Origin of the sequence: Methylobacterium longum, assembly GCF_022179385.1 — a bacterium.
Taxonomy (GTDB): Bacteria; Pseudomonadota; Alphaproteobacteria; order Rhizobiales; family Beijerinckiaceae; genus Methylobacterium; species Methylobacterium longum.
In genome coordinates, this window is record NZ_BPQS01000024.1 from 1 (window position 1) to 55,418 (window position 55,418).

The window sequence follows — 55,418 nt, forward strand, 5'->3', positions numbered from 1 at the left end:
CGGGACCAGCCGCACAAACTTGGCGCGGGGTGGAGCAGCCCGGTAGCTCGTCAGGCTCATAACCTGAAGGTCACAGGTTCAAATCCTGTCCCCGCAACCAACGATCTTCGAACCCGCCGCGCTTCCCAGCGCGGCGGGTTTTTCGTTTGGTCCGTCCGGTCCGCCGGCACCCGGAGCGCGGCTCCGGGCCCGTGGGAGACGCGTGAACCGCCCCTGAGGGCCGTCCCGCGTCCTGCGATCCCGCCCGGGTCCCGCCGGGGGCGTTTCGTCCGATCGGGCACGCTGGAGTTGTGTTCCCGCGATGGCGGCAGCCGAAGGAAGCCGCCGGACGACGCCCTCGAACGCCGCCGCTGCGCGCGCCGTTGGCCCGGCGGCCGCCTCCCCGAGGACGATTCCAAGATCCCGCGCGCACACCGCGCCGTCGTACGCGGTCCGAACAGGACAGGGATCTTCCGGGGAAGGTGAGGCGCGCGAATCGGTTGCGCACAAGCCATGCTGCGGCAAGAAATGTTCTTTGAGGTTGGCTGATCAAAGCCGATCTTCTTGACCGCTGGACGATTGTATACGCCGGATTCCGATTGAGACTTGACCCCTCCTGAAAATACGATTGTATCAGTCGCCTGAACCGCGACGCAGTGCTTGCGTTCTGGCGAGTTTCGTCATCACGGGAAGGCAACGCACAAGCTATGGGTCAGTCGAACGGCGGCGGCAGCCGCTCCGTCATGCTCGCCTCCGAGATCGTCTCGGCCTATGTGAGCCACAACCACGTGCAGAGCGCGGATCTGCCGGAACTCCTCAACGCGGTGCATGCTGCGCTCAGCGGGATCGGCACCGGCGGCCCCGCGTCGCCGCAGGCCGTGACGAAGGCCACGCCGCAGGAGATCCGGCGCTCGGTCACCCCGGATTTCCTGATCTCGTTCGAGGACGGCAAGCCCTACAAGACCCTGCGCCGCCATCTCACCCTCCGCGGCCTGTCCCCGGAGGCCTATCGGGCCAAGTGGGGCCTCGCCGCCGATTATCCGATGACGGCCCGGAGCTACTCCGAGCAGCGCTCGCAGCTCGCCCGATCCCTGGGCCTCGGGCAGTCGCGCGGGAAGGCGGCCGCACCGGAGCCCGTCGAGCCTGAACCCGCGCCGCCGCCCGCGGGAAAGCGCGGGGCGCGCCGCAAAGAGGTCGCCTGACCGCGCGGCCGGGGCGCCCGCGGCGCAGGTTCACCAGCGACGCCTGCGGCGTCGATGTCGTGGACCTGCCGCAATCGGCCTCGATAGCGTAGGGCCGCACGGCGCGCCTGCCTTCTCGGCCTGGACGGCGCGCCCGTCCTGATGCCGGAGCCCCGCATGCTGACCCGCCTCACCCTGCCTGCCCTCGTCGCGGCCCTGCTGGCCACCGGCCCGGCCTGGGCGCAGATGGCGCGCACGGAGGCCAAGGAGACGACGAAAGAGACGTCCCGGGAGATGTCCAGGGACGGGACGGCCAAGGCCGTGCCCCTGAGCAAGGCCGACGTGCAGCTCTCCTTCGCCCCCGTGGTGAAGCGCGCCTCCCCCTCGGTGGTGAACGTCTACGCCTCCCACGTGGACAAGCGCTCCAACGCCCGCACCAGCGCCATGGAGGAGTTCATGCGCCGCTTCTTCGGCGAGCCGGAGGGCGGGCGCGGTCCCCGGGGCGACCGGGCGCAGCGCTCCCTGGGCTCGGGGGTGCTGGTCGATGCCGACGGGCTCGTCATCACCAACAACCACGTCATCGACAACATGAACGAGGTGCGGATCGCGCTGGCGGACCGGCGCGAGTTCGAGGCGACCATCGTGATGCGCGACACCCGCACCGACCTCGCCGTGCTCAAGCTCAAGGAGCCGCCGAAGAGCCTCGTGCCGATGCCGTTCGGCGACGCCGACGCCCTGGAGGTCGGCGATTTCGTGATGGCGATCGGCAACCCGTTCGGTGTCGGCCAGACGGTGACGCAGGGCATCGTCTCGGCGCTGGCGCGCACGCAGGTCGGCTCGGCGGATTACCAGTACTTCATCCAGACCGATGCGGCGATCAACCCGGGCAATTCCGGCGGCGCCCTGGTCGACCTGCGCGGCCAGCTCGTCGGCATCAACACAGCGATCTACTCGCAATCGGGCGGCAGCCACGGCATCGGCTTCGCGATCCCCGTGGGCATGGTCAAGGCGGTGGTCGACGCCGCCCGCGACGGGGCGAGCGTCGTGCGCCGGCCCTGGCTCGGGGCGCGCATCCAGAGCGTGACCCCCGACATCGCCGACAGCATGGGCCTCGACCATCCCACCGGCGTGCTGGTGGCGAGCCTGCAGGCCAAGAGCCCGGCCGAGGAGGCGGGCCTGAAGCGCGGCGACCTGATCCTCGCGGTGGACGGCCAGGAGGTGGCCGACCCGGAGGCCTTCGGCTACCGCTTCGCCCTCAAGGGCGTCCAGGGCCAGGCCCGGTTCGGGATCCTGCGCGGCACGAGCCGCCAGACGGTCGCGGTCAAGCTCGCGCCGGCCCCGGAGACGCGCCCGCGCGACGTGCTCAAGGTGAAGACCCGCTCGCCCTTCCTGGGCGCGACGCTGGTCAACACCTCGCCGGCGGTGGCCGAGGAGATGCAGGTCGACTTCCAGACGGACGGCGTGGCCGTGCAGGCCGTGGACGAGAACTCCGTGGCGGCCCGGGTCGGGCTGCAGAAGGGCGACGTGATCCTCGCGGTCAACGGGGTGCCGGTGCCGACCACCAAGGATCTCGACCGGGTCACCCGCAACAGCCTCAATTCCTGGGAGGTCGCGATCAACCGCAACGGCGAGATCCTGACCTCGGTGTTCGGCGGCTGAATCGCGGGTCGCTCCGGCGCGGGAGCGGGGGCAAGGCCCGCGGCCCGGCTTGCGCCCCCGCCCGCCGCCGGTGTTGATGCGCGGATGTCCGACCTGTTCGCCTCCGCGGAGCCTCCCCCCGCGCCCGACCCCGCCTCCGGCGCCGTGTCCGCCCGGCCCCTGGCGGACCGACTGCGCCCGCAGAGCCTCGCGGAGGTCGTCGGCCAGGAGCACCTGACCGGGGAGGGCGGGGCGCTCACCCGGCTGCTGCGGGGGCGCAGCCTCGGCTCGCTGATCTTCTGGGGACCGCCCGGCACCGGCAAGACCACGGTGGCGCGGCTGCTCGCCCAGGGCACCGACCTGCATTTCGAGCAGATCTCCGCGATCTTTTCCGGCGTGCCCGACCTGCGCAAGGTGTTCGAGGCGGCGCGCAGGCGCCGGGCGAGCGGGCAGGCGACCCTGCTGTTCGTGGACGAGATCCACCGGTTCAACCGGGCACAGCTCGACGCCTTCCTGCCGGTGATGGAGGACGGCACCGTCACGCTGGTGGGCGCGACGACCGAGAATCCCTCGTTCGAGCTGAACGCCGCGCTCCTGTCCCGCGCCCGGGTGCTGCTGTTCCGGGCCCTCGACCCGGGTGCCATCGCGCGGCTCCTGGTGCGGGCCGAGGCGCTGACCGGGCAGGCCCTGCCGCTCACCGAGGAGGCGCGCGGCGTGCTGGTGCGGATGGCCGACGGGGACGGGCGCGCGGCGCTGACCCTGGCCGAGGAGGTCTGGCGCTCGGCGGGACCGGCCGAGATCCTCGACGCCGAGGCGCTCCAGGCGATCGTGCAGCGCCGGGCGCCGATCTACGACAAGGCGCAGGAGGGCCACTACAACCTGATCTCGGCCCTGCACAAGACCGTGCGCGGCTCCGATCCGGACGCGGCGCTCTACTATCTCTGCCGGATGCTGGATGCCGGCGAGGACCGGCTGTTCATCGCCCGCCGGCTGGTCCGGATGGCGGTGGAGGATATCGGGCTCGCCGACCCGCAGGCGCTGGTGGTGGCCAACGCCGCCAAGGACGCGTTCGACTTCCTCGGCAGCCCGGAGGGGGAACTGGCGCTGGCCCAGGCGGCGATCTACCTCGCCTGCGCGCCGAAATCGAACGCGGTCTACGAGGCCTACAAGGCCGCGACCCGCCTCGCCAAGGAGGCCGGCTCCCTGGCGCCGCCGCGCACCATCCTCAACGCGCCGACCAAGCTGATGAAGCGGATCGGCTACGGCGAGGGCTACCGCTACGACCACGACGAGCCCGACGCCTTCTCGGGCCAGGATTACTGGCCCGACGCGCTGGGGCGCCAGCACCTCTACCGGCCCACCGGGCGCGGCTACGAGACCCGGCTCGCCGAGCGCCTCGACCGGTGGGAGGCCCTGCGGAAGGAGCGGCGCGGGGAGGGGTAGGGGGAGCCGGAACCCGTTCCAGCGGCCGGTCTGTCCGTCCCCGGCCCCGTCCCGAGGTGCCGGAGCGCGGCGGAGGCCTGGAGGGACGGCTCCAAGTCGGCTCCAAGTCGGCTCCAAGTCGGCTCCAAGTCGGCTCCAAGTCGGCTCCAAGTCGGCTCCAAGTCGGCTCCAAGTCGGCCCCAGGGATCGCGCGGCCGGCCGGAGAGGGCTCCCGTCGGGGCCGCGCACGCGGGCACCGCGGGATGGGGGTGCGGATCGGGGACCCCGTGGCGACCCGGTCACAGATCGAGGGGCGCGTTGTCGATCACCTCCTTCATCACGAAGAAGGTCCGGGTCTGGCGCACCCCCGGCAGGCCGATCAGCGTGGCGCTGTGGAGGCGGTTGAAATCGGCCATGTCGGAGACCCGGATCTTCAGCATGTAGTCGAAATCGCCGGCCACGAGGTGGCAGTCGAGGAGCACGGGGATCGCCCGCACGGCGGCCTCGAACGCGGAAAAGCTCTCGGGGGTGGAGCGGTCGAGGACGACGCCGACGAAGACCAGCGTGCCGCGTCCGACCCGCATCGGGTCGATCAGCGCCCGCACCGCCCGCACGAACCCGTCGGCGAACAGGCGCTGGATCCGGCGGTGGCAGGTGGCCGCGCTGGTGCCGACCCGCTCGGCGATCTCGGCATTGGCCATGCGCCCGTCCGCCTGGAGGAGCCGGAGGATCTTCTGGTCGATCCGGTCGAGCCCTGCGGACATGGACGATTCTTTCGGTTGGAGGGCCAGATCCGGAATGATTCCGTGCGACCTGGCTTAGCGGCAGCGGATCACGATCACCAAGCCCCGAAGATCGAGAGCACCTTTCAGGGCAATTCGGATAGGGTCCTGTCGTGCTTCGGAGTCGCGCCGGCCAGGTCCGGCCACCGCTCCGGAACCCCGCATCGACGCGTCCGGCCGGAGGGAGACCGATCCCGGCGCCGGCCGCGTCCGCAAGACCCGGAGAGACCCGATGCTGGACACCTTCGAGCGCTATCCCCTGACCTTCGGCCCGACGCCGATCGAGCCGCTCAAGCGCCTGACGGCGCATCTCGGCGGCGAGGTCGAGCTCTACGCCAAGCGCGAGGATTGCAATTCCGGCCTCGCCTACGGCGGCAACAAGCTGCGCAAGCTCGAATACATCGTACCGGACGCGATCAAGAGCGGCGCCGACACCCTGGTGTCGATCGGCGGCGTGCAGTCGAACCACACCCGCATGGTCGCGGCGGTCGCCGCCAAGATCGGCATGAAGTGCCGGCTGATCCAGGAAGCCTGGGTGCCCCACGAGGACGCGGTCTACGACCGGGTCGGCAACATCCTCCTGTCGCGGATCATGGGCGCGCAGACGCAGCTCGTGGATGACGGGTTCGACATCGGCATCCGCGATTCGTGGAAGCGGGCGCTCGCCGAGGTCGAGGCCGAGGGCGGCAAGCCCTACGCGATCCCGGCCGGCGCCTCGGTGCACAAGTATGGCGGGCTCGGCTATGTCGGCTTCGCCGAGGAGGTGCGGAAGCAGGAGGCCGAGATGGGCCTGCGCTTCGACTACGTGGTGGTCTGCACGGTCACCGGCTCGACCCATGCCGGCATGCTGGTGGGCTTCTCGGCCGACGGGCGCGCCCGCAACGTCATCGGCATCGACGCCTCCTGCACCCCGGCCCAGACCAAGGCCCAGGTCCTCGACATCGCGCAGAACACCGCCGCCCTGGTCGGCGCGGGCGACATCGTCGCCGACGACGTGGTGCTCAACGAGGATTACGCCTACCCGGTCTACGGCGTGCCCTCGCGGGAGACCGTGGAGGCGATCCGGCTCTCGGCCCGGCTCGAGGGGATGATCACCGACCCGGTCTACGAGGGGAAGTCGATGCAGGGCATGATCGACCTCGTGAAGAAGGGCTTCTTCCCGAAGGGCTCGAAGGTGCTCTACGCCCATCTCGGCGGCGCGCCGGCGCTGAACGGCTACAGCTACACGTTCCGCAACGGCTGAGGCCGCGCCGGACGGCCGGGCCTCTCCCCCATCCCCCGCGTCCTGAGGCCCCGTCGGCGGGCCTCGAAAGCGTCCTCCGGGGCCGCTGCCCAGCACCTCAGGATGAGGTGATCGGGGGGAGCCGCGACTCTGACGTGTGGTCCCCTATATGGCGGCGCGGGAACCGCACCGGAGAGGGCCAGGGATGATCGCACCGGCACGCGCGCTGCTCCTGGCCGTCCTGCTCGCCCTCGCGAGCCCGGCGGCCCGGGCCGCCTCCGGGCCGGCCGTGGAGGCCGAGAACGGGATGGTGGTCTCGTCCCAGCGCCTCGCCTCGCAGGTGGGGGCCGATATCCTGAGGGTCGGCGGCAACGCCGTCGACGCCGCGGTGGCGGTGGCCTACGCCGAGGCGGTGGTGAACCCGTGCTGCGGCAATCTCGGCGGCGGCGGCTTCCTGGTGCTCCACAGCGCCGCCGGGCAGAGCCGGTTCGTCAACTTCCGCGAGACCGCTCCGGCGGCGGCGAGCCGGGACATGTATCTCGACGCCGCCGGCACCGTCGTGAAGGGCGCGAGCCTGCGCGGCTGGAAGGCGGCCGGCGTGCCCGGCACCGTGCTCGGCCTGAACACCGCGCTGTCCGCGTACGGGACCCTGCCGCTGGCGCAGGTGATGGCGCCGGCGATCGCGCTCGCCCGCGACGGGTTCGTGCTGACCCGGGGCGACACCGACATCCTCGAATCCGGCACCCGGCTGTTTGCTGCCCAGGCCAACGTCGCCCGGATCTTCCTGCGCCCGGACGGCAGCCCCTGGCGGCCCGGGGACAGGCTGGTCCAGGCCGACCTCGCCCGCACCCTCCAGGCCATCGCCGACCGCGGCGCGGACGCGTTCTACAAGGGGGCGATCCCGGACGCCGTGGAGGCGGCCTCCCGCGCCGGCGGCGGGCTCCTGACCGCGTCCGACTTCGCCGCCTACACGGTGACGCAATCCGAGCCGCTGACCTGCCGCTACCGCGGCGCCACCATCCTGTCGGCGCCCCCGCCCTCGTCGGGCGGCACCACGCTGTGCGAGATCCTCGGCATCCTCGACGGCTACGACCTGCGGGCGGCGGGGTTCAACGCGGCCCGGAGCGTGCACCTGATGGTCGAGGCCATGCGGCGCGCCTATGCCGACCGCAACATGCTGCTGGGCGACCCGGCCTTCGTGGACAACCCCGTCGCCCGGCTCCTGTCGCCGGCCTACGCGGAGACGCTCCGGGCCTCGATCCGGCCCGACCGGGCGACCCCCTCGTCCGAGATCCGCCCGGATCCCAGCCTGAATCCCGAGCCGGAGGCGCGGGAGCGGCCCGAGACCACCCACATCTCGGTGATGGACCGGGCCGGCAACGCGGTCTCGCTGACCTACACGATCAACGGCTATTTCGGCGCCGGGGTGATCGCCGCCGACACGGGCTTCTTCCTGAACGACGAGATGGACGACTTCACGGTCAAGGCCGGGGTGCCGAACCTGTTCGGCCTCGTGCAGGGGTCGAAGAACGCGATCCAGCCGGGCAAGCGCCCGCTCTCGTCCATGGCCCCGACCCTCGTGCTGCGCGACGGCAAGGTCGCCCTGGTGGCGGGCTCGCCGGGGGGCTCGCGGATCATCACGATCAACGCGCAGACGATCATCAACCTGCTGGATTTCGGCATGGAGCCGCAAGAGGCGGTGGACGCCCCGCGCATCCACCACCAGTGGCTGCCCGACGCGATCTACGCCGAGCCCTTCGCGCTCTCGGCGGACACGAAGGACATCCTGCGGGGCATGGGCCACACGATCATCGAGCAGAAGCCCTGGGGCGCGCAGGAGCTGATCGCGGTCCGCGCCGCCGCGCCGGCCCTCCCCGAGGCGGCCTCCTCGGGCAACGACGCCTCGCGCACGGAGCGGATGCGACCGGGCCTCCTCTACGGCGCCAACGACAACCGCAGGCCGGCGGGGGCGGTGGTGGGGGAATAGGGCGGGGCTGCCGGAACGAGCCCGTCGGCCGAGGCAGCGGAGGTTGTAATCCGGAGCCGCCAGCGGCGCCCCGGCCCGACGGGGAGGGGACGAGACGCCCGCGCGGGCGCCAGCCGGCCGCCCCCCGCTCAGCCCTCGCTCAGCCCTCGCCCGCCTCCCGGGCCACCGCCCGGAATCCGATGTCGCGCCGGCAGAATCCCTCCGGCCAGTCGATCCGGGCCACAGCCGCGTAGGCGCGGGCCTGGGCGTCCGTGACGCTGTCGCCCAAGGCCGTGACCGCCAGCACCCGGCCGCCGTCGGCGAGCAGCTGCCCGTCCTCGGCGCGGGTGCCGGCCTGGAACACGAACACGCCGTCGCCCTCGGCGGCCTCGACGCCCCGGATCGCCGAGCCGCGCACCACGGCGCCCGGATAGCCCGCGGCGGCCATCACCACGGTGAGGGCCGCCCTCTGGGCGTCGAACTCGAGGCCGATCCCGGAGAGGTCGCCGTCGCAGGCCGAGAGCAGGGCCGGCACGAGGTCGGAGGCGAGGCGCGGCATCAGCACCTGCGCCTCGGGGTCGCCGAAGCGGGTGTTGTACTCGATGAGCTTGGGGCCGTCGGCGGTGAGCATCAGGCCGGCATACAGGATGCCGGTGAAGGGGCAGCCCCGCGCCCGCATGCCCGCGAGGGTCGGCGCGATGATCTCGGCCATGACCCGGGCCTCGATCTCCGGGGTGACCACCCGGGCGGGGGAATAGGCGCCCATGCCGCCGGTGTTGGGGCCGCGGTCGCCGTCGAAGACGCGCTTGTGGTCCTGGGCGGTGCCGAGGGGAATGGCCCGGGTGCCGTCGCACAGGGCGAAGAAGCTCGCCTCCTCGCCGAACAGGCATTCCTCGACCACCACCTCGGCGCCCGGATCCGCGAACAGGGCGGCCAGGGCGTCCTCGGCCTGGTCCAGGGTCTCGGCGACGGTGACGCCCTTGCCGGCGGCGAGCCCGTCGGCCTTGACAACGATCGGGGCGCCCTGCCGGCGGACATAGGCCAGGGCCGGCTCCAGGGCGGTGAAGCGCGCGAAGGCGGCGGTGGGGATGCCGCAGGCGGCGCACAGGTCCTTGGTGAAGCCCTTGGAGCCCTCCAGCCGGGCCGCGTCGCGGGTGGGCCCGAAGGTGCGGATCCCGGCGGCCTTCAGGTCGTCCACGAGCCCGGCGACCAGGGGGGCCTCGGGTCCGACCACCACGAGGCCGATCGCCTCCGCCGCGCAGAAGGCGGCCACGGCCGCGTGATCCGCCACGGCGAGGTCCGCCCGGTTGGTCCCGTGGCGGGCCGTGCCGGGATTGCCCGGCGCCGTGAACAGGCGGGTGCAGAGGGGGCTCTGGGCCAGTCGCCAGGCCAGGGCGTGCTCGCGGCCGCCGGAGCCGATCAGCAGGATGTTCATGCGCACGCCACCATGGGCATTGCTTCTGGGTGAAGCCTGTCGGCGGGGAAAGGTTTTTTTGGGGCTTTCCCCGCTCTGCGCGGAATTCGCAGCGGCCCCGGCCCCTCAGCAGCCGATGCACACGCTCGTGTTGACGCCGCCGCCGCCCCGCCGCGCGATCCCGTGGCGCCCGCCGTGGCGGCCCCCGTAGACGCCCCGGTAGGGCACGTAGGGCCCGACGGGCGCGTACTGGACGTTGCGCTGGATCGTCTGGTTCAGCGTGTTGAAATCCGTGACCCGCTGCTGGTTGAGGGTCCGGATCTGGCTCTGGAGGGCGAACGAGGCGTTGGCGGCGTTCGGGTCGTTCTGCTGCACCTGCGCCGAAGCGGCCCCCGCCGGAAGGGCGAGGGCCAGGGCGAGGAGCGCGCGGGACGCGGCGCGCATGGGATTCTCCGTGCGATCGATCGAGCTGACTGCGAGGTCGACGCGCCAGGGTCGGGCCAAGTTCCGGGGCGCGTCAACCCGGCACGACCGGGGTCTTCACGGCGGAGAGCGCCTCGACCTGCCCGGCCGCCATCCCGGTATGGGCCTGCACCAGGGAATGCGGGGTCAGGGCCAGCCACTGCGTGAGGGAGATGTCGGCGTAGCGCGGGCTCTTGAACATCTCCAGGAAGGTCAGGGTCGTGTCGCCCGTGTTCTCGATGTAGTGGCCCATGGCGAAGGGCACGTAGCCCACGTCGCCGGCCCGGTAGTCGAAGGTGCGGGCCTTCGATTCCGAGCCGAACACCGTCATCCGGCCCGTGCCGGAGAGGTAGTACTGCCACTCGTCGCTGGTGGGGTGCCAGTGCAGCTCGCGCAGGCCCCCGGGCTCGACCTCGACGAGGGCCGCCGCGATGGTGACCGAGGCCGGGAACACCGTGGAATCGGTGATGCGCACGCTGCCGCTCCGCGTGCGCAGGGGCTCCTGCGCCAGCATCCGGTGGCTGAAGGACGTCTGCACCGGCCCGGAGCCGGCCATCCTGTCGGCCGCGAGCGGGCCGGGCCTCGGGCCGGGGAAGATGTAGAGCTCCTTGTCGGGGAGATTGGCGAAGGCGCTCTCGGGCAGGCCGAAATTCTTGGCGAGCACGTCCCTGGGCGTGTGCGCCAGCCAGTCGGTCAGCAGGAAGGTGGAATCCTCCGAGAAGCCGCCGTCGTCGAACACCAGCAGGAACTCGCAGCCGTCGACGCCGTCGGCCGAGAGCCCCTGGATCGCGTGCGGGATGCCGCCCGGGAAGTACCAGAGGTCGCCTTCGCCGACGTCGTCCGCGAAGGTGCGCCCGTCCTGGTCGACCGCGGTGATCCGGGCCCGGCCCTTGATCATGTAGGCCCACTCGGATTCCTTGTGCCAGTGCATCTCGCGGACCGCGCCGGCCTTGAGGCGCATGTTGACGCCCGCCATCGCCTTCGAGACCGGCAGCTCGCGGATCGTGGCCTGGCGCGCCCAGCCGCCCGTCTCCAGCCGCATGTGGCTGTCCGCGAAGGACCATTTCAGGTTCGGCATCGTGCCGTGGTCGGTGGCGGGGGGCGCCCGGGTGAACGGCTCCTCGGCGGCCCGGGGCCGGTTCTGCGGGCCCAAGATGTCGGCGCCCTCGATGGCGCCCCCCGTGCCCGCGCGCTCGGGGGCGGCGGCGTGCGCCGCGGTCGCGGAGGCCGCCATCGCGCCCCCCGCGGCCGCGATGATGGCGCGCCTGGAGATCTCGGTCATCGCGTCTCGATCCTGATGGGCCGGAGCGCCGGAGCCGGGGGTTGCGGGCCCCGGAGCCCCGGATCCTGGTGTCTGTCCTGGTGTCTGGCAGGGTAACCGGACGGCAGAGGGGCGGATCCGCGAGCGCGCGCGATCGTGCAGTGCGGCATCTCGCCCGGAGGCCGCCCGGGCGCTATACTGGTTCGGTATCTTGAATGCAGGACGAGACGCGTGCCGGCCGGTACGGCCCAGCCGGCGACGGTTGCGCGGCGCGAGCCGAGGGCGAGAATGTCGGACCGGGACAGTTCAGCCGCAGGCGGGGCCGGCCGCCCCGCGTCCCACGGCCGCCTGTGGCTCGCCCTGCTGGCGCTGGCCGGGGCCGGGCTCCTGGGATACCGCCACTGGCCGGACCAGTCCCGGGCGGCGACCCCGCCGCCCGCTTCCGCCGCGAAGCCGCCGGGCGTCCGGGTCGCCCGGGTCTCCCGGACCGACGGCCCCCTGAGCCTGACCCAGACCGGCACCACCCAGGCCTTCGACACGGCGAGCCTCTACCCGCGGGCGACCGGCTACATCGTCGAGCGCAAGGTCGATATCGGCACGCACGTGAGGACGGGCGACCTGCTGTTCCGGATCAGCGCGCCCGACCTCGACCAGCAGCTCGTCCAGGCGCAGTCGCAGGTGCTGCAGCTCCAGGCGGCGCTGATCCAGGCGCGCGCGATGGTCGACCAGGCCGATGCCAACCGCCACCTCGCGGACGTGACCAACCGGCGGACCGCGACGCTCGCCGGCACCGGGGCCGAGACCCGGCAGAACGCCGACACGTCCCAGGCCGGGGTGCTGGCGCAGACCGCCAACGTCGACGCCGCCCGAGCCGCCGTGAAGGTCGCGGAGGCCAACATCGCCGCCCAGGAGGCGCAGGTCGCCCGCCTCAAGGTCCTGACCGGCTTCGAGGAGATCCGCGCGCCCTTCGACGGGGTGGTGACGACCCGCAACAACGACGTCGGCGACGCGGTCACGGCGGACACGAACACCGGCGCGCCGCTCCTGACCCTGGCGCGGGACGACGTGCTGCGCATGGCGGTGAACGTGCCGCTCTACGCCGCCGACGGCGTCCGCGCGGGGCTCGACGCCCGGATCACGGTGGCGCAGATCCCCGGGAAGGTCTTCCCCGGCACGGTCTCGCGCTCGTCGACGACGCTCCTCTCGGCCGCGCGCACGCTGATGACCCAGGTCGACATCCCCAACCCGGACGGCGCGCTGCGGGCGGGCCTCTACATCACCATCACCCTGGAGATCCCGCGGGTCGCCCCCGCCGTGACGGTGCCGAGCGACGCGCTGATCTTCGACCAGAACGGGACGCAGGTGGCGGTGGTCGAGACCGGGCCGGACGGCGGCGCGGTGGCGCGGATGCGCAAGGTCACGATCTTCCGCCAGACCCGCTCGGCCCTGGAGCTGCGCTCCGGCCTGTCCGGCGACGAGCGCGTCGTCGTGGGGCCGCCGGCCTCCCTGCGGGACGGCGACCGGATCGCGCCGCAGCCGGAGGGCCGGGCCGGGGCGTGACACGCGCGTTCCCCGCGCCGCCGGCCGGCGGGTGCGGCGACGCGCGATCCCGGCCCGTAGGCGCGGGGGCGCGGGAGGGCCGTCCGTCGAGCCCGCCCGGGTCCCCGCATCCCGATCCGCCGCCACGCATGTCGCGACGCCCGCTGCCACGCCGCCGCGACGGCGTTCCCCAGGGATCGCGCGGCTGGCCGGCGGCCTCCTTCGGGGCCCGGTCGGGGCGCGCTGAACGCCCTTCGGATCCCCCGCCGGTCCCTCTCCGGTCTCTCGCAGGTCTCCGATCCGGGAACATCGGAGCCCCCGCCGAAGCCCCTGCGGGAACCCCCCGAAGGGCGTCCGTACGGGCGCCTCAGCCCGCCAGCCGCGCCCGCTCGTCGGTCCGCGCGAGGCGGGCCAGCAGGTACTCGACCTCGGCCTTGGCCCGGGCGGTCAGCGCCTGCGACGGCTTGCGCTGCGCGTCGGACGCGAAGATCCCCCGGCGCATGAACACGTACTTGCGCACCGCGAGGCCCAGCGGTCCCTGCTGCTGCTCGTAGCGGAGATAGGGCAGGTGGGCGTCGAACAGGTCGTGGGCGGCGTCGCGCTCGCCCGCCCGGCCGAGGCGGACCACGTCGACCAGCATCTCCGGGAAGGCGTAGCCGGTGTTGGCCCCGTCGGCGCCGCGCTCGGTCTCGAAGTCGAGGAACAGGCCGCCGTTGCCCACGAGGATCGAGATGTGGCGCATCGAGCCGTCCGCCTCGAAGCCGCGCAGGGTGGAGATCTTCTCCAGCCCCGGCCAGTCCTCGTGTTTGAGCATCACGCAGGAGGGATTCTCGGTGACGATCCGGCGGATCACGCCCGGGGTCATCTGCACCGAGAAGGTCAGGGGATAATCCTGCAGGACGAAGGGCACGTCCGGCCCGATCGCCTCGACCGCGTTGCGGTAGTAGCCGACCACCTGGTCGTCGGTGCGCAGCGTGTTGGGCGGGGCGATCATCACGCCGGCCGCGCCCATCTCCATCACCTCGCGGGCCAGCGCCCGCATGGCCGCGAAGCCCGGCGCCGTGACGCCGACGATCACGGGCAGCCGCGTGCGCCCGAGGACCCGCTTGGCGACGGCGAGGCCCTCGCCGTGGTCGAGCTTGCCGGCCTCGCCGAGCTGGCCGAGGATGGTCAGGCCGTCGACCCCGGCGGCGCCGAAGAAGTCGGTCATCCGGTCGAGGGAGGTCTCGTCGATCCGGCCGTCCGGGTGGAACGGCGTCGGGGCGATCGGGACGACGCCGCCGATGTCGCTGGTGAGGGGCATGCCGGTCTCCGCGCTGCTGCGGCGGCCGCCGGCCGCCGGGTGGCATGCCCCATACTAAAAAATCCCGCGCGGCGCGACGCGCCCGGGCCGGGATCGGACCCGGTCCGGCGCATGCGCTCCACCCGCTCGATCGGCCCGGCAGCTCAGCCGAGCAGCTTGTCGAGGGTGATCGGCATCTCGCGCACCCGCACGCCGGTGGCGTGCCAGACCGCGTTGGCGATGGCCCCCACCGTGCCGGTGATGCCGATCTCGCCGACGCCCTTCACGCCGAGCGCGTTCACCACCGCGTCGTCCTCGTGGACGAGGATCGCCTCCAGGGCGGGCACGTCGGCGTTCACCGGCACGTGGTACTCGGCGAGGTTGTCGTTGAGGAACCGGCCGGTGCGCGGGTCCATCTCGGCCCGCTCGTGCAGGGCGAAGGACAGGCCCCAGATCATCCCGCCGTAATACTGGCTTTGGACGAGGCGCGGGTTGATCACCCGGCCGGCCGCGAAGGCGCCGGTGAGGCGGCTCACCCGGATCTGGCCGAGGTCGGGATCGACCTTCACCTCGGCGAAGACCGCCCCGTGGGCGTGCATGGCGTAGGAGGCCTGCGCGGCCGGATCGGCGCCGGCCTTGCCCCGGCCCTCGATGCTCGACCGGCCGGCCCGCCTGAGGATATCCGTGACCGACTCGCCCCGGCCCGGGTCGTCGCGCCGGGTCAGCCGGCCGTCGGCGGCGGTCACGCCGGCATTGCCGGCGCCGTAGAGCGGGGAGGCGGGATCGTTGGTGGCCAGCTCCGCGAGCTGGCGGATCACGTCGCCGGCGGCCGCGTGGATCGCGCCGCCCGCCGTGGCGGTGTGGCCGGAGCCGCCCGCGATCCCGGCATTCGGCAGGTCGGAGGAGCCCATCCGGAAGGTGAGGGCGTCCATCCCGATTCCGAGCCCGTCGGCGGCGATCTGGGCGAGCGCCGTCCAGGCGCCCTGGCCCATGTCGATCGCCCCGAGCTCCACCGTGCCGGTGCCGTCGGCGCGGATCTCGGCCCGGGCCATCCCCTCGAAGATCAGCGCCGGGAAGGTGGCGGTGCCCATGCCGGTGCCGACCAGGAACCCGTCCCGGTCCCGCGTCTGGCGGGGCTGGACCGGCCGCCCGGCCCAGCCGAAGGCCTCGGCGCCGCGGCGGTAGCACTCCCGCAGGGCCTTGGAGGAGAACGGCTTGCCGGTGAGCGGCTCGACCTCGGCGTAGTTGGCGAGCCGGAACTCCAGCGGGTCCATGCCGAGCGCGAAGGCCATCTCGTCGAGCGCGCTCTCCAGGGCGACGCTGCCGGAGGCTTCGCCCGGCGCCCGCATGAACAGCGGCGTGCCGGTGTCGAGGCGCACCGCCTCGTGCCGGATGGCGATGGCCGGGCTCGCGTAGAGGGTGCTGGTCGCCCGGCCGGCCGGCTCGAAGAAGTCGTCGAAGCTCGACGACGCGGTGCGGATGTGGTGGTCGAGGGCCGTGAGCTTGCCGGCGGCGTCGGCGCCGAGCCGGATCGTCTGCCGGGTCGGGCCGCGATGGCCCATCGGGCCGTACATCTGGGTCCGGGTCGGCACCAGCTTCACCGGCCGGCCCACGAGCTTGGCCGCCATGCAGGCGAGCACCTGCGGGCCGGCGGGCACGCCCTTCGAGCCGAAGCCGCCGCCGAGATAGGGGCTGTCGATGTGGATGTCGTCGGGGCGGATGCCGAACAGGCCGGCGAGCCGCCCCTGCGACATGGCGAGCGCCTGGGTCGGCATGAGCAGCGTCAGCCGGTCCCCCTCCCAGCTGGCCACCGCCGCGTGCGGCTCCATGGCGTTGTGGTACTGGGCCGGCGTCTCGTAGGTGGCGGCGATCGTCTCGGACGCGGCCGCGAGCCCGGCCTCGACGTCGCCCTCGGACTGCACCGGCGGGGCGCCGACGCCGACCGAATCCGGCGTGAAGGGCTCGCCGGAATCGAGGCCGATCCGCGGCGTCTCGGCCGCGTAGGTCGGGGCGAGCAGCCGGGCGCCCTCGGTCGCCGCCTCCAGGGTCTCGGCGATCACCACGGCGATCGGCTGGTTGGCGTAGCGGACGCGGTCGTTCTGGAGGAGGTCGAGGCGGAACGTGAACGGCCCGTCCTTGGCGTCCGGGTCCTTGGCGAGCGCCGGGGCGTGCCCCGGCCGCATCACCGCGACCACGCCGGGATGGGCCTCGGCGGCGGCCACGTCGAGGCCGGTGACGCGGCCCTTCGCGATCCGGGCGACGCAGAGCGCCGCGTGGAGGGTGCCGGGGGGCAGGTTGTCGGCGGTGAAGCGGGCTTGGCCCGTCACCTTGAGGGGGCCGTCGCGCCGGGTCAGCGGCTGGCCGATGCTGGAGCCGTGCCGGACCGTGCCGGCGGGATGAGGGCTGGGCGTGGAGGTCGCGGTCATGCGGGTCTCCTCAGACGATGCCGAACGGGGAGGCGGGGAGCGCCGGGATTCGGGCGGGCGTCCCGGCGGCGGCCTGGGTCAGGGCGCGGACCGCCACCCGCCGGGCGAGCTCGATCTTGAAGGCGTTGGCCGCGCCGGTGGGCTCGGCGCCGGCGAGGGCGGCGTCGGCGGCCTTCGCGTAGGCCTCGGGGGAGGGCGCCTGTCCGGCGAGCGCCGCCTCGGCCTCCGCCACCCGCCAGGGCTTGAGCGCCAGCCCGCCAAGGGCGAGCCGCGCCCGGCCGATCCGGCCTCCCTCGAGGGTCAGGGCGGCGGCCGCCGACACCACCGCGAAGGCGTAGGAGGTGCGGTCGCGGACCTTGAGGTAGCGGGCATGGGCTCGGAAGTCGGCGGCCTCCGGGGGCAGCCGCAGGGCGGTGATCAGCTCGCCGGGCCGCAGGTCGGTCTCCCGCTCCGGATGGTCGCCGGGCAGGCGGTGGAAATCCGTGAGGGGCACCGCCCGGTCGCCGTCCGGCCCGGCGATCTCCACCACCGCGTCGAACGCGGCGAGCGGCACGCAGAAATCGGACGGGTGTGTGGCGATGCAGTGCGCGCTCCAGCCCTGGACCGCGTGGATCCGGGTGGCGTGCCCCAGGGCCGCGCAGCCGGAGCCGGGGGCGCGCTTGTTGCAGGGCGAGACCGCGTCGGTGAAGTACGGGCAGCGGGTGCGCTGCATCAGGTTGCCGCCGACTGTGGCGGCGTTGCGCAGCTGCGCCGAGGCGCCCGCCAGCAGGGCCTCGGCCACCATCGGGTAGTCCTTGGCGAAGGCGGGGTCGTGGGCGAGGTCGCTGTTGCGCACCAGGGCGCCGACCCGGGTGGTGCCGTCCGGCAGCCGCTCGATGGCCGAGAGGCCGGGCAGGCGGGTGATGTCGACCACCCGCTCCGGGGTGGCGACGCCGCCCTTCATCAGGTCGACGAGGTTGGTGCCGGCCGCGAGGTAGGCGGTGCCCGGATGCTGCCCGGCCGCCACGGCCTCCGGCACGCTCGCGGGGCGGATGTAGTCGAAGCGCCTCACGCCGCGTCCTCCCGCTGCTCGGTCGCCCGGCCGGCCGCGTCCTGAACGGCCTCCAGGATGCCCGCATAGGCGCCGCAGCGGCAGAGATTGCCGCTCATCCCCTCGCGGATGCGTTCGGGATCGGTGCCGGCCTGGCCCTCGCGGATCAGGCCGACCGCGCTCATGATCTGGCCGGGGGTGCAGAAGCCGCACTGGAAGCCGTCATGGGCGATGAAGGCCGCCTGGACGGGATGGAGCCGGTCGCCCTCGGCGAGCCCCTCGATGGTCAGGATCTCGGCCCCGTCGAGGCTCGCGGCCAGCGTCAGGCAGGCATTGATCCGGCGCCCGTCCACCAGCACCGTGCAGGCGCCGCACTGGCCGCGGTCGCAGCCCTTCTTGGCGCCGGTCAGGCCGAGGCGCTCGCGCAGGAGGTCGAGGAGGGTGACGCGCGGATCGTCGAGGGCGATCTCGCGCGGCTGCCCGTTCAGGGTGAGCCTGAGGGGAATGGTCATGGCGGTCCCGGCTTGCAAAGGCTGGAACCGTTACAGATAGCCGCCGCCCGGCCCGCGGCGAGACGTCGAGCGGGCGGCGATGTGCGCAAGCTCACGATCTCGGCAGGTTGCGCGGTTATGCAGACTTGACCGTGACCTCCGAGGTCGACTTCAGCACCGTCCTGCCCGTGGCGGTCTTGATCTCCAGGGCCGGCTCCGCCTTCGAGGCCTCACGCTTCACGGTGCTGCCCTTGATGGTCTTCTCGACGTCCTGGGTGTGGACCTTGGTCACCGAGCCCTCGACGGTGCCCGTCCCCCATTTGTAGGTGACATCGTCCCCGGTCTTCACCTTCGCCTTGGCGGCCATCCGATCCTCCTGCGCTGCGTGCGGGGACAAGCGGGTCGGAACGGGGCCGTTCCCGGGTGTCCACGGCCAGGTGGCCGCAGGGCCGCCACCCGCGCCTCGACCGTCGCCGACGCGGTCTCGCCCAGGCCGATGGCGGCGCCGGGAAATCCGCGGGGGTGCGACGACGGGTGCGACCCGCCCGGCGGCCCGGCATCGCGCCGTCCCCGCCTTCCTGCTAGTCTCACCGCTCCCATGACCGACCAGACCGACTCGACCGCAGTGGAACCCAGCCCCGAGGCAGCCCGCGGGCCGGCGCCCCCCGATCTCGACTATCGCCTGCGCCAGCAGGTGATCCTGTCGGAATTCGGCGTGGAGGCCCTGCGCGGCACCGATGTCGACCACCTGCTGCAGCGGGCCGCGGAGCTGTGCGCGGAGGGCATGAACGCCGAGTTCTGCAAGGCCCTGGAGTACCGGCGGGGCGCGGACACGCTGCTGGTGCGGGCCGGCGTCGGCTGGGGCCCGGACGTGATCGGCAAGGCCCGGGTCGGGGCCGACCTCGCCTCCCCGGCGGGCTTCGCCCTCAAGACCGGCCGGCCGGTGATCTCGAACCACCTCGCCGACGAGACCCGCTTCCGCACGCCGCAGCTCATGGCCGACCACGGCATCCGCCGGGCGATCAACGTGCTGATCCAGAACCGGGACGGCGCCTTCGGGGTGCTGGAGGTGGACGACACCCGCGAGGGCGTGTTCGCGGAGGCCGACATCGCCTTCATGCAGGGCTTCGCCAACCTGCTCGGCGGTGCCATCGAGCGCCAGCGCACCGAGAGCCTGCTCCGCGCGGCGCTCGCCCGCCAGGACCTGCTGGCCCGCGAGATGAGCCACCGGGTCAAGAACAGCCTCGCCATCGTGGCGAGCCTGCTGGCCCTCCAGGCCCGCGCCGCCGAGGCCGAGCCCGCCGTGCAGGCGGCCCTGACGGACGCGCGCAGCCGCGTCGAGGCGATCGCGGGCGTCCACGACCAGCTCTGGCGGCAAGGCGACAAGGACGGCGACAAGGATGGGGGCGAGGACGGGCAGGGGGTGCCCGGCGAACTCGATCTCGCGCCCTTCCTGGAGAAGCTGGTGGCCAACCTCGCCAGCGGCGTGCCGGGCCAGCGGCTCGCCTGCACGGCCTGCCCGCAGCGGATCTCGGCCGACCGGGCCATCCCGATCGGGCTCCTGGTCAACGAGCTCGTCACCAACGCCCTCAAGTATGCCTACCCGCCCGGGACCCACCCGGAGGGCGGCGAGATCCGGGTCCGGGCCGAGCGCCAGCACGACACCCTCGTGGTCGAGGTGGCCGATGACGGGATCGGGCTGCCCGCGGGGTTCGAGATCGGGCGCGCCTCGAAGAGCCTCGGCATGCGGGTCGTCGGCAGCCTCATGCGCCAGCTCGGCGGCAGCCTGACGATCCCGGATCGGGGGAAGGGGACCTGCTTCCGGCTGGCCGTGCCGATGACCGGGTGAGCGCCCGCCGGGTGCGCCCATTCCGGGGGCGACGGGCGCCGGCGATGGCCGGCGCGGTCGCGGCTCCCGGGCGCGGCTCCCGGGCGCGAGGCCCGCACGAGCGCGCCGCCGAGGCCGGCTCGGCGCAGGCGCGCATCCCGCACAGCCCGCGCATCCGGGCCCGGGGCTGGACAAATGCCCCGCGCCGTCGCGATCTGCGTCCGACGGCCCCGGCGAGATAGAGCGGATGCAGTGAGCGGGATCAGGGATGCGGCGGCGATCCTCGCCGAGCGGCTCCACGCCTTCCGGAGCCTGGGCGACAATTGCGAGTTCGGGTTCGTGCAGCGCTACGGCGGCGTCGAGCCCTCCGGCCTGCTGCGCTTCTCCTACACGCCGCTGGAGGACCTGATCCGCGGCCTGCGCTGCGGCTTCTCGGATTTCGGCGTGCCGGGCGACCTGCGGCTCTCGGTGAGCGCGGGCGGCACCTATTACTGCCACAGCGTCGCCTACAACATCTGGGCCAATACCGGGCACTCGGCCGGCTCGATCGCCCCGGAGGCGCTGCTGGAGCGGGAATACGGCCGCCTCGCCCATCTCAAGGGCAAGTTCCTCGAGGACCTCGCCGACGGCACGAAGATCCTGGTGCGCAAGACCGGCCGCGACGACCCCGAATCCGATTTCGCGCGGCTGGCCGAGGCGGTCTGGGCGCACGGCCCCTCGACGCTGCTGCGCGTGACCGAGGCCGGGCCGGGCTGGGTTCCGGAGCCGGCCCGGCGCGTCGCCGACCGCCTGATCGCCGGGACGGTCCGCCGGTTCGCCCCGGCGGAGCAGGCCTGGGAGGTCGATCTGGAGCCCTGGATGCACCTCGTGGACGGCGCCTACGCGCTGGCGCGGGGCGCGGCGCCGGCCCGCCTGGACGCCGACGCCTTCCCGGAGGTGCTGCCGCTGCCGGGCCGCCTGCGCCGCCACGTCGGCCGGCACCGGGAACCGGCGCTCAGCGCCTACACGCGGGCGGTCGACCCGGCCGCCGTCCGGGGCGACGCGGTCCACGTGTTCTCGAGCTGGGTCTGGATCCCGGAGGACTTCGCCGGGACGCGGATCTTCGCGGCGGCCGGCTACGCGCGGCTGGGCTGGCGCGACGCCGACCTGTCCCGGCGCGGCTGCTGGCAGCGCGTCTGGGCCGCGGGCCGGCTGCGGCCCGAGGCGGCGCGCGAGCCCGTCGGCCTCGGCATGATCGGCACGCGCCGGGACGCCTTCTGGTCGGTCGGGGCGCGCTTCGCCGAGGGGCCGATCCCGGGGGAGGGGCCCGCGCCGGCGCTGCGGATGCCCCCCGCCCGGTTCCCGGGCCGCGACCTCCTCGGCCGGCTGGTGCCGCGGTTCGCGTGACCGCGCCGGGCCCTCACGGGTGCTTGTGGATCGGATCGACCCAGTAGACGGTCTCGGGCGCCTCGGCGGCCGCGACGTCGGGCAGGTTGACCACCACGGCCTCGTTGTCGGAGCGCACCAGCACGCAGTGCAGGGGCTCGTCGGTCGAGGCGTTGATCTCCTGGTGCGGCACGAAGGGCGGCACGAAGATGAAGTCGCCGGGCCCCGCCTCCGCGACGTATTCGAGCCGCTCGCCCCAGCGCATCCGGGCGCGGCCCGAGACCACGTAGATCACGCTCTCCAGGTCGCCGTGATGGTGCACGCCGGTCTTGGCGTCGGGCTGAATCGCCACCGTGCCGGCCCAGATCTTCTGGGCGCCGACCCGGGCGGCGTTGATCGCCGCCTGCCGGAACATGCCGGGCGTCTGCGCGGTGTTGGCGTCGAGCCGGTCGCCCGGGATCACCCGCACGCCGTCGTGCTTCCAGCGCTCCGCGGCGCCGGACGGGGGGCTGTACGGGTGCGCGTCCCCGTGCGCGTGCCCATGCGCGTGGGTGTGATGATCGTCGCCGCTGTCGTGCATGTCGGGTCCTCCGGCGCCATCATGACACGCCGCCGCCGGTTTGCGAGACGCCCGTCCGGGCCCTGACCCCGGCGGGACGATGATTCGCGCCGCGAAGACGAGCGACAGTGTAGATCTCGCCCGTTTTGGACAAATGGCAGAACACGGTCCTGTATCCGTCGGAACATCGAAGGCTCCGTTTCCTTGAGGGAGGCCCCGGCGGTCAGTAAGACCGGTCGGGCATCTCCCGCGAACAGGCCATCGAACCGTCCATGACCGCCCCGTCCCGCCGCACTCTCCTGGCTGGTGCCTTGGCCGGATCCCTGATCCTCGCCGCCGAGGGGCGGGCGCGCGCGGCCGGACAGGCCCTGCGCGTCGTGGCGTCGTCGGTCCCGCACGCGGAGATCCTGCACTTCGTCAGCGAGACGCTGGCGCCCGACGTGCCGCTCCAGGTCATCGAGATCAGCGGCGACCTGCGGCCGAACGCGCTCCTGCGCGACGGCGATGCCGACGCCAACTTCTTCCAGCACGTGCCCTTCCTCCGGGCCGAGGAGGCCGCGATGGGCACGCGCTTCGCGGTCGTGGCGACGGTGCATGTCGAGCCCCTCGGGCTCTACAGCCGCCGCGCCAGGGCCCTCGCCGACCTGCCGAAGGGCGGCACCGTCGCCCTCCCGAACAACGTGACCAACGCGAGCCGGAGCCTGACGCTGCTCCAGGAGAACGGGCTGATCCGCCTGCGGCCGGGCGGGGCCGGGATCTTCGCCAGCACCGACGACATCGCCGAGAACCCGAAGGGATTCCGCTTCGTCGAGATCGCGCCGCCGCAGCTGCCGCGCGCCCTCGACGACGTGGCGCTCGCGGTGATCAACGGCAACTACGCCCTGGAGGCGGGCCTCGAACCCGCCCGGGACGCCCTGGCGCTGGAGCGCGCGGAGGGCAACCCCTACGCGAACGTCCTCGTCACCACGCAGGCGCTGGCCGGCGACCCCCGCATCCAGCGGCTGGCCGCGCTCCTGACCTCGGCCGAGGTCGCGGATTTCATCCGGACGCGCTACCGCGGCTCCGTGGTTCCGGTGCGGGCTTAACCCGGACGGGAACCGATCGGCAGCCCCGTTCTTGCCTAGCGGGCCGCCCGGGAAGGCGCCCGTCGCGGGGTCCGATGCCCGATTCCTTACCCGACTCCTCACGCGAGTCCTCGTCCGTTTCCCGGCCCGACCGCCGGTCCCTTCTCCTCACCCTGGGCACGACCTCGGCGTTCCTGGCGGCCCGGGGCGCGGCCGCCATCGGGGCGCCGGAGCGGATCCCGCTCTGGCCGGGGGAGCCGCCGGGCGGCGGCGGTCCGCAGGGGCCCCTCGTCCGCGACGACAGCGGCGCGGTGACGAACGTCGCCCTGCCGGTGCTGGAGGTCTACGCCCCCGAGAATCCGACCGGCGTGGCGGTCCTCGTGGCCGGCGGCGGCGGCTATGCCCGGATCGGGATGGTCAAGGAGGCCCTGCCCGCCGCGCTCTGGCTCGCCGCGCAGGGCATCACGGCCTTCGTGCTGACCTACCGCCTGCCGCGCGAGGGCTGGACGGCGGGGGCCCTGGCGCCGCTTCAGGACGGGCAGCGGGCCCTGCGCCTGATCCGCGCCGGGGCCGCGCGCTTCCGGATCGACCCGGCCCGCCTCGGGGTGCTCGGCTTCTCCGCCGGCGGCCATCTCTGCGGGATGCTCGCCGCGCGTGCCGCCTTCCGGGCCTACGACCCGGTCGATGCCGCCGACGACCTCTCGGCCCGGCCCGACTTCGCGACGCTGATCTACCCGGTGGTGAGCCTGGAACCGCCCTACGACCGCACGACCACCCGGCGCGTCCTCGTCGGCGAGGCCCCGAGCCCGGAGGCGAGCCGGGACTGGTCGCTCCACACCCACATCCGGTCCGGCTGCCCCACGCTGTTCCTGGTGCAGGCCGACGACGATCCCGTCATCAGCCCCGAGCACAGCCGCGTGCTCGACGCGGCCTGCCGCGCCGCGGGGGTGCCGGTGGAGTACCACCGCTTCGCCGTCGGCGGCCACGGCTTCGGGATCGGCCGCTCGGAGGCACCGGTCGCCCTCTGGCCCCGGCTCTGCCGGCTGTGGCTGACCAGCGTCGCGGTGATGCGCTGAGCCGGCGCCCCGGGAGCGTCGTCCGCGCCTCCAGATCGCGGATGGATCCCGGGCGACGCCCGATCGGTCGCCCCGCACGGGGCGGGGCCCGCACCGCGCCCGTGACGGACGCTGACCGAACGATCCGCCCGGCGGTCCGCGCAGCCGCGGGCCCTCGAGCCGGCCTGGGGGCCCGGCCGGGAGGGCAGGGGGCCGCCCGATCCCGGCGGCGATCCGGCCTGAACGGCCCGGCCCCTGATCCGGCCGGCCGCGCGGCGAGACGGCCCGGGAGAGCGGGTCGTCCCGGTCTGGCGCCGTCCCGGATCGCGGCGCCGCCCCGCCGCGGGGAGGGGCGTGCGCGGCCCAATCCGTCCCTCAGCGTCGGTCGACGCCGCGCTTCCGGCGCCCCTCCTCCGGGCCGGGCCACACCCGATCGGGTCGACAGGCCACGTCACCATCCCGGGCTGAGAGCCCCGAGGGACGGCGCCAGGACCCGCACGGCCGGCCGGAGGTCTTCCTCGAACGCTCCTTCGAGAGCTCCTTCGAGAGCTCCTTCGAGAGTTCCTTGGAACCCTCCGCTGCGCTCCGCCGCCTCAGGGTGAGGGCGTTGGATCTGCCGGCCGGCTTCGCTCCGCCCGAAGGGACAATCCGTGCCGCCCGCGGGCAGGGGGCCCCGACCGCCCTCGCCCGACCGGGCTCGGGGGTTCGGGATGATCCATGGCGAATGTCCGGACATGGCGAGCGTCCCGACCATAGCGAGCGTCGGGACCGGCATGGGGCGGTCCTGCCGAACCTTCGGTATCCGGGCTGCCAGGGATCTGCGCTGCCAGGGGATCTGCGCCGGACGGCGGACGGCGGACCCTGGGCGTCGTGCGCCGCCTGTCCGGGCATGCGGCGTGAAACCGCCGGAGGGTCTCGCGGACCTTCGCGGGAGCCGCGCCCGCCGGGCCTCCGGCGGGGAGGGGCCTCGGACCGCCCTCGCCCGATCCCGGTCCGCAGGCCATCTGCTGCCAGCCGCTTCACCGCCACCGATGCGCCGCGGGCCCGGACGACGCCGCGGCGGAAGGAGGCGACGGAGCCCACCACGCCGGAGCCCGGGACGGGTTCGCCGCGCTCGCAGGTCCGGACATGCCGAGGCGCCTCAGCCGTAAGGTACGAGGAGCCCGACCAGTGGTCGCCCGGTGGCGTCCTGGGTTGGCGTCTGGGTGATGTCCTGGGTGATGTCCCGGGTGACGTCCTGCATCCACGGCGGAACGTGGCGTCGGAGGCGATCCCCGGCCGCCGCGATCCCTCAGCTCAACCGCCCTTCGACCTGCCAACAGAGTTCGCATAAGATATATTATGGAACATGAGCGGCGATCCGGCCGGGCGAGGGGGGTTCGGCATGCCCCGGGGCGGCCTCTCCGAGGATGGCCCGTGTCACAGGATCGGGACGGATCCCGGCCGGCTGGCCGCACTTGATCCACCGGCGCGGCACGGGTCGGCGCTCGCAGATCCCTGGCAGCGCAGATCCCTGGCAGATGGCCTGCGGACCGGGATCGGGCGAGGGCGGTCCGAGGCCCCTCCCCGCGGGAGGCCCGGCGGGCGAGTTCCCCGCGAAGGTCCGCGAGACCCTCCGGCGGTTTCACGCCGCATGCCCGGACAGGCGGCGCACGTCGCCCAGGGTCCGCCCGTCCGCCGTCCGGCAGGCGATCTGATCGGACAGCCGGCCCGGCCGGATCCGGATGGCCGCCGGCCGGCTCAGGGCGTCGGCCCCCTCCAGGAACCCGGCGGTGCTCATCGGGGCGTCCCGGCCGCCCCCGAGTCCGCGCCACCACGACACGGCCTTCTCCCGCTCGTAGCCGCGGCCCTCGGGCCGCAGGCGCACGCGCCACGCCGCCTCGGTGGCGCCGTCCCGCCAGCCGAGCACGAGGTCGAGCCCGTCCGGCGCGGGCTCCAGGGTGAGGGCCGTCACCGGGTGCCAGGGCGCGTCCGGGGATGCCGCCCCGGGGGCAGGGCCGGCCGGCTCGGGATCGGGGCCGGGATCGGGGCTTCCGGGATCGGCCGAGAGGATCGCCAGCGCGTCGTCGGCCGCGGCCTCGTGCGGGGCCTCCGCGTCCCCTTCCGGCTCGGTCCAGCAGGCCTCGCAGGTGGAGGCGTTCAGCGCGATCAGGGCGCCGCAGCCCGGGCAGGGCTTGGCGCGCGAGGCCCCTGCCCCGCCCAGGCCCTGGGTGGCGCTCCGGACCGTCACGGCGTCCACCGGGCCGTGCATCCGCACCAGCCCGGCATAGTCGAGGATCAGCGCGTCGGCCTTATCGGGGGCGCAGCGCAGCGCCCGGCCGACCTGCTGCACGTAGAGACCGGTGCTGCGGGTCGGGCGCAGCAGCGCCACGAGGTCGACCTCGGGCACGTTGAAGCCGGTCCCGAGCACGCCGACCGAGGTCAGGCAGCGGATCTGTCCGGCCCGGAACGCCGCCACGATCCGGTCGCGCTCCCGGCGCGGGGTCTCGCCCGAGACGCTCTCGCAGGCATACCCTTCCGCCCGCACGGCGTCGCGCACGGCGTCCGCGTGGGCGAGGCCGGCGCAGAAGGCGAGCCAGGCCCGGCGGGAGCGGCCGTACTCCGCGAGTTCCGCCACCGCCGCGCGGGTGATCCAGTCGCGGTTGACCGCCGCCTCCAGCTCCCCCGGGATGTAGTCGCCCCCGCGCCGGCCGACGCCCGAGACGTCGAGCTGGGTCAGCGTCGCCTTGGAGACGAGGGGGGCCAGGAAGCCCCGCCGGATCAGCGTGAACGTGTCGGCCTCGTAGGCGATGCCGGAGAACAGCCGGTGCGCCCCGTCGTCGAGGCGGCCCGAATCGAGCCGGTACGGGGTGGCGGTGAAGCCCGCCACGCGCAGCCCGGGGGTCCGCGCCCGCAGGCCCGCCAGGAACCGGCCGTAGCGGGTGTCGGCGGCGCGGGGGATCAGGTGGGCCTCGTCGACGATCACGAGGTCGCGCGGCCCGACCGCGTCGAGCCGGTCGGCCACCGACTGGATGCCGCAGACCAGCACCTGCGCGCCGGCCTCCCGCCGCCCGAGCCCGGCCGAGAAGATCCCGGCCGGCGCCTCCGGCCAGGCGCGGGTCAGCTCCGAGAAGTTCTGGGCGACCAGCTCGCGGCTGTGGGTGACGATCGCCACCCGGGCGAGGGGGTTTTCCGCCAGGGTCTCCCGGGCGAGGGCCGCGATCACGAGCGCCTTGCCGGCGCCGGTGGGCAGCACGATCAGGTGGCCGGGCGCCGCCGCGTCCGCCCCGCCCCGCGCCCAGGCGGCCGAGAGGGCGTCGAGGCTGGCGCGCTGGTAGTCCCGCAGGCGCAGCATGGCGGCTCTCTAGCGGGGTCCGTCCCCGCTGTCCGTTGCGGCGCGGTCACGGCGCAGCAGGTAGATGTCCATGATCCAGCCGTGCCGGGCCCGCGCCTCCGCCCGGACCCGCCGGATCGCGTCGCCCACTTCGCCCAGCCGGCCGGAGACCAGGATCTCGTCCGGGCCGCCGAGATAGGCGCCCCAGTAGATCGTCAGGTCCGGGTCGAGATGGCCAAAGGCCGGGTCGCCGTCGAGCATCACCACGACGCTGTCGGCCTCCGCCGGCCAGCCTGCGGCGAGGCGGCGACCGGTGGTGATCAGCACCGACCCGCCGATGCCGTTCAGCGGCACGCCGTGGCGGGCGGCGAGCACCTGCACGCTCGACAGGCCGGGGATCACCGCGCGGGTGAATCCCACGCGCCCGCGCGCGTCGATCCGGTCGAGGATGCGCAGGATGCTGTCGTAGAGGGCCGGATCCCCCCAGGCCAGGATCGCCCCCACCTCCCCGGCCCCGAGATGGTCCGCGAAGGCCGCCTCCAGCCGCTCGGCCCGGGCCGCGTGCCACGCCACGACGGTCCCGCCGTAATCGGCCGGGCGGCGCGGCCGGGGCGGATCCTCGACCGTGACGACCCGGTGGGGCTTGGCGATGTGGGCCGCGCAGATCCGGCGGCGGATCTCCACGAGGTCGGCGGTCTCGGCGCGCTTGTCGAGGACGAACACCGCGTCGACGTCGGCGAGCGCCCGCACCGCCTGGAGGGTCAGGTGCTCGGGATCGCCCGTGCCGATGCCGATGACCCGGATCTGCCTGTCCTGCATGCGTGGCGGTCCTCCGCCGGGGCGGGGGAGGGCCGGCGCCGGCCTCCCCTACAAGCGCGCGTCGGCTTTGGCGAGGATCGCCCGGGCGATGGTCAGGTCCTGCAGGGCGATGCCGGAGGAGTCGAACACGGTGATCCGGTCGGGATCGGTCCGGGCCCCCTCCCCGCTCCGCAGCACGTCGCCGAGCGCCGTGAGGCCCGCCTGAGCCTGCGCGGAGGCGTGCTGGAACTCGCCGATGGTGCGCGACTGCTCCGGCAGGTCGCAGAACAGGGCCGCCCGCTCCAGCAGGGCGGGGGGCAATTCCTGCTTGCCCTTCGCGTCCGCCCCCATGGCGGCGACGTGCGTGCCCGGCCGGACCCACTCGGCCTCGAACAGCGGCGCGCGGGCGGGCGTGGCCGTGACGATCACGTCGGCGGCCGCACAGGCCTCCCGGGGGGCGGCCGACCGCACGGCGATCCCCGAGGTCCCCTGCCCCGCCAGGCGCTCGGCGAACCCCGCGACCTTGGCGGCGTCCCGGGCGACCACCAGCACCGTCTTGATCGGCAGGATCCGGGCGAGCGCCGCGCACTCGAACGCGGCCTGGTTCCCGGCCCCGAACACGGCGAGCACCGTCGAATCCGGCCGGGCGAGGACGCTCGCCGCCACCGCGTCGGCGGCGGCGGTCCGGTAGGCGTTGACGCGGCCCGCCTCGATCACCGTGTCGATCCGGCCGACCGCCTGGTCGAACAGCAGGATCACGGAATTGTGCCGGGGCAGGCCCCGGTCGGGGTTGCCGGGCCAGAACGAGCCGACCTTCAGGCCGGCATAGGTCGCCGTGGAGCCCGACTTGATCGAGAACCGGTTGGCCGGCTCCGAGCCGTGCCCGAGCACCGCCGGGAACAGGGTGGTGCCGGGGGCGACGGCCGCGATCAGCGCCTCCCGGGCCGCCGCGAACGCCATGGCGTGGTCGACCAGGGCGGCGGACTCCTCTTCCGAGATGAAGCGCATGGTGTGAAGACCTCCAAAGTCATGGGTTCAAAAGGTCTTGGACCTTTTGCGGGTGCAGGGCGGCGCCCTGCTTTCGGACCAAGCCCGATGTCGGGGCGCCGCCCCGACACCCCGCCGAAGGGCCTCGGCCCTTTGGAATCCCGTTACAACGTCATGCCGCGGGCGGTGACCGGCCAGACGGCCTCGACCCGGCCGTTCCGCACGCCCACGTACCAGTCGTAGACGTTGACCGTCGGGTCGCAATGGCCGGGGATCAGCTTCAGGCGCTCGTTGAGCCTCAGCACGTTGCCGGGATCGCTGATCACCCCGTGCTCGTCCGAGCACTTGATGTACGCGACATCCTCCCGGCCGAACACCACCGGCAGGCCGCTGTCGATGCTCTGCGCCTTCAAGCCGGCATCGCAGATCGCGACATCGGCCTTCGCCTTGCTCATGATCGCCGTGACGATGAACAGGCTGTTCTCGAATTCCGCGATCGGCTGCCCGTCGGCGTCCTTCACCCGCTGGTAATCCGCGTCCATGAAGACGTAGGAGCCGCATTGCAGCTCGTTGTAGACGCCGCTGCCGCCCTCCAGGGCGAAGCTGCCGGTGCCGGCGCCCGCGACGATGTCGCAGCTCAGGCCCTCGGCCTTCAGCAGGTCCACGGTGCGCCGCGTCTCGTCGATCGCCGTCTGGATCAGGGCCTTCCGTTCGTCGTAGTCGCGCACGTGCTGGGCCTTGCCCTGGTAGGCCTGCAGACCGGCGAAGGCGAGGCCCGGCGCCGCCGCGATCCGCTGCGCGATCGCCACCGCGGGCTCCCCCGGGGCGACGCCGCAGCGGCCGGCGCCGACGTCGATCTCGACCAGGCACTCGAGGGTGACCCCGTACTTGACGGCCGCCGCCGACAGGTCGTCGACGTTGCCGAGGTCGTCGACGCAGACCAGCACCCGCGCCCGCGTGGCGAGGGCCGCCAGGCGCTCGATCTTCTGAGGCGCGACCACTTGGTTGGAGACCAGAACGTCGCGAATGCCGGCATTCACCAGCGCCTCGGCCTCGCTGACCTTCTGGCAGCAGACGCCGCAGGCGCCGCCGCGCTCGATCTGCACCACCGCGATGTCGGAGGATTTGTGCGTCTTGGCGTGTGCCCGGTGGCGCAGGCCGTGCGCCTTCATGAAGCTGCCGAGCTTCTCCACGTTGCGCTCGAACGCGTCGAGATCGACCATGAGGCAGGGGGTGTCGACCTCCTCGACCGGCATGCCGACGCGGGCGGGAATGTTGTTGCGCATGGAGTGTCTCCTCGGGATCGGGTCAGCGGGTCGGCGTCACGGGGTGGGACCCAGAAGCTCGGCGATGCGCGGCGTCGCCTTGATGCCGGTGCCGGTGAGGACCACCACGGTGGTCTCCTCCGGCCGGATCGCGCCGCGCGCGGTGAGGTCGGTGAGCGCGGCCGCGGCCATCGCGCAGGTCGGCTCGACGTAGAGGCCCGATCGGGCGAGCTCCATCAGGGCCGTCTCGATCGCCGGCTCGGAGACCGCCACGGTGCCGCCGCCGGACCGGCGGAGCGCCGCCAGCACCTCACGGCCGCGCACCGGCTGCGCGATCGAGGCACCCTCGGCGAGGGTCGGCCGCGGGGTGACCGGCACGAAGTCGTCGGCGCCGGCCTCGAAGCCCGCATGCAGGGGGGCGCAATGGCTCGGCTGCACGGCGTAGAGCCGCGGCAGGCGGGCGATCTCGCCCCGGCGCAGCAGCTCCGAGAAGCCGATGTCGCAGCCGAGGATGTTGCTGCCCGCCCCGCAGGGGATGATGACGTTGTCGGGCGCCCGGAAGCCCAGATCCTCCCAGAGCTCGTAGGCGAGGGTCTTGGTGCCCTGAAGGAAATGGGCCTGCCAGTTGTGGCTGGCGTAGAAGATCGCCTCCGCCTGCCGCACGGCGGCGTCGGCGGTGTCCTGGCGAGAGCCGGGGATCAGCTCGACCTCGGCGCCCGCCGCGCGCATCTGCACGGTCTTGGCCGGCGAGGTCGAGGCCGGGACCAGGATCTTCGCCCGCATGCCGGCGGCGGCCGCGTAGGTCGCCACCGCGGCGCCGCCGTTGCCGGAGGAATCCTCCAAGACCGCGCCGATCCCCTGCTGGCGCAGGATCGACAGCATCACGGCGGCGCCGCGATCCTTGAAGCTGCCGGAGGGCGCGAACCATTCGAGCTTGAAATGGGCGTGGCCGCCCCGCCAGGGCCGGCGCACCAGCGGCGTGCAGCCCTCCCCGAGGGTCACCGGATCCGAGACGGCCACCGGCAGCGCGGCGGCGTAGCGCCAGAGGGAGCGCTCGGCCGTATCGATCTCCCCACGATCGATGCCGGGAAGATCCGTGATCATCAGCGGCCCGCCCGTCTCCGAGCGCCAGCGCGGCGTCTCGATCGGGTAGGTCGCCCCGGTGGCGGGGTCGAGATAGGCGGCGAATGAGGGCATCGCGGCTCGGTTTCCGGGGCGGCTCGGAAAGAGAATACAAAATAATCTCAGGCGGCGCGCCCCCCGTCTCGGGGATGGGACCGCGCGCCGCGATGTGCGTCAGGGCTCCGCCCCGAAACCCGCCAAAGGGCTGCAAGCCCTTTGGAAACCCGGGACTCAGGCCGCGAGCGGCAGGAGGGTCCGCTCCGGGGCGTGCTCGGCGGCGATCGCCCCGGCGACGAGTTCGGCGGTGGCGCCCGACAGGGTCCAGCCGAGATGGCCGTGGCCGGTATTGTAGAACACCCCCGGCCGGCGGCCCCGGCCGACCTTGGGCAGCATGTTCGGCAGCATCGGGCGCAGGCCGCTCCAGGCCACCACCCGGTCGGTGTCGACACGCGGGAACTGCTCCCGGGTCCAGTCGACCAGCGGCTGGATCCGGTCGTGGCGGATGTCGCGGTTGAAGCCGTTGAACTCGGCCGTGCCGGCGACCCGCAGGCGCTCGTCGCCGAGGCGGCTCGTGACGATCTTGGCCGCCTCGTCGAGGATGCTCACCTCGGGTGCCGCAGCTTGCGCCTCCGGGGTCAGCAGGTTCACGGTGATCGAGTAGCCCTTCACCGGGTAGACGTTGACCCGGTCGCCGAGCATCGCCGCGAAGTGCCGGCTGGCGCAGCCCGCGCAGATCACCACCGCGTCGGCCTGCAGGCTCTGCGGCGCCTCGGCGGCATGACCCGTGAGATGCCCAGCCTGCCGCCAGCCGACGGCGTAGCCCCCCTCCCCCGACGTGATCGTCGCGACATCGGCGTCCTGGATGAAGCGGACGCCCTTGCGGGCGCAGGCAGCGGCCAGACCTCGCGTGAACTTGTGGATGTCGCCGGTGGCGTCCGAGGGCGTGAAGTAGCCGCCGTGATAGGTGCCGGCCAGCGTCGGCTCGATGGCCCGGATCTCCTCCGGGGTCACGGCGTAGCGCTCCAGGCCCCCTTCCCGCAGCAGGGCGTTGACGGCCGTGGCCTTCTCGAAGTTCGCCCGGTCCCGGTAGAAATGCAGGATGCCGCGGGTCTTCAGGTCGAAATCGATCCCCTCGGCCGCCGCCATGGCGAACAGGGCCTCCCGGGCCTTCAGCGCCAGCCGCACGGTCTCCACCGTGTTCGCGCGGTAATGGGCGATCTCGCGGACGAACTCCGCCATCCAGGACAGCTTGTGCCAGGAGGGCTTGGGATTCATCAGCAGCGGCGCGTCGCGGCGCATCATCCAGCGCAGGCCCTGCATCACCGTGGAGAGCTTGTTCCAGACCTCGGCGTTGCAGGCCGAGAGCTGGCCGCCATTGGCGAAGGATGTCTCCATGGCGGCGTAGCGCTGCCGGTCGAGGACGGTGACGCGGTAGCCGCGCTGGGCGAGCGCATAGGCGGTCGTCACGCCGGTGATGCCGGCGCCGATCACGGCGATGTGGGTCATGGGTGGGACTCCGGAACGAGGACGCGTGGAGGCCGCCTCAAGCGGTCGGCCGGTTGCGCGCCCCATCTGTCCCGGTGCCTGAGAGCTTGATCCGCTTCCGGCCCTGGCGAGGCCTTTCCGCGGACGTCCCCTTCGGCGGGTGCCCACGGGCTCGCCCGCTGCACCGCTCTCCAGATCGCCCTGACGACACGGTTCCGGTGCCTGAGAGTTTCCGGGGCGGTTGCTCCGTCGGCGCCGGGTCCCCCTCTGGTTGGGAAGATCCCGGTCTCTCCCGCATCGTCGCGATGGGCTAATCCCTGGATACGCCGATTCGGCCGCCCGGGAGAAGCCCGGATTCCCGGCACCCTGCCCGTTCCGCGGACAGCGGCTGCGCACTGTCACCGGCGGGGATTCCCCGCCAGCCGCTCCGACCGTGGGGCGACCGGGGCGCGGCAGCCGGGGCGCAGGGTCCGGGGCGCATCCGCATCCGCATCCGCATCCGCATCCGCATCCGCATCCGCATCCGCGCGGGCGACGACCCGCGGGCTCCGTTCACGGAACGCAAACCAAAAAATAGAGGCCGATTTACTGATAAAAGCGAATTCTTATGCTCTCAGCAACGAATACAGCAATATTGAATCTCCTCGCAGAGGATCTGTCGACGCATGATCCTCGTCGGTTTCAGGCGGATGGCGCGATGGCGAAGTGGATACCCGGCGCGGCCGTGTTCGGCCTCCTGTGCCTGATGATCATCCCGGCCCCCGGGATCTGGGGGGTACTGATCGGGGCCGTCTGCGTGCTGGCGATCGTCGGCAGCCTGTGCATGCTGCTCCTGGACCGGGTGGCGACCGCTCTCCTGGCCTGGCGCGCCCGCCCCCGGAAGATCGGCAGGAGCCGGGCGGTGCATGCGGGCTCTCGGATGACGCGGAAGGTCTGACCGTCCGGCGCCGCGCCGCCGGGGTCTGGATTCGGCGCGGCATCGGTGCAAGGTCCCGGCGCCCTAATCGCGGCGCCACGATCAACCGGGACGGTCCGATGAAGCTTCTCTACTCCCCCGCCTCCCCCTATGCCCGCAAGGTGCTGGTCCTCGCCCACGAGACCGGGCTGATCGACCGGCTCGCCGTCATCGTGGCCGGCGCTTCCCCGACCGGGCCCTCCGCGGAGGTCGCCGCCCACAACCCGCTGGGCAAGATCCCCGCGCTGGTGCTGGAGGACGGCACCGCCCTCTACGACAGCCGCGTGATCTGCGAGTATCTCGACGGCCTCTCGGCCGGGCCGCGCCTGTTCCCCGAGGGTGCCGCCCGCTGGGACGCGCTGACCCGGCAGGCCCTCGCCGACGGCCTGCTCGATGCGGCGCTGCTCACCCGTTACGAGCGGGTGCTCCGCCCGGAGGAAAAGCGCTGGGACGCCTGGGATTCCGGCCAGACCGGCAAGATCCGGTCGGCGCTCGACCGGTTCGAGACCCTGGTGGGCGGCGACGCGGACGGTGGGCCGGCCCTCGACATCGGCACCCTCGCGATGGCCTGCGCGCTGGGCTACCTCGACCTGCGCTTCCCCGACCTCGCGTGGCGGGCGGGCCGCCCGGCGCTCGCGGCATGGTACGGGGCGTTCGAGCGCCGGCCCTCCATGGCGGCCACCGTGCCGAAGGGCTGAGAAGCCCGCCCTCGGTCAGACACGCGCTCCTCCGCCGAACCGGCCTGCCCCCGGCGGAGAGCGCTCAAGGCCGGGACGGGTCGACGGTCGCGTAGGGATGGGTCGAGCCGAGCGGGTCGGCGAGGAAATTCTCGACCGTCCCGGCGCCCGTGCCGAAGGTGATGAGCAGGAAGCCGCCCGCCAGGGCGAAGTTCTTGAGGAAGTCCCAGAACAGCGCGCGGCCCTGGCCGCCGGTCCAGAAGTCGCCCGGCACCCAGAACTGCTTCCACAGCAGCGCCGTGACCCCGCAATAGCCGGCCATCACGAAGGCGGCGGCCCGGTCGGCGGTCCCGGTGAGGATGCAGAGCGACATCCCGATCTCGACGGCAAGCCCCATCAGGATCAGCGCCGTGGCGGCGGCGGTCGCGTGCACGGCCTCCCGGGCCTGCCCGACGGCGCCCCTGAAGTTCAGGATCTTGTCGAGGGCGCTGAACGGCAGGAACAGCAGCACGAGGAGTAGGCGGACGCCGAACGCGATCGCGACGCTGAGGCTGGCCATGCGGCTAAGATGACTCCGACCCGGCCCCGGCGGCCCTTCGCGCATCTAGGGCGGGTTCGCGCCCGCGGACATAGGGGTTTCCACAGGACCCCGGCCCGTCCGGCGGGGCTCTGCCCGGCAATCGCGAAGGGTCTCGACCTCTCGAAGCCGGGACCTCAGCCCCGGCAATCGCGGATCAGCCGCCGCACGAAGGTCGCGCAGGCCTCGAGTTCGTCGCGGGTCACGTACTCGTCGGCCCTGTGGGCGCGGGCGATGGAGCCCGGCCCGATCACCACGGCCGGCACGCCGCCGAGCCGCTCGAACAGCCCGCCTTCCGTGCCGTACGAGACCTTGGCGTGCCCGTTCCGGCCGGCCAGCCGCTTGGCCAGGGTCACGATCGCCGCGTCCGGATCGGTGTCGAGGCCCGGATAGTCGATCAGCGGCTCGACCGCGACGCCGCAGGCCGGATCCCCCGCCCGCATCAGCGGCGCCAGGGTGTCGGTGGCGTAGGCGATGGCCGCGCCCGCCAGCGCCCCGGCGTCGTCCGCGCCGATCGCCCGGTACTCGAACTCCACGCTGCAGGTATCCGGCACGATGTTGAGCGCCGTGCCGCCCCGGACCACGCTCGACAGGCCGGTCGTGTGCGGCACGTCGTAGAGCGGATCGCGGGCACCGTCCCGGGCGAGCGCCTCCGCGGAGAGCCGGACATGCTCGATGAACCGGGCGGCGTATTCCACCGCGTTGACGCCCTCGGGCGCCAGGGCCGAGTGGCTGGCCTTGCCCCGGAAGGTGAGGCGGGCGGCCGACTTGCCCTTGTGGCCGACCACCACCTCCATCCCGGTGGGCTCGCCCACGAAGCAGCCGAGCGGCCGGGGTACCCGCTCCAGCATCCGGGCGATCAGCGGCCGCACCCCGAGGCAGCCCACCTCCTCGTCGTACGAGATCGCGATGTGGAGCGGGGTGGTGAGCACGCCTTCGACCATCTCGGGCAGGAGCGCGAGGCAGACCGCCAGGAACCCCTTCATGTCGGAGGTACCCCGGCCGTAGAGCCGCCCGTCCGCCTCGCGCAGGAGGAACGGGTCCGACGTCCAGGGCTGGCCCTCCGTCGGCACCACGTCGCTGTGGCCGGAGAGCACGTAGCCGGGGCGGCTCTCGGACGGGCCGACGCTCACCAGCAGCGCCGCCTTCCGCCCGGTCGGATCCGGCACCCGCTCCACCGCGGCGCCGTGGTCCCGGCAATAGGCCTCCGCCCAGTCGATCAGCGGCAGGTTCGAGCGGGCGCTCACCGTGTCGAAGGCGACGAGCGTCCTCAGGAGCGCCACCGGGTCGTGCGGGCCGGCATTCGGCGCGGGCTCTGTCCGTTCGGGCTCTGGCATGGGCCGTTCGCGCTCGCGTCGTCTCGGGTGGGGACCTCGGGCCTTCTACGGGGTTTTCGGCGGCCTGGGGACCCGAGATTGCCGCGGGGGCGCCCGCCCCCGCGCGGGCGGTTCCCGGAACCGGCGGCCTCGTTCCGGCGTAGCTGCCGGCGGAAGCCCCCTCACCGTCGAGCCCGAACCATGCGCGCCGGTCCGACCCCGATCCACGCGGCCCTGCTTGTCCCCCTGGCGCTGCCCCTCGCCCTGCCCTTCGCCCTGCCCCTCGCCTCGCTGGCGGCCTCCCCGGCTCGGGCGCAGCCGGGGCCGCAGCCGGGGCGGTCCCAGCCCGGGCGGCACCATCCGCCGGCCGCCACCGACATGGACCGGACCCTGGCCCGCAGGGCCGAGGCCGCGCGGCGGGACGGGCTTTCCCGGCAGGATCCGCGGCCGATCCCCCGGGCCCTACCACCCCAGGCTCTCCCTCCGGCCCTTTCACCGGCCCTTCCGCCGGCGACGCGGGAGCGGGTGGCGGCCCCGCCCTTCACCGGCTGGGGTTACGGCGGCACGATTCCGGGGGCTTGGCCCGGCTTCTGACCAGCCCGGCACCGGAGAGACCAGGTGCCGTTTTGCAACCTTCGATAGTGTTAGGTGCCGCCGAGTCTCGAAACTGTCTTGCTGAGGCCTGCCGCGCGTGCTGAGAAGGCGGGGCGGGCACCGTCTGCTGGGGCGGGGCGGCCCGGATCCGCGGGAGATCGGATGCAGGCGGTCGCGCGATCGGAATCCCCGCCCGGCCCCGCTTCGGCGGCCATCCCGGCCGACCCCGCGGGATCGACCGACCTCCCGGGGCGGGGCGGTCCGCGCCGCCGGCCGGCGGCGCCGCGGCTGCGCGTCGTGCTGGCCCTGGGCTTCGGCACCCTCGGCTTCCTGGCCACCCTGGCGCTCGCCGCCCTGGTGAGCCGCGAGGCGACCCGCCGGCTCGAGGCGGAGGTCGGCGGCCAGCTCGCCGAGATCGCCGGCCAGATGGCGCGGAGCCTCGACCTCGGCATGTTCGAGCGCTGGCGCGACATCCAGATCGCCGCCGCCTCGGACAGCCTGCGCGATCCCGCGGCCGGCACGGCCGCCAAGCGCGCCCTGATGGAGCGGATGCAGGCGACCTACCCCGCCTACTCGATCATCGGGCTGATCGACCCGGACGGGCGCGTCGCGGTGACCAGCACCGGCGCGCTGGAGGGCGCGGACGTCGCCGGCCGGGACTATTTCCGCGCGGGCCGCGCGGCGCCCTTCGTGGGGGACGTGCATCCGGCCAAGCTCCTGCAGGCGGCGCTGGCCCCCGGCGAAGCAGGTCCCCGTGAGGCAGCCCCGCGCCAGGCGACCCCGCGCGAGCCCCTGCGTCTCCTCGACGTCGCGGCCCCCGTTTGGGGGGCGGACGGGCGCCTCGTCGGGGTGCTGGCCGCCCATCTCGACTGGACCTGGGCACGCGACATGGCGCGCACCCTCGAAGGCTCCCTCCGGGGTCACCGCGAGGGGGCGGAGATCCTGATCCTGTCCCGGGACGGCGCCGTCCTCCTGGGGCCGCCCGCCCTGCAGGGCGGGGCCCTGCCCCGGGACGTGCCGGTGGACGGGCGCCCCCTCGATCCGCAGGGCACCAGCCGGGTCGGCTCCTGGCCCGACGGCGCCCCCGCCTATCTCAGCGCCCAGGCGCGCACCGCCGGCTACCGCGACTATCCCGGCCTCGGCTGGCAGGTGGTGGTGCGCCAGTCGGCCGACCGGGCCCTGGCCTCGGCGACGGCCCTGCGCGGGAACATCCTGGCGGCGGGCAGCGCAGTGGCGCTCGCGGCCGCGCTGCTCGCGTGGCTGCTCGCCGGCCTGATCGCCCGCCCGCTGCGGGATCTGGCGGGGGCGGCCGGGGCGCTGGGCCGCAACCAGCCCCTGCCCGCGCTGCCCCGTTCCCTCGTGCGCGAGGGCACGATGATCGCCGAGGCCCTGGACGCGGCCGCCGACGAGCTGGCCCGGCGCGGGCAGGCCCAGCGGCTCCTGATCGATGAACTCAATCACAGGGTGAAGAACACCCTCGCCACCGTGCAGTCGATGGCCGCGCAGAGCCTCAAGAACATCGACGGCGCCGCGGCCGGGCGCGATGCCTTCGAGGCGCGGCTGCTGACCCTGTCGCGCGCCCACGACATCCTCACCCGCGAGAGCTGGGCGAGCGCGGACCTGCACGGCATCGCCGATCAGGCCGTGCGACCCTTCCAGAGCGAGGCGCCGCGCATCACCCTGGAGGGTCCCGAGCTGCGGCTGCCCCCCGAGGGAGCGCTCGCGCTGACGATGATCCTGCACGAATTGTGCACCAATGCGGTCAAGCACGGCGCCCTGTCGGTTCCGGGGGGCCGGGCGGCGCTGGCCTGGACGCGGGCGGCCGGTCCCGACGGCCCGATCCTGCGGATCACGTGGCGCGAGCGCGGCGGCCCCCCGGTGGCGCGCCCCTCGCGGAGCGGTTTCGGCACCCGCCTGCTGGAACGCGGCCTGGCCGGGCGCAACACCGCCGACCTCGCCTACGAGGCGGCGGGCTTCGCCTACGTGGCGGTGAGCCCCCTGCCCGCCCCTCCGGCGGAGACCGGCGCGTCGCCGCAGGGCATCCGGGCCGGACGGGCCTGAGAGGCATCCGCGCGGCGCGCGAAGGCTTTGCCGCGACCGGCTGCCCCGGCCGCCCGGACGCCCCGGCACTGCGAGTGCCCCGGACCGCGCGGGGAGTGCACGTCATGTCCGATGCCGTTTAATCCCGCGGTCGAGGCCGCATGGCGATCATGACGTGCGCGCACGCACCAAGTCAAACAAAGACAAAGGATTAAAATATCCGTATCTTTACTGTGTCAATACGCACATCAACTTTGCGCACTGTCGCTTATGTCCGGCTCAGCGGCCCGGGATGCGGCGTCCCGGGCCCGCCTGACGAACAAGCGAGGACGCGCAATGACGAAGATACGGCACCTCCCGACCGCCGCTCGCTCCGGCCCCGCCCTCGGGCCGACCTGCGGCCTCGTGCTGGGGCTCCTGGCGGGCTCCCTCGCCCTGCCGATGACGGCCCAGGCGGGCGAGGGCGGCGGCGGAAGCCGCCAGGTCGCCGGCGGCGGCCACATGAGCTCCTACGTCAGCGATCCCTATCACGACCCGCGCTCGCTCCACTCGCAGCGCCTAGGCACCGGGCAGCTCCTCGGGGCGCCGATGCTCCACGACAGCGCGGGGGCCACGGTCTCGCGCCGCGGCCTCGTCGATCCCCACTGGGCATCCGGGACCCTGCAGCGCCGCCGGATCGCCCGCTGAGACCCGCGAGCGGCCGCCGGGCTCCGGCCTGAGCGGTCGCTGCCGCCCCGGCCCCCGGGCTTCAGCCGGGGCGGTCACCCGGGAACGCCCGCCGGGAACGCCTCGCGCGACCTCGCCCGACACGCCGTCGGCCCCGCGGCGCGCCGGGATGACGGCCGCCGACACACCCCATTCCGCCCAGCGTCAGGACCCCCCTCATGAACAGCATCATCCAGGGCATCGCCAGCTTTCAGGGCAGCGTCTTCCCCGGCCAGCGGCAGATGTACCAGCAGCTGGTGCGCGACGGTCAGCACCCGAGCGCGCTGATCATCGCCTGCGCGGATTCCCGCGTCGCCCCCGAGCACATCACCCAGGCGGGGCCGGGCGACCTGTTCGTCTGCCGCAACGCCGGCAACATCGTGCCCCCCGCCTCCGACGTCATCGGCGGCGTCTCCTCGGCGATCGAGTACGCCGTGGTGGCGCTCGGCGTGCGCGACATCGTGGTCTGCGGCCATTCCGATTGCGGGGCCATGAAGGGGCTGATGAACCGGGACCTGCTCAAGCGGATGCCCAGCGTCGCGGCGTGGCTGCGCCACGCCGAGGCCGCCGAACGGATCGTCTGCGAGGCCTATCCCGAGGGCATGGACCCGAAGGCCCGCCACCACGCCCTGGCCCTGGAGAACGTGGTCGTCCAGCTCGCCAACCTGCGCACCCATCCGAGCGTCGCCGTCGCCCTCGCCAAGGGCTCCCTGCGCCTGCACGGCTGGTTCTTCGAGATCGAGACCGGCGCGCTCCTGGCCTATGATGGCGCGAGCGGGCACTTCCGGCCGATCGGCGAGGCCGACATGCCCGTGGCGCAGGATTCCGCCGGCGGCACCCGCCTGCAGGCCGCCTGAGCATGCCCATCCCCGAGGGTCTGAACCGACATCTGAGCACCGCCTTCGCGCCGGACGGCCCCGTCCGGACGAGCCTCGCGCGGGATCTCCCGGCCTCCGTGGTGGTCTTCCTCGTGGCGCTGCCCCTGTGCATGGGCATCGCCATCGCGTCCGGCGTGCCGCCCGAGCGCGGGCTCGTCACCGGCATCGTCGGCGGCATCGTGGTCGGCCTCCTCGCGGGCTCGCCGCTCCAGGTGAGCGGGCCGGCCGCGGGGCTCGCCGTGATCGTGTACGGCTTCGTGCAGGCGCACGGGCTCGACGCGCTGGACCCCGTCCTGGTGGCGGCGGGCCTCCTCCAGCTCGTCGCGGGTGCCCTGCGGGTCGGCGGCTGGTTCCGGGCGATCTCGCCGGCCGTGGTGCACGGGATGCTGGCGGGCATCGGCATCCTGATCGTGCTCGCCCAGATCCACGTCCTCACCGATGCCCTGCCCCGGGCGAGCGGGCTCGACAACCTCGTGGCGATCCCGGCCGCGTTCTTCGACTTCGTCACCGGCACGGGCGACCGCGCCGGCGCCGTGACTGTAGGCGGCGCCACCATCGCCGCCATGATCGCCTGGGAGCGCCTGCGCCCGGCGTGGCTCCGGCTCGTGCCCGGGGCGCTCGTGGGCGTCGTGGCGGGCAGTCTCGTCGCCGGCACCGGGGGCTTCGCCGTCAAGCGCGTCGCGGTGCCGGAGGCGCTCCTGTCCGGCCTGTCCCTGCCGGACGCGGCGGCCTGGGCGCGGCTGGCCGAGGCCGAGATCCTGATCATGGCCCTGGTCATCGCGGTGATCGCCAGCGCCGAGAGCCTGCTCTCGGCGGCGGCCGTCGACCGCATGCATGACGGCCCGCGCACCCGCTTCGACCGGGAACTCGGCGCGCAGGGCGTCGGCAACGTGATCTGCGGGATGCTGGGCGCCCTGCCGATGACCGGGGTGATCGTGCGGTCCTCGGCCAACGTCCAGGCCGGGGCCGTCAGCCGGGCCGCCACGGTGATGCACGGGACCTGGATCCTGGCCTTCCTCATCGCCCTGCCCTGGCTGCTGGCCCTGGTGCCGACCGCGAGCCTCGCCGGCATCCTGGTCGTCACCGGCTGGCGGCTGGCGAGCCCCGCCCACGCCCTGCACCTGCAGGCGCGCTACGGCTGGCTCACGGCGGCGATCTGGCTCGCCACGATGGTGACCGTGGTGGCGGTGGATCTGCTCACCGGCGTGCTCACCGGGCTGGTCCTGAGCCTGCTCCAGGCTCTGCCGAGCCTGCGTAAGGGCCGGCTGCGGATCGAGCACGCGGCGGCCCCGGAGGTGCCCGGCGTGCCGGAGCTGCGCCTGTCCGGGGCGGCGACGTTCCTGCAACTGCCGAGCCTCACGGCGGCGCTGGAGCGCACGCCCACGGGCGGCGAGGTCCGCCTCGCCACCGACAACCTCGCGGCCATCGATCACACCTGCCTGGAGATGATCGGCGACTGGGCGAGCCGGCGCAGCGCCGCCGGGACCCGGGTGGCCGTGGTCGGCGGATCGGGGGTTCCCCACGACCGCCTCGCGGCCGCGGTGGCGGCACCCGCCCGGTAGCGGCGCCGGGCCGGGCCAACCGTCTCCCGGGGATCGTAGCCCTCGACCCGCCGACCATCCCGGGACGGCACCGTCGTTCCTGCCCGGCTGGCCCGTGGCAACGGGCTTCCGGTGTCGTCCGAGGATCGTGACTTCTCAGGCCCTCCGGGCACTCGATTAATCCTGAATCTTTTCACGCCTTTAACGGTCCACCGTCACAATCGGCGCCACGGCCGGCCCACCGTGCGGGACCGGTCGATGGATTCGTTCTCGGCAGGAGCTTCGTCGATGCTCAAGGTTCTCGCGGTTCCGGCCGCCTGCCTGGTCCTGTGCGGGACCGCCGCCGCGCAGGACATGCCCGGACTGGCGACCTTGAGCCCACCCGAACTCGCGCAGCCGGTCATGGCGAACGAACCGGAGCGCGCGGCCCGCCCCTCGGCCGGAACCGTGCCGGGCGTCACCGTCGGGCCGCGCGGCCTGGATGGCGGCCGCGCGGAGACCGGCAATCCCGCGCTGCGCGGCGTCGATCCCGGCGCGCCCCGGGCTGTCGCCGCCCTGAAGGCTCCGTCCGGTGAGCCGCGACCCTGGTGCGCGCAGGCGCGCCGGGTCGGGACCGGTGCGGGCTTCTGCCTCATCAATTGAGCCGGGCGGCGCGGCGGACCGTTCAGGACGCCGCGTAGACCGAGATCTCGTCGAACGTCCCCGTGGTTCCCGGCGCGTAGTCCAGGGAGGCGACGAGCAGCACCAGCACGGCCGCCACGACGGCCGCGGCGGCAAGGAGGCGCGTGAGGGCCTCCGCGTGCGCATGCGCGGCGTGGATCACCGCGCAGCCCAGCACGAAAGCCAGGGCCTGGGCGGTCGTCATCGCGCCCGCATCCGGACGCGGCCGGGCCGGAGGACCGGTCCCCGGCCGTTCGGAACCGCGCGATCCGCGCGCATCTCGGCCATTCCGCCCCGTCCATCCCCGTCGCCGCGCCGTCCGGCATCCCCGGCCGGTACGATGCCGATCCTGCGGCCGCGGACGTCACCCATACGGGGAGGCCGGCGGCCAAGGCACCGTCACGCACTCGTGACCGGCCCTCTCACGCCGGGGCCGCCAACGCGTAGGTCGCCTCGCCGACCCGACGCAGGGGACCACCGGGGCCGGACCGCTTCCACAGGCGGGTGTTGAGGGCCGCCACCGGGTCCCGTCCCGGCACGGTGAAGCCCTGGTCGACGAGCGCCGCCAGGATCTCGGCCGCGTGCAGGGGCCGGCCGGCATCCGCGATCGCCCTGCCGGCGGCCTCCACGAGGGCGCGGCCGTAGCGGCGGGCGCCGGCCGCGTCCTCCGCGAAGGGAATGGCCGGAGGACGCGCGGCATCCGTCCCGCCCGCGTCGGACTGAGATTGGGAATCAGCGTCGGAATGAGGCTCGGAACTTGAGCCGGACTGTCCCCGGGCCGGGGCGGCGGGAATCCGGCCCACCGGGACGACGGGCGGCGCCGCGTCCCGGGCCGGCGGCGGGTCGATGGTCGGCCCCGAGGCCGCCTCGGGCCCGGTACCGGCGTCGCCGGGCGCGAGCCCCGTCCCGGCGGCCCCAAAACGGCGTCCGAGTTCGAGGTAGAGCACGAGATCGGCGATCTCCCGGTCGAGGGCTTCGCGCTGCCGCCGCAGCAGGGCGAGGCGCGCCTCGATCTCGACATCCGATAGACCCACGCGGCGTTCCCTCCAGCGGAATGGAATACCTACCCCATTCCGTTCTCCCAGGGAACGGAATACCCGCCCGTTCCGACCGCCGCCCACGACGGTTAAGGGAATGAATCGTATTCCCTAGGCGCGCGCCCGCGTTCTCTTCGCCGCGGGGCGCGGCGGCACCAGCAGCGCGCTCGGATCGGCCGGGTGCAGGGTCAGGCCGTTATCGTCGAGGACCAGGGGCAGGCGCGGGAACACCTCGCGCAGATGCGCCAGATCCGCCTTGAACGCCTGGCGGAAGCTGCGGATCGAGGCGTTCTCGGCCCCGAACTGCGCGTGGAGGTTGGTCCAGGTCAGACGCAGCGGGCGCTGGAGGGACCGCAGCCGGTAGCCGGTCCAGAACAGCAGGTCGAGCTTGCGCGCCGAGCCCGAGAAGGCCCGGGCCGCCCGGACGTCCACCGGCAGGGCGTGGCGGATCAGGGTCTCGTAGAATTCCGGGTCGAAGCGCACGGTGCGGCCGGCCTCGTCGGCGCCCTCCCCGGCACGGGGGCGCCACAATTCGAGGCTGCGGAACGGCGGGACGTTGAGGGTGGTGGCGCTGTCGCGGCCGTCCCAGAGGCCGATCTGCATGGAGCAGGCGGCGAGCCGGTTCAGCTGCTCCTTGAACTGGCGGATGGTGCCGCGCTCGCCGCCGGTGACCGCGAAGCCCATCTCGCGCATGAAGCCCGACAGGGTCTCGGCGACCTTCACGGTGGGGCTGCGCTGGCGCACGGCCTCGGTGCAGAGGTGGAGCAGGACCAGCCGGGCCTTCGGGCCGTAGGGCAGCCCCTGGGGCGTGAACGCGCCGGTCTCCGGGTCCTTGATCCGCCCGGCGATCAGGTTGAGCGAGTTGCGCCCGTAGGTGCGGGAGAACTCGCGGACCGGGCCGGGGTCCCGGTAGGGCAGTCCGCAGAGCGCCAGCACCGAGTGGATGTGCTGCAGGCTCGACGGGAGCGCCGGCTCGCTCTCGATCACGAGGCGCACGGCGTCGCGGCGGCGCTGGTCGCGGGAGAGCCCGGCGCGGCGAACCTCCTCCTCGCCCACCAGGGCGGCCTGCGCGTCCCGCTCGCGCTGGCGGTGCAGGACGTGCTCGACGATCTGGGCGAACAGGAAGCCGCCGCGGGCCGCCTCGACCTCGGCCCGCAGGTCCGGGTCGTGGATCCCGGCGATCTTCTCCTCGATGCTCATCGCATGCCCATCGTCCTGGCGGCCCGTGGCGGCCCGCCTCTCCCGCCGGCGCGCGGGAGGACGGCCCCATCCCGCCATGCCACGATTCGGCCGCCGGGATCCCGGTCCGATCCGGCTTGTCCCGGCAATCCCCGCTTCCCAGGGCGTCCCGCGGTGCGCGGTGCAGAACGCCCGGCGGGACGGCCCGGGACGCGGGCTGCGCAGAGTCCGATACGGGCCGGACCGGGCGGCGCGCCGGACGCAGAGTTCGATACGGCCGCCGCCGGCCGGGCCATCCCCGTTATCCACCGCGTCCGGCGGGAATCGCCGCCGAATCCGATACGCGGCCCCGCAGACTCCGATACGCGGATCCGCCGGCCCGGCGCAGAATCCGATGCGCGGCGACGCAGAGTCGGATGCGCATCCGCGCAGAGTCGGATGCGCGAGACGGCATCAACGCTTTGCGCGGACAAGCGAATTCGCCACTGCATATAACCTTCCGAACTGACTCTCTGAGAGATTCCTCCTGATAATCTTCCTACTCCGTCGCGGTCCGTTCGCTTTGACGAACGACGCCGGGATCCGAAGGTCTTGAACAGGGAATGAAAAGAATACGAGCGCGTTGTCCACATCGGCGCCGACCCGGCGGCGGGCGGATCCGCGGCGGCCACTTGACGCGAACCCGTGACCCGGCCCCACGCGGCAGGCCCTTGACGCGGGCCGATGCGGCCGGTTTCTCGGGGCCTCCCACGATGTCCCTCCGCGCGAGGGCCTCGAAGAAGGCCGTGCCGATGCCCCGCTTCCCGACCGCGGTCCGATGACCGACCGCCGCAATGACGGGCCGCCGCCGGGCCCCCGCGGGAAGCCGCGCCCCCCGGGCCCCCGCCGGCCGGGCTTCCGCCCGGGCCCCCGGCCCGCCCCCGGCCCGCGGGCCGCCGCCGACGGATCCGCCGTGCTGTACGGCTGGCACCCGGTGGTGCAGGCGCTGGGCAACGGCGCGCGCGGCCTGCACCGGCTGCTCGCCACCGAGAACGCGGCGGCCCGGCTGGAGGCGGAGTTCGGCGGCGCCCTGCGGATCGCCCCCGAACTGGTGCGGCCGAGCGAGATCGGCCGCCTGCTCGGCCCGGACGCGGTCCACCAGGGCCTGTATCTCGAGGCGGAGCCCCTGCCGGCCCCCGGCCTCGACGACCTGCCCGCCGACGCCCTCCTGCTGGCGCTCGACCAGATCACCGATCCGCACAATGTCGGGGCGATCGTGCGCACCGCCGCGGCCTTCGGGGTCGCCGGGATCGTCACCACGGCCCGCCACGCGCCGGGGGCCACCGGCGTCCTGGCGAAATCGGCCTCCGGCGGCCTGGAGCACGTGCCGTTCGTGACCGTGCGGAACCTCGCCGAGGCGCTGATCGCCCTGGGGGAGCGGGGGTTCACGCGGGTCGGGCTCGATTCCGACGCGCCCGAGAGCCTCGCCGCGCTGGCCGTGGCCCGGCCGCTGGTGATCGTCCTGGGCGCCGAGGGCAAGGGGCTGCGCGAGCGCACCCGGACCTGCTGCGACGTGCTGGCCCGGATCCCGTTCTCGGGGGCGATCCGCAGCCTCAACGTCTCGAACGCCGCTGCCATCACCCTCTACGCCCTGGGGCGGACCGGGCCCCCGGAGACGTCCTAGGCGCCGGCCGGACGCCGACGACGCTGAGCCGCTGCCGCGGGGGTGGCTGCCGGGACGCGGCCCGGCGACCGGCCCAGGATCTCGGCGGACGGCGCGCCCCGGGGCAGGAGGCGGGATACGAGCGGGGACGTGCCGGGGGCTTCGACGCGCGCCACGCGCGCTCCCTCCCCAGCACGAGGGCGGGGTGGAGGTCGGGCATCCGCGGGCCGGTGCGCGTCGGCCCGGCGCGTCGTCCCGACCCGGCTCCCCGCGAGAGCGGGCCTTCCCGCTCCGACCTAGGCAATGTCCGCAACCTGCCGTAGAATGGCTCCCGAGGGGGCGTGGGCCGGACGCGTGCGCCTGATGCTGGACGATACCTTTACCTACGGGGGCTGGGCCGTCGGCCTGCTCGCCGTCGGGGTATGGCTGTGGCTCGCGCGGCGGGCCTTCCCGAGCTTCGACGCCTTCGTGCGCGGGTTCGACGACGAGCTCGGCCTCAGCGGCACGCCGGAGGAGCGGGCGCGCCGCGCGCGCTGGCACCAGATCCGCCAGGCCGCCGTGGCCCTGACCGCCGTGGCGGCCCTGTGCCTGTCGATCGGCTTCGCGATCCCCGACTAGAACCGTCCCATCGGTCCCGCCTCTCATCGGGTCGGCTCGACCGCGGTGAGGTCCCCTCGGGTCAGGAAGCGGAGTCCGGCTCCGGGCCGGGAAACCGACCGTCGCCCACCAGACCCCCCGGCACTGCCGCGTCGCCGGCCGGCGCGCGGGCGACGCCCGGCGGCCTGGCCGGCGACCGCCCACGACGTGCTGACCCGCGCGACCTGGGAGGGGGCGACCCGGGCGGGGATCGCCGCGGGGTGCCGCAACCGTTCCGCCGCGGGGCTGGCAGGCGGTTCCAGGTCGGCGGTCCGCACGTGACGCTGTCGCCCCGGCGGCCGACGGGCCGCCCCGGCGGAGGCGTGGCGGGACCGCGATGGCGGGGAAAGGGCGGCCTCCGGGGGAAGGGCAGCGTCGAGGACGTGCGCGCAGCCCCGCGGGGATCCTCCCTCGCGCAGACCACCCCTGCCGTCGGCACGGGGTCGGGGCCGTCGCGCGGGCCGCAGGTGTCCGGGCCGCATCCGGTCCCGCGACGGGGCGGGAACAGCGACCGGACCATGACCGGATTGTCAGGCCGATGCCGCTCGGATCCCGGCCCCCCCTGCGGGGACGCTCCGCCGCGCCGGTCTCCCCGCGGCGGAGCCGCACCGGTCTCCCCGCGGCGGAGCCGCACCGGCCGGAACGGCCGGCTGCGCCGCCGTCCCTGGTCCCGGGGCCGGGGGTGCTGTACCGGGTCCGCGGTGAACCGCCCCGGGCCGATCCGGGTCGCGGAGGATGGGAATCTCACGTGCCGCCAGCCGCCGAACGCCCGGTCGCGACGCCCCCCGGGACCGCACGATCGGCCGTCCCCGACATCGCCGCACGCCTCGAGCGGCTGCCGATGTCGGGCTACCAGCGGAGGATCTTCGGGATCATCGCCTCGGCGTGGCTCGTCGATCAGATCGACGTGGCGCTCCTGACCTTCCTGCTCGGCTCGATCGTGGTGGCGTTCGGCCTGACGCCGACCGAGGCCGGCCAGCTCGCCGCCATGACCTTCGCGGGCCAGCTCGTGGGCAACATCCTGGCCGGCACCGCCTCCGACCGGTTCGGCCGCAAGGCGGTGTTCCAGGTGACCATGGTGGTCTGGGGCCTGGCGAGCCTCGCGGCGGCGGCGGCCTGGAGCCTGCCCGTGCTGATGGCCTGCCGGTTCCTGATCGGGGTCGGCGTCGGCGGCGAGGCACCGGTGGCGCAGGCGATGGTCTCGGAGATCGTCCCGGCCTCCGTGCGCGGCAAGTACATCGCGATCATGGAGGGGTTCTGGGCGGTGGGCTACGTCCTGTCGGGGGCGATCAGCTTCTTCGTGCTGCCCTATCTCGGCTGGCGCTGGGCCTTCGTGGTGGTGGGGCTGCTGTCGCTGGTGGTGCTGGCGGTCCGCCGCACCATGCCGGAATCGCCCCGCTGGCTCGCCGAGGCCGGCCGCGCCGCGGAGGCCGAGGCCGTGATGGCCACGATGGAGCGGGCCGTGGAACGTGCCACCGGCCGGCCCCTGCCCCCGGTCGCCCCGGCGGTGGCCGCGGCCGCCGCCGCCCCCGGTCCGCGGCGCGGCGCCGTCGCGACCCTGTTCGCCCCCGAGTACCGGCTCCGCACCGTGATGGCCTTCGGCCTGTGGTTCTTCGCGCTGATCGGCTTCTTCGGGCTGAATTCCTGGATCGCCGTGCTGCTCAAGGAGCGCGGCTTCTCGATCGTCGGCTCGGTGGGCTTCGTCACCCTGATCACCCTCGGCGGCATCCCGGGCTTCGCGGCGGCGGCGCTGCTCCTCGAGCGGCTCGGCCGCAAGCCCGCCACCGCCCTGTTTCTGGTCTGCGCGGCGGCTTCGGCCTACCTGTACGGCAATGCCGGCGGGGGCACGGTGCTGACCGTCGCGGGGGTCGCGGTGACGTGGCTGTTCGTCGCCGGCTTCGTCATGCAGTTCTTCATGTTCGGCATGTGGAGCTGCCTCTACGCCTACACGCCGGAACTGTACCCGACCCGGGCGCGGGCCACGGGCGCCGGCTTCGCCTCGGCCTTCGGGCGGATCGGCGCGATCCTGGGGCCGATGATCGTGCCGGTGCTGGTGCGCGATCACGGCCCGGCCACCGCCTTCCAGGTCGGCGCGGGCGGCTTCCTGATCGCCGCCCTGCTGGTCCTGACCCTCGGCGTCGAGACCCGCGGCAAGGTCCTGGAGGCCGTCTCGCACTGAGACGGTCCCGGATCGGACCAGTCCGGGCTCCGCGCCCCGACCCCCCGCCGAAGGGCCGAGCCCTTCGGAGCCCCCCACATCCCCGATCGCACTGGAGAGTCACAAGAAATGCCCGTCGTGGACATGCGCAGCCGTCCGACCTTCCTGCATCGGTTCTTCGGCGCCGAGCCCGGCACGCCGGAATTCGGCGTCGCCCGCTGGCTGAACGCCCGGGTCGGCAGCCGGGAGGTCGAGCACTTCACCCGCGGCGCGACGATCGCGGGCTTCCGCGCCGAGATGGACGGCGCCGGCATCGACGTCGCCGTCATGGTCGCCCGCTCGGTCCCGGGGGTGCGGGTCTCGAACGACGCGCTGGCGGAGGCCGCCCGGCACGATCCGAAGCGGCTGATCGGCATCGCCTCGGTGGATCCGGTCAAGCTCGGCCGCAAGGCCGCGGTCGCGGAGGCCAAGCGCGCCGTAACCGAGCTCGGCTTCAAGGGGATCAACCTCGATGCCGGCTTCTACCGCGAGGCCATGACGGCCGACGACGACCGCCTGATGCCGCTCTACGACCTGTGCCAGGAGCTCGGGGTCCCGGCCTTCGTGATGTCGGGCCCGACCACCCCGGACCTGCGCCTCAACGATCCCCTGGCGGTCGACCGGGTCGCCCGGACCTTCCCGAAGCTGCCGATCGTGTGCTGCCACGGGTTCTACCCGCGCGTCGCCGACATGGTGGCGGTGGCGTTCCGCAACGCCAACGTCTTCGTCTCGCCCGACATGTACACCTTCGCGCCGGGCGGCGGCCTCTACGTCGAGGCGGCGAACGGCTTCATGAGGGACCAGTTCCTGTTCGGCTCCTCGTTCCCGTTCCGCCCGATGGGCCAGGGCGTGGCGGATTTCCGCGCCCTCGGCCTCTCCGAGGAGGCCCTGGAGGCCGCCTTCTGGCGCAACGCCGACCGGCTCCTCGGGCTCGGCCTCGGGGCTTAGGACGTCCCGGTCTCGACGGCCGGAACCCGCCGCGGGTGCCGGGCGGCCCCTGCCGAGGGGCCGCGCCCTTCGCGCCCCCGGGCGTCAGGCGGCCCGGACGCGGGCCAGGAAGCCGTCGACCGCCCCGCGCAGGTCGGCCGCCTGCCGGGACAGGTCGGCCGCCGCCTGCAGCACCTGGGCGGAGCCCTGGCTCGCCGTGCCGGCCGCCGCGCCGACGCCCGCCATGTGGCCGGAGACGCCCTGGGTGTCCTGCGAGGTCTGCGCGGTGGTCCGCGCGATCTCGGCGGTGGCCGCGCACTGCTGCTCGACCATGGCGGCGATCTCGGCGCCGATCCGCGCGAGGGTGCGGATCACCGCGGTGATGCCGCCGATCGACCGGACCGAGGCCTCCGTGGAACCGGTGATCTCCGCCACCTTGGCGGCGATCTCCTCGGTGGCCCGGGCGGTCTGCTCGGCGAGGTGCTTCACCTCGGCGGCGACCACCGCGAAGCCGCGGCCGGCCTCGCCGGCGCGCGCCGCCTCGATGGTGGCGTTCAGCGCCAGCAGGTTGGTCTGGCCGGCGATCTGCGAGATCATCGCGACGATCTCCCCGATGCTGCCCGCCGCCTGGGCGAGGCGGCGCACCTCCCCGGCCATCCCGTCCGCGTCCCGGGTCGCGGCGGCCGCGAGGTCGGCCGAGGCCCCGACCTGCACGCCGATCTCCCGCACGGAGGCGGTGAGCTCCTCGGTGGCCGCCGCCACCGTGTCGGCCGAGCGCGCGGCCGAATCGGCCGAGACCGCCACCGTCCGGCTGAGGTCCGTGGTGTCCTGGGCGGCCCGGGCCATCCCGTGCGCGGCGGCTTCGAGCCGGCCGGCCGCCGTCGACACCGCCGCCACGATGCCGCCGACCTGGCGCTCGAAGCTGTCGGCGAGGCCCAGCGCGGCGGCGCGCTGGGCGGCCCCGGCCTCTGCGGCGCGGCGCTCCTGCGCGGCCCGGGCCGCGCGGCGCTCGGCGACGCTGTCGCGGAACGCCAGCGCGGCCGCGGCGATCGCCCGGACCTCGCGGGGGCCGCCCGAGGGAACCGCCAGATCCTCCGTCCCCGCGCCGGTCGTCCCCTCTTCGGTCGTCCCCTCGCCCCGGCCGATCGCGGTCAGCACCCGCGCCATCCGGGCGAGGGGCCGGGCGATGGCGGTGCCGAGCCAGGCCGCGAGGCCGGCCGAGAGGGCGAACAGGGCGAGGCCGCCGGCGATCCAGAGGGTCAGCATCCGGTCGGCCCGGGCGCGCACCGCGCCGGCGGCGGCCACGAGGTCGGCGGTGAGCCGATCCTCCACGCCCTTCAGAGCATCGATCCGCTGCGTGGCGAGGCGGAACCACGCGGGGGCGTCGCGGAAGGCCGGGGGCGTGCCCGGCACCGTGTCCTGCGCGAGGGCGCGCAGCCGCGCCACCGCCCGGGCCGGTTCCGCCGCTTCGGCGGCGTCCAGCAGGGCCGCCTGGGGGGCCTCGGCCCCGGCGCGGAACAGGCCCGCATAGGTCGCCTGCTCGGCCGAGAGCGTGGCGAGCCGGCGCGCGGCCGCGAGGTCCAGGCTGCCGGACGCGAAGGCGGCCGAGACGGCGGCCCGCTCCTGGCCGGCGGCCTCCTTCAGCGCCAGGAAGGCCGCGTAGGCGCTCGCCCGGGCGGCGAGGCCGGCCTCATCGATCACCCCGCCCATGGCCCGGACGAGCCCGAGCCCCTCGCCGATCACGCCGGTGTAGAAGGCGGCCGCCTGCGGCGCGCCCGGGCCGAGGGCGTCGATGGCCCGGCGCTCGGCCGCGAGCCCGGTGAGCGCCGCGGCGAAACCGGTGCCGCGGGCCGCGAAGACCGGGCCGAAGCCCGTGGCGCCCGCCATGGCCTCCGGCAGCCCGGCCAGGGCCGCGTCGGTGCGTCCGCGCTGGGCCGCCAGTTCCGGCCCGAACTGCGCGCCCCGCGCGCCCAGGAACAGGCTGGAGGCGCCGCGCTCGCGCTGGGCCTCGTGCACGAAGGCGCTGATCCGCGAGGCGAGGCCGACGAGGCCCTCCACCCGGTCCATCTCGGCACGCCGCGCCCACTGGTCCGACACCGCGAGGCCCGCCGCCCCCGCGAAGGCGAGGCAGGGGGCGAGCGCCACCGCGAGGATGCGGGCGCGGAGCGAGGCGAGGACGGGCATCGGAGGATCTGGGATGGTCCGGCAGGAAACGCTTCACCCTCCGGCCAAGACTTAAAGAACCCGTTATGCGCCCCTCGCCGCCCGCGGCCCGTCCTGCACAATCAAGCGGCGTCCGGGACGGCATCTGCCTGAGCGGCGTGCAAGTCGCCCCAGGTCTTCAGTTCGCGGATGACCGGTTCCAGGGAGCGCCCGCGCGCGGTCAGGCTGTACTCCACCTTCGGAGGCACTTGGGCGTAGACCGTCCGGGTGACCAGACCGTCCGCCTCCATTTCGCGCAACTGGTTCGTGAGCATGCGCTGGGTCACGCTGGTCAGCCGCCGCCGGATCTCGGTGAAGCGCAGGGTCCCCTCCAGCAGGTGGAAGAGGATCACGCCCTTCCACTTGCCGTCGATGAACCGGAGGGTCGCCTCGACGGCGCAGCCGGGGCTGCAGGCGCCGGTGTGGCGGCGGATGCGGGGCATGGCGGTCTCCGACGGTATCGTTTCCGGCACTAGGGGCGTTTTATGTGCGTCCTTGCGGCGCGTGAAGACGGGCGGCATCTCCCGTGGCGACAGGTCGAGGAGAGCACGATGCGCGCCGTCGGATACCGCAAGTCCCTGCCGATCACCGATCCCGAAGCCCTGGTCGATGGCGATCTGCCGCAGCCCGAGCCCGGCCCCCGCGACCTGCTCGTCCAGGTCGAGGCGGTCTCGGTGAACCCGGTCGACACCAAGGTCCGGCGCCGCGCCGAGCCGGAGGCCGGCGGCCTCAAGGTGCTGGGCTGGGACGCGGCCGGGACCGTCGTGGCCACGGGCGCGGAGGTCGCGGGCTTCTCCGTGGGCGACGCGGTGATGTATGCGGGCGACCTCACCCGGCCGGGGACGAACGCCCAGTTCCATTGCGTCGACGCCCGCCTCGTCGGGCACAAGCCGGCGCGCCTCGACTGGGCGCAGGCCGCCGCCCTGCCGCTCACCGCGATCACCGCCTGGGAGACCCTGTTCGACCGGCTCGACACGGGAAAGCCCGTGCCGGGCGCCGCACCGGCGATCCTGATCGTCGGCGGGGCGGGGGGCGTCGGTTCGGTGGCGATCCAGCTCGCCCGGGCACTCACCGACCTCACCGTGATCGCCACCGCGTCGCGGCCCGAGACGGCGCAATGGTGCCGGGATCTCGGCGCCCACCACGTGGTCGACCATTCCAAACCCCTGGCGGCGGAGGTGGCGGCCCTGGGCCTCGGCGCGCCGGGCCTCGTCTTCTCCACGACCAGCACCGATGCCCACCTCGCCGCGATCGTGGAGCTGATCGCCCCGCAGGGGCGGCTGGCCCTGATCGACGATCCCGAGCGCCTCGACGTCGGGCTCCTCAAGCGCAAGAGCCTGTCGCTGCACTGGGAGTTCATGTTCACCCGCTCGATGTTCGGCACCGCCGACATCGCCGCCCAGGGCGCGCTCCTCGACGAGCTCGCCCGCCTCGTTGACGCGGGTCGCCTGCGCACCACCCTGGGTGAGCATTACGGGCGGATCGACGCCGAGAACCTCCGGCGCGCCCACGCGCGGATCGAGAGCGGGCGCGCCAGGGGCAAGATCGTGCTCGAAGGCTTTCCGGCGTGAGGGGGACGGGATGGCGGAAACCGGGATCTTCGACGTGGCGGCGCTGGCGGCGGCCCTGCCCGACAGCGCCGCGACGCTCCTGGCCGACACCTACCTGACCGACCGGGCGGCGGCGAGCGCCCGGGTGTTCCGGGTCTACCGGCCGACCCCGCCGCACTATCACGCCACCTGCGACGAGTACCTGTACTGCCTGTCGGGCCGGGGCACCTTCTGGATGGGCGACCCCACCTCGGTGGCCGCGTTTGGCCCCGGCCAGCTGCTGTTCTTCGCCCGGGGCATCGTCCACGCCATGCCGGAGATCGAGTCCGGCGCGCCGGTGACCTTCCTGTCGATCGACACGCCCCGGCGGGCGCCCACCGACATCGTCTTCGTGAACCCGGAGGACGGCAGTCCGGCGACCTTCATGGCCCGCAACGCGGCCACCTGAGCCTCGGACCGCCGCCGCGGATCTGAGATTCCGACCGGGGCCCCAGACCGGGGCCTCAGACCGGGGGCCTCAGACCCGCAGGGAGCGCCCGGCCGCCGCCACGCCGAGGAGCAGGGCGGCCACGATCAGGAAGGCGGCCGGCAGGCCGAGCCCCTGCGCGGCGAAGCCGATCAGGGCCGGGCCCGCCAGCACCCCGGCATAGCCCAGCGTCGTCACCGCCGGGACCGCCACGCTCTCGGGCATCGCCGTCTGGCGGCCGGCCGCCGTGAACAGGACCGGGACGATGTTGGCGCAGCCCGCCCCGACCAGGGCGTATCCGGCGAGCGCCGCCTCCCAGGCCGGCACCACGACCGAGAGCGCGAGGCCGGCCGCCGCCAGCAGGCCGCCGAGGATCACGACCTTCCGCCGGCCGAGCCGGGCCACGATGGCGTCGCCGGCAAGACGCCCGGCCGTCATCGTGACCGAGAAGGCCGCGTAGCCGAGCGCCGCCCAGGCTGGATCGAGCCCCCGGTGCTGGATCAGGAACAGGGCGCTCCAGTCCAGGGCCGAGCCCTCGGTGAGGAACACCACGAAGCAGAGCAGGCCCAGCACCAGCACGATGCCCCGGGGCAGCGCGAGGGCGGGGCCGCTTCCCCGGGCCCGGCCGGCCGGCAGGATGCCGGGCCACGCGGCCGCGAACAGGGCCGCGATCCCGGCGACCAGGAGCAGCACGCTCCAGCCC

The 55,418-nt window shown here is 73.9% G+C and carries 48 protein-coding genes, 1 tRNA gene and 2 riboswitches (1 of these 51 running past the window's edge); of the genes, 25 read left to right on the plus strand and 24 right to left on the minus strand.

Features of this window, described 5'->3' with window-relative positions:
* Positions 1–23 precede the first annotated feature (23 nt).
* From MFF58_RS19370 to MFF58_RS19385, 4 genes are all read left to right on the plus strand, one after another.
* Positions 24–100, plus strand: a tRNA-Met gene (locus MFF58_RS19370).
* 586 nt (positions 101–686) lie between these two features.
* Positions 687–1,181, plus strand: a complete 495-nt coding sequence (locus MFF58_RS19375; RefSeq protein WP_238290481.1) for a Ros/MucR family transcriptional regulator — start codon at positions 687–689, stop codon at positions 1,179–1,181.
* 156 nt (positions 1,182–1,337) lie between these two features.
* Positions 1,338–2,819: a DegQ family serine endoprotease gene (locus tag MFF58_RS19380; protein ID WP_238290482.1), complete on the plus strand. Its 1,482-nt coding sequence runs from the start codon at positions 1,338–1,340 to the stop codon at positions 2,817–2,819.
* Positions 2,820–2,903: 84 nt separating this feature from the next.
* The gene (locus MFF58_RS19385) at positions 2,904–4,241 is read left to right on the plus strand and encodes a replication-associated recombination protein A (RefSeq protein ID WP_238290483.1); all 1,338 of its coding nucleotides are present in this window, start codon (positions 2,904–2,906) and stop codon (positions 4,239–4,241) included.
* Positions 4,242–4,519: 278 nt separating this feature from the next.
* On the opposite strand, the gene MFF58_RS19390 is transcribed toward MFF58_RS19385, so the two are convergent.
* Positions 4,520–4,984 (minus strand): Lrp/AsnC family transcriptional regulator, encoded by a 465-nt coding sequence (locus MFF58_RS19390; RefSeq protein WP_238290484.1) that lies wholly within the window; start codon positions 4,982–4,984, stop codon positions 4,520–4,522.
* Between the two features lie 250 nt (positions 4,985–5,234).
* On the opposite strand from MFF58_RS19390, the gene MFF58_RS19395 reads away from it, so the two are divergent.
* The gene (locus MFF58_RS19395) at positions 5,235–6,245 is read left to right on the plus strand and encodes a 1-aminocyclopropane-1-carboxylate deaminase (protein WP_238290485.1); all 1,011 of its coding nucleotides are present in this window, start codon (positions 5,235–5,237) and stop codon (positions 6,243–6,245) included.
* Between the two features lie 184 nt (positions 6,246–6,429).
* Positions 6,430–8,211, plus strand: coding sequence for a gamma-glutamyltransferase (ggt, locus tag MFF58_RS19400; protein ID WP_238290486.1), 1,782 nt, complete (start codon positions 6,430–6,432; stop codon positions 8,209–8,211).
* Positions 8,212–8,350: 139 nt separating this feature from the next.
* Here the strand turns inward: ggt and purD are convergent, their stop codons facing one another.
* From purD to MFF58_RS19415, 3 genes are all read right to left on the minus strand, one after another.
* A complete protein-coding gene (gene purD, locus MFF58_RS19405; RefSeq protein ID WP_238290487.1) occupies positions 8,351–9,625 on the minus strand; it encodes a phosphoribosylamine--glycine ligase in 1,275 nt (424 codons plus the stop codon).
* A gap of 105 nt (positions 9,626–9,730) precedes the next feature.
* Positions 9,731–10,048 carry a hypothetical protein gene (locus MFF58_RS19410; RefSeq protein ID WP_238290488.1) on the minus strand — a complete coding sequence of 106 codons (318 nt, stop codon included), beginning with the start codon at positions 10,046–10,048 and terminating at the stop codon, positions 9,731–9,733.
* A 73-nt stretch (positions 10,049–10,121) separates the two neighbouring features.
* Positions 10,122–11,348 (minus strand): oxalate decarboxylase family bicupin, encoded by a 1,227-nt coding sequence (locus MFF58_RS19415; RefSeq protein ID WP_238290490.1) that lies wholly within the window; start codon positions 11,346–11,348, stop codon positions 10,122–10,124.
* Positions 11,349–11,615: 267 nt separating this feature from the next.
* Between MFF58_RS19415 and MFF58_RS19420 the strand changes: the two genes are divergently transcribed.
* Positions 11,616–12,887 (plus strand): efflux RND transporter periplasmic adaptor subunit, encoded by a 1,272-nt coding sequence (locus MFF58_RS19420; RefSeq protein ID WP_238290491.1) that lies wholly within the window; start codon positions 11,616–11,618, stop codon positions 12,885–12,887.
* A 346-nt stretch (positions 12,888–13,233) separates the two neighbouring features.
* On the opposite strand, the gene MFF58_RS19425 is transcribed toward MFF58_RS19420, so the two are convergent.
* The 5 genes from MFF58_RS19425 to MFF58_RS19445 form a co-directional block, all read right to left on the minus strand.
* Positions 13,234–14,169, minus strand: coding sequence for a dihydrodipicolinate synthase family protein (locus MFF58_RS19425; protein ID WP_238290492.1), 936 nt, complete (start codon positions 14,167–14,169; stop codon positions 13,234–13,236).
* A gap of 143 nt (positions 14,170–14,312) precedes the next feature.
* The gene (locus MFF58_RS19430; protein ID WP_238290493.1) at positions 14,313–16,574 is read right to left on the minus strand and encodes a xanthine dehydrogenase family protein molybdopterin-binding subunit; all 2,262 of its coding nucleotides are present in this window, start codon (positions 16,572–16,574) and stop codon (positions 14,313–14,315) included.
* Between the two features lie 10 nt (positions 16,575–16,584).
* On the minus strand, positions 16,585–17,625 hold the full coding sequence (locus MFF58_RS19435; protein ID WP_238290494.1) for an FAD binding domain-containing protein: 1,041 nt from the start codon (positions 17,623–17,625) through the stop codon (positions 16,585–16,587).
* Entirely contained in the window at positions 17,622–18,116 is a 495-nt protein-coding gene (locus MFF58_RS19440; RefSeq protein ID WP_238290495.1) for a (2Fe-2S)-binding protein, read from the minus strand. The genes MFF58_RS19435 and MFF58_RS19440 overlap by 4 nt, the downstream gene beginning before the upstream one ends.
* A gap of 115 nt (positions 18,117–18,231) precedes the next feature.
* Positions 18,232–18,462, minus strand: a complete 231-nt coding sequence (locus tag MFF58_RS19445; protein ID WP_238290496.1) for a hypervirulence associated TUDOR domain-containing protein — start codon at positions 18,460–18,462, stop codon at positions 18,232–18,234.
* A gap of 231 nt (positions 18,463–18,693) precedes the next feature.
* Between MFF58_RS19445 and MFF58_RS19450 the strand changes: the two genes are divergently transcribed.
* Both MFF58_RS19450 and MFF58_RS19455 read left to right on the plus strand, forming a co-directional pair.
* The gene (locus MFF58_RS19450; protein WP_238290497.1) at positions 18,694–19,944 is read left to right on the plus strand and encodes a sensor histidine kinase; all 1,251 of its coding nucleotides are present in this window, start codon (positions 18,694–18,696) and stop codon (positions 19,942–19,944) included.
* A 231-nt stretch (positions 19,945–20,175) separates the two neighbouring features.
* Positions 20,176–21,309 carry a hypothetical protein gene (locus MFF58_RS19455; RefSeq protein ID WP_238290499.1) on the plus strand — a complete coding sequence of 378 codons (1,134 nt, stop codon included), beginning with the start codon at positions 20,176–20,178 and terminating at the stop codon, positions 21,307–21,309.
* Positions 21,310–21,322: 13 nt separating this feature from the next.
* Here MFF58_RS19455 and MFF58_RS19460 read toward each other — a convergent pair whose 3' ends face one another.
* The gene (locus MFF58_RS19460; RefSeq protein ID WP_238290500.1) at positions 21,323–21,868 is read right to left on the minus strand and encodes a cupin domain-containing protein; all 546 of its coding nucleotides are present in this window, start codon (positions 21,866–21,868) and stop codon (positions 21,323–21,325) included.
* Between the two features lie 251 nt (positions 21,869–22,119).
* Here MFF58_RS19460 and MFF58_RS19465 point away from each other — a divergent pair, with 251 nt between their 5' ends.
* Together MFF58_RS19465 and MFF58_RS19470 are read left to right on the plus strand one after the other, a co-directional pair.
* Complete coding sequence (locus MFF58_RS19465; RefSeq protein ID WP_238290501.1) at positions 22,120–22,932, plus strand: MetQ/NlpA family ABC transporter substrate-binding protein; 813 nt, start codon at positions 22,120–22,122, stop codon at positions 22,930–22,932.
* Between the two features lie 74 nt (positions 22,933–23,006).
* Positions 23,007–23,987: an alpha/beta hydrolase gene (locus tag MFF58_RS19470; RefSeq protein ID WP_238290502.1), complete on the plus strand. Its 981-nt coding sequence runs from the start codon at positions 23,007–23,009 to the stop codon at positions 23,985–23,987.
* Positions 23,988–25,590: 1,603 nt separating this feature from the next.
* On the opposite strand, the gene MFF58_RS19475 is transcribed toward MFF58_RS19470, so the two are convergent.
* The 6 genes from MFF58_RS19475 to MFF58_RS19500 form a co-directional block, all read right to left on the minus strand.
* Entirely contained in the window at positions 25,591–27,300 is a 1,710-nt protein-coding gene (locus MFF58_RS19475; RefSeq protein ID WP_238290503.1) for a DEAD/DEAH box helicase, read from the minus strand.
* A gap of 9 nt (positions 27,301–27,309) precedes the next feature.
* Positions 27,310–28,098, minus strand: coding sequence for a precorrin-6A synthase (deacetylating) (cobF, locus tag MFF58_RS19480; protein WP_238290504.1), 789 nt, complete (start codon positions 28,096–28,098; stop codon positions 27,310–27,312).
* A gap of 48 nt (positions 28,099–28,146) precedes the next feature.
* Positions 28,147–29,085 carry an ornithine cyclodeaminase family protein gene (locus MFF58_RS19485; protein ID WP_238290505.1) on the minus strand — a complete coding sequence of 313 codons (939 nt, stop codon included), beginning with the start codon at positions 29,083–29,085 and terminating at the stop codon, positions 28,147–28,149.
* 143 nt (positions 29,086–29,228) lie between these two features.
* Complete coding sequence (locus MFF58_RS19490; RefSeq protein ID WP_238290506.1) at positions 29,229–30,350, minus strand: DSD1 family PLP-dependent enzyme; 1,122 nt, start codon at positions 30,348–30,350, stop codon at positions 29,229–29,231.
* 36 nt (positions 30,351–30,386) lie between these two features.
* A complete protein-coding gene (locus MFF58_RS19495) occupies positions 30,387–31,526 on the minus strand; it encodes a pyridoxal-phosphate dependent enzyme (RefSeq protein WP_238290508.1) in 1,140 nt (379 codons plus the stop codon).
* 156 nt (positions 31,527–31,682) lie between these two features.
* Positions 31,683–32,957 carry a D-amino acid dehydrogenase gene (locus tag MFF58_RS19500; RefSeq protein WP_238290509.1) on the minus strand — a complete coding sequence of 425 codons (1,275 nt, stop codon included), beginning with the start codon at positions 32,955–32,957 and terminating at the stop codon, positions 31,683–31,685.
* A 64-nt stretch (positions 32,958–33,021) separates the two neighbouring features.
* Positions 33,022–33,133, minus strand: a riboswitch (glycine riboswitch).
* A gap of 3 nt (positions 33,134–33,136) precedes the next feature.
* Positions 33,137–33,241, minus strand: a riboswitch (glycine riboswitch).
* A 392-nt stretch (positions 33,242–33,633) separates the two neighbouring features.
* On the opposite strand from MFF58_RS19500, the gene MFF58_RS19505 reads away from it, so the two are divergent.
* Entirely contained in the window at positions 33,634–33,873 is a 240-nt protein-coding gene (locus MFF58_RS19505) for a hypothetical protein (protein WP_238290510.1), read from the plus strand.
* A 98-nt stretch (positions 33,874–33,971) separates the two neighbouring features.
* Positions 33,972–34,589, plus strand: coding sequence for a glutathione S-transferase (locus tag MFF58_RS19510; protein ID WP_238290511.1), 618 nt, complete (start codon positions 33,972–33,974; stop codon positions 34,587–34,589).
* Positions 34,590–34,653: 64 nt separating this feature from the next.
* Here the strand turns inward: MFF58_RS19510 and MFF58_RS19515 are convergent, their stop codons facing one another.
* Together MFF58_RS19515 and argE are read right to left on the minus strand one after the other, a co-directional pair.
* Positions 34,654–35,127 (minus strand): DoxX family membrane protein, encoded by a 474-nt coding sequence (locus tag MFF58_RS19515; RefSeq protein ID WP_238290512.1) that lies wholly within the window; start codon positions 35,125–35,127, stop codon positions 34,654–34,656.
* Positions 35,128–35,282: 155 nt separating this feature from the next.
* Positions 35,283–36,482 carry an acetylornithine deacetylase gene (gene argE / locus MFF58_RS19520; RefSeq protein WP_238290513.1) on the minus strand — a complete coding sequence of 400 codons (1,200 nt, stop codon included), beginning with the start codon at positions 36,480–36,482 and terminating at the stop codon, positions 35,283–35,285.
* 180 nt (positions 36,483–36,662) lie between these two features.
* On the opposite strand from argE, the gene MFF58_RS19525 reads away from it, so the two are divergent.
* From MFF58_RS19525 to MFF58_RS19550, 6 genes are all read left to right on the plus strand, one after another.
* Complete coding sequence (locus tag MFF58_RS19525) at positions 36,663–37,055, plus strand: hypothetical protein (RefSeq protein WP_238290514.1); 393 nt, start codon at positions 36,663–36,665, stop codon at positions 37,053–37,055.
* A gap of 162 nt (positions 37,056–37,217) precedes the next feature.
* Complete coding sequence (locus MFF58_RS19530; RefSeq protein ID WP_238290515.1) at positions 37,218–39,116, plus strand: sensor histidine kinase; 1,899 nt, start codon at positions 37,218–37,220, stop codon at positions 39,114–39,116.
* A 315-nt stretch (positions 39,117–39,431) separates the two neighbouring features.
* A complete protein-coding gene (locus MFF58_RS19535; protein WP_238290516.1) occupies positions 39,432–39,782 on the plus strand; it encodes a hypothetical protein in 351 nt (116 codons plus the stop codon).
* Positions 39,783–39,979: 197 nt separating this feature from the next.
* Complete coding sequence (locus MFF58_RS19540) at positions 39,980–40,657, plus strand: carbonic anhydrase (RefSeq protein ID WP_238290517.1); 678 nt, start codon at positions 39,980–39,982, stop codon at positions 40,655–40,657.
* Positions 40,658–40,659: 2 nt separating this feature from the next.
* Positions 40,660–42,240 (plus strand): SulP family inorganic anion transporter, encoded by a 1,581-nt coding sequence (locus MFF58_RS19545; RefSeq protein ID WP_238290519.1) that lies wholly within the window; start codon positions 40,660–40,662, stop codon positions 42,238–42,240.
* A 267-nt stretch (positions 42,241–42,507) separates the two neighbouring features.
* Positions 42,508–42,861 (plus strand): hypothetical protein, encoded by a 354-nt coding sequence (locus tag MFF58_RS19550; protein WP_238290521.1) that lies wholly within the window; start codon positions 42,508–42,510, stop codon positions 42,859–42,861.
* Positions 42,862–42,883: 22 nt separating this feature from the next.
* Here the strand turns inward: MFF58_RS19550 and MFF58_RS19555 are convergent, their stop codons facing one another.
* The 3 genes from MFF58_RS19555 to MFF58_RS19565 form a co-directional block, all read right to left on the minus strand.
* On the minus strand, positions 42,884–43,084 hold the full coding sequence (locus MFF58_RS19555; RefSeq protein WP_238290522.1) for a hypothetical protein: 201 nt from the start codon (positions 43,082–43,084) through the stop codon (positions 42,884–42,886).
* Between the two features lie 217 nt (positions 43,085–43,301).
* Complete coding sequence (locus MFF58_RS19560; protein WP_238290523.1) at positions 43,302–43,913, minus strand: winged helix-turn-helix domain-containing protein; 612 nt, start codon at positions 43,911–43,913, stop codon at positions 43,302–43,304.
* 114 nt (positions 43,914–44,027) lie between these two features.
* Positions 44,028–45,116 (minus strand): replication protein RepA, encoded by a 1,089-nt coding sequence (locus tag MFF58_RS19565; RefSeq protein ID WP_238290524.1) that lies wholly within the window; start codon positions 45,114–45,116, stop codon positions 44,028–44,030.
* 796 nt (positions 45,117–45,912) lie between these two features.
* Here MFF58_RS19565 and MFF58_RS19570 point away from each other — a divergent pair.
* The 4 genes from MFF58_RS19570 to MFF58_RS19585 all read left to right on the plus strand — a co-directional run bounded on the left by MFF58_RS19570 (position 45,913) and on the right by MFF58_RS19585 (position 50,518).
* Positions 45,913–46,758 carry a TrmH family RNA methyltransferase gene (locus MFF58_RS19570; protein ID WP_238290525.1) on the plus strand — a complete coding sequence of 282 codons (846 nt, stop codon included), beginning with the start codon at positions 45,913–45,915 and terminating at the stop codon, positions 46,756–46,758.
* Between the two features lie 342 nt (positions 46,759–47,100).
* Positions 47,101–47,355 carry a hypothetical protein gene (locus MFF58_RS19575; RefSeq protein WP_238290526.1) on the plus strand — a complete coding sequence of 85 codons (255 nt, stop codon included), beginning with the start codon at positions 47,101–47,103 and terminating at the stop codon, positions 47,353–47,355.
* Between the two features lie 766 nt (positions 47,356–48,121).
* Positions 48,122–49,552 (plus strand): MFS transporter, encoded by a 1,431-nt coding sequence (locus tag MFF58_RS19580; RefSeq protein ID WP_238290527.1) that lies wholly within the window; start codon positions 48,122–48,124, stop codon positions 49,550–49,552.
* A 108-nt stretch (positions 49,553–49,660) separates the two neighbouring features.
* On the plus strand, positions 49,661–50,518 hold the full coding sequence (locus tag MFF58_RS19585; RefSeq protein WP_238290528.1) for an amidohydrolase family protein: 858 nt from the start codon (positions 49,661–49,663) through the stop codon (positions 50,516–50,518).
* An 84-nt stretch (positions 50,519–50,602) separates the two neighbouring features.
* Here the strand turns inward: MFF58_RS19585 and MFF58_RS19590 are convergent, their stop codons facing one another.
* Together MFF58_RS19590 and MFF58_RS19595 are read right to left on the minus strand one after the other, a co-directional pair.
* Positions 50,603–52,681: a methyl-accepting chemotaxis protein gene (locus MFF58_RS19590; protein ID WP_238290529.1), complete on the minus strand. Its 2,079-nt coding sequence runs from the start codon at positions 52,679–52,681 to the stop codon at positions 50,603–50,605.
* 101 nt (positions 52,682–52,782) lie between these two features.
* On the minus strand, positions 52,783–53,142 hold the full coding sequence (locus MFF58_RS19595; protein WP_238290531.1) for a winged helix-turn-helix transcriptional regulator: 360 nt from the start codon (positions 53,140–53,142) through the stop codon (positions 52,783–52,785).
* 108 nt (positions 53,143–53,250) lie between these two features.
* Between MFF58_RS19595 and MFF58_RS19600 the strand changes: the two genes are divergently transcribed.
* Both MFF58_RS19600 and MFF58_RS19605 read left to right on the plus strand, forming a co-directional pair.
* Positions 53,251–54,270 (plus strand): zinc-binding alcohol dehydrogenase family protein, encoded by a 1,020-nt coding sequence (locus tag MFF58_RS19600; protein ID WP_238290533.1) that lies wholly within the window; start codon positions 53,251–53,253, stop codon positions 54,268–54,270.
* Positions 54,271–54,280: 10 nt separating this feature from the next.
* A complete protein-coding gene (locus MFF58_RS19605; RefSeq protein ID WP_238290535.1) occupies positions 54,281–54,697 on the plus strand; it encodes a cupin domain-containing protein in 417 nt (138 codons plus the stop codon).
* A 69-nt stretch (positions 54,698–54,766) separates the two neighbouring features.
* On the opposite strand, the gene MFF58_RS19610 is transcribed toward MFF58_RS19605, so the two are convergent.
* Positions 54,767–55,418 carry the 3' portion of an MFS transporter gene (locus MFF58_RS19610; RefSeq protein WP_238290537.1) on the minus strand. The gene runs 524 nt beyond the window's last position, so only the last 652 of its 1,176 coding nucleotides appear in the window; the start codon falls outside the window, past its right edge; its stop codon occupies positions 54,767–54,769.

Bases quoted from the DNA above. Each gene is read 5' to 3' on its own strand.
- MFF58_RS19505 (WP_238290510.1), top strand. From the start codon at position 33,634: ATGGCGAAGTGGATACCCGGCGCGGCCGTGTTCGGCCTCCTGTGCCTG.
- MFF58_RS19415 (WP_238290490.1), bottom strand. From the start codon at position 11,348: ATGACCGAGATCTCCAGGCGCGCCATCATCGCGGCCGCGGGGGGCGCG.
- argE (WP_238290513.1), bottom strand. From the start codon at position 36,482: ATGCCAGAGCCCGAACGGACAGAGCCCGCGCCGAATGCCGGCCCGCAC.
- MFF58_RS19590 (WP_238290529.1), bottom strand. From the start codon at position 52,681: ATGCCCGTCCTCGCCTCGCTCCGCGCCCGCATCCTCGCGGTGGCGCTC.
- MFF58_RS19375 (WP_238290481.1), top strand. From the start codon at position 687: ATGGGTCAGTCGAACGGCGGCGGCAGCCGCTCCGTCATGCTCGCCTCC.
- MFF58_RS19500 (WP_238290509.1), bottom strand. From the start codon at position 32,957: ATGACCCACATCGCCGTGATCGGCGCCGGCATCACCGGCGTGACGACC.
- MFF58_RS19485 (WP_238290505.1), bottom strand. From the start codon at position 29,085: ATGCGCTTCATCTCGGAAGAGGAGTCCGCCGCCCTGGTCGACCACGCC.
- MFF58_RS19525 (WP_238290514.1), top strand. From the start codon at position 36,663: ATGCGCGCCGGTCCGACCCCGATCCACGCGGCCCTGCTTGTCCCCCTG.
- MFF58_RS19475 (WP_238290503.1), bottom strand. From the start codon at position 27,300: ATGCTGCGCCTGCGGGACTACCAGCGCGCCAGCCTCGACGCCCTCTCG.
- MFF58_RS19515 (WP_238290512.1), bottom strand. From the start codon at position 35,127: ATGGCCAGCCTCAGCGTCGCGATCGCGTTCGGCGTCCGCCTACTCCTC.
- MFF58_RS19450 (WP_238290497.1), top strand. From the start codon at position 18,694: ATGACCGACCAGACCGACTCGACCGCAGTGGAACCCAGCCCCGAGGCA.
- MFF58_RS19460 (WP_238290500.1), bottom strand. From the start codon at position 21,868: ATGCACGACAGCGGCGACGATCATCACACCCACGCGCATGGGCACGCG.
- MFF58_RS19470 (WP_238290502.1), top strand. From the start codon at position 23,007: ATGCCCGATTCCTTACCCGACTCCTCACGCGAGTCCTCGTCCGTTTCC.
- MFF58_RS19585 (WP_238290528.1), top strand. From the start codon at position 49,661: ATGCCCGTCGTGGACATGCGCAGCCGTCCGACCTTCCTGCATCGGTTC.
- MFF58_RS19395 (WP_238290485.1), top strand. From the start codon at position 5,235: ATGCTGGACACCTTCGAGCGCTATCCCCTGACCTTCGGCCCGACGCCG.
- MFF58_RS19595 (WP_238290531.1), bottom strand. From the start codon at position 53,142: ATGCCCCGCATCCGCCGCCACACCGGCGCCTGCAGCCCCGGCTGCGCC.
- MFF58_RS19390 (WP_238290484.1), bottom strand. From the start codon at position 4,984: ATGTCCGCAGGGCTCGACCGGATCGACCAGAAGATCCTCCGGCTCCTC.
- MFF58_RS19495 (WP_238290508.1), bottom strand. From the start codon at position 31,526: ATGCCCTCATTCGCCGCCTATCTCGACCCCGCCACCGGGGCGACCTAC.
- MFF58_RS19445 (WP_238290496.1), bottom strand. From the start codon at position 18,462: ATGGCCGCCAAGGCGAAGGTGAAGACCGGGGACGATGTCACCTACAAA.
- MFF58_RS19540 (WP_238290517.1), top strand. From the start codon at position 39,980: ATGAACAGCATCATCCAGGGCATCGCCAGCTTTCAGGGCAGCGTCTTC.
- MFF58_RS19565 (WP_238290524.1), bottom strand. From the start codon at position 45,116: ATGAGCATCGAGGAGAAGATCGCCGGGATCCACGACCCGGACCTGCGG.
- MFF58_RS19490 (WP_238290506.1), bottom strand. From the start codon at position 30,350: ATGCGCAACAACATTCCCGCCCGCGTCGGCATGCCGGTCGAGGAGGTC.
- ggt (WP_238290486.1), top strand. From the start codon at position 6,430: ATGATCGCACCGGCACGCGCGCTGCTCCTGGCCGTCCTGCTCGCCCTC.
- MFF58_RS19600 (WP_238290533.1), top strand. From the start codon at position 53,251: ATGCGCGCCGTCGGATACCGCAAGTCCCTGCCGATCACCGATCCCGAA.
- MFF58_RS19530 (WP_238290515.1), top strand. From the start codon at position 37,218: ATGCAGGCGGTCGCGCGATCGGAATCCCCGCCCGGCCCCGCTTCGGCG.
- cobF (WP_238290504.1), bottom strand. From the start codon at position 28,098: ATGCAGGACAGGCAGATCCGGGTCATCGGCATCGGCACGGGCGATCCC.
- MFF58_RS19605 (WP_238290535.1), top strand. From the start codon at position 54,281: ATGGCGGAAACCGGGATCTTCGACGTGGCGGCGCTGGCGGCGGCCCTG.
- MFF58_RS19570 (WP_238290525.1), top strand. From the start codon at position 45,913: ATGACCGACCGCCGCAATGACGGGCCGCCGCCGGGCCCCCGCGGGAAG.
- MFF58_RS19420 (WP_238290491.1), top strand. From the start codon at position 11,616: ATGTCGGACCGGGACAGTTCAGCCGCAGGCGGGGCCGGCCGCCCCGCG.
- MFF58_RS19385 (WP_238290483.1), top strand. From the start codon at position 2,904: ATGTCCGACCTGTTCGCCTCCGCGGAGCCTCCCCCCGCGCCCGACCCC.
- MFF58_RS19535 (WP_238290516.1), top strand. From the start codon at position 39,432: ATGACGAAGATACGGCACCTCCCGACCGCCGCTCGCTCCGGCCCCGCC.
- MFF58_RS19440 (WP_238290495.1), bottom strand. From the start codon at position 18,116: ATGACCATTCCCCTCAGGCTCACCCTGAACGGGCAGCCGCGCGAGATC.
- MFF58_RS19410 (WP_238290488.1), bottom strand. From the start codon at position 10,048: ATGCGCGCCGCGTCCCGCGCGCTCCTCGCCCTGGCCCTCGCCCTTCCG.
- MFF58_RS19380 (WP_238290482.1), top strand. From the start codon at position 1,338: ATGCTGACCCGCCTCACCCTGCCTGCCCTCGTCGCGGCCCTGCTGGCC.
- MFF58_RS19550 (WP_238290521.1), top strand. From the start codon at position 42,508: ATGCTCAAGGTTCTCGCGGTTCCGGCCGCCTGCCTGGTCCTGTGCGGG.
- MFF58_RS19575 (WP_238290526.1), top strand. From the start codon at position 47,101: ATGCTGGACGATACCTTTACCTACGGGGGCTGGGCCGTCGGCCTGCTC.
- MFF58_RS19555 (WP_238290522.1), bottom strand. From the start codon at position 43,084: ATGACGACCGCCCAGGCCCTGGCTTTCGTGCTGGGCTGCGCGGTGATC.
- MFF58_RS19425 (WP_238290492.1), bottom strand. From the start codon at position 14,169: ATGCCCCTCACCAGCGACATCGGCGGCGTCGTCCCGATCGCCCCGACG.
- MFF58_RS19545 (WP_238290519.1), top strand. From the start codon at position 40,660: ATGCCCATCCCCGAGGGTCTGAACCGACATCTGAGCACCGCCTTCGCG.
- MFF58_RS19430 (WP_238290493.1), bottom strand. From the start codon at position 16,574: ATGACCGCGACCTCCACGCCCAGCCCTCATCCCGCCGGCACGGTCCGG.
- MFF58_RS19465 (WP_238290501.1), top strand. From the start codon at position 22,120: ATGACCGCCCCGTCCCGCCGCACTCTCCTGGCTGGTGCCTTGGCCGGA.
- MFF58_RS19510 (WP_238290511.1), top strand. From the start codon at position 33,972: ATGAAGCTTCTCTACTCCCCCGCCTCCCCCTATGCCCGCAAGGTGCTG.
- purD (WP_238290487.1), bottom strand. From the start codon at position 9,625: ATGAACATCCTGCTGATCGGCTCCGGCGGCCGCGAGCACGCCCTGGCC.